We start from the raw sequence: 56,800 nt of genomic DNA on the forward strand, positions 1-56,800 counted from the left end.
CGATGGTGAGCGTGGTGCCGGGATTGGTCAGCAGCCTGCCCGAGGTAATGGCGGTGTGCGAGGCGCTGTAGCTGACGTAGTGCAGGCTGTCGGCGCGCCACCGGCCTTCCAGGGCCGGCTTGGGGTCGGCGCCCGACTTCTTGTCGCAGCTGGAAAGAAGAGGAGCAAGGGCGCTGCATAGCAAGGCGGTGGCCAGGTAAATGCGGTTCATGTACAGGCAGAAAGTGGATGGTAACTAACTGGGCGCAAACATAGGCGTAGGCTTGGTAAATTCCAGCTGGGGCGGGAAGTCGTTAGTTTGCCGGCTCGTAGCTATAATCGGTCCCATTGCCTTGTGTTGCACGACCAAGCGGGTCGGCGTCAGCGCCAGAACCGTGGAGGGCGCTGGGTATTACCGGCCTCCACGTCGAGGGTGAGCAGAACAGGTGGCGAAAAAAGGCTGCGGCTGCTGGGCTGGTACTGTTACGGGCATAAAAAAACGGGACCGTAAAGTCCCGTTTTTCAGATTGGCTAGGCCAGGTTGGCTTAGTGGTGATGCCCACCGGCGCCGTGTACGTGGCCGTGGTCGAGCTCCTCGCGGGTGGCGTCACGCACGTCCACCACTTGGCCGTCGAAGTGCATGGTCATGCCAGCCAGCGGGTGGTTGAAGTCCATTTTCACGGTGTCGTTGCCCACGTACACCACTTTGCCTTGCAGGTGGTTGCCGTGGTTGTCGGACATGGGCAGGTAGTTGCCGATCTGCAGCATTTCCGGGTCGGATTGGCCGTCGACTTCGAACACCTGCTTGGGCAGGTCCACCAGCGCGTCCTGATCGTATTCGCCGTAGCCTTGCTCAGGCGAAAGGGTGAAGCTGAAGGAGTCGCCGGGCTGTTTGCCCTGCAGCTGCTGCTCAAACTCCTCGGGCAGGCCGCTCATGCCGAACAGGAACACCATCGGCGAGTCGGCTTCGGCCTTTTCCACGAGCTGTTTTTCTTGCTCGTCGTTGGTAACGCTCAGGTCGTAGGTCAGCGTCACGACCTTTTGATCTGCAATCTGCATGGGTTCGGGGGGAGGAATAAGGAAAACAATGGCAAGTAAGGTAAAATAACGCGCCGGCCGCCGGTTTGTTCGATTGGGGCCGAAATGCGGTAGTTCGGGCAGCCGCCGGTTGCACTGGCAGTCATTGCGAGCGAAGCGCGGCAATCCTTCCTCTCGTGGCACGACAGCCCAACCCACGCTGACCGAAAAGCCATCAGAAGGAAAACAGCACCGCCCGAACCTGGGGTTACCGGTTTCGGGCGGTGCGTATTGTGGCGTCGTACTTCTAGAGGACGGATTGCTTCGGCTGCGCCTCGCAATGACAGCGGGGCGAGCCGGCGGCTTTCCTACAAATCCTGAAATTCCCAGGCCGTGCGGTAAGCGCCGATGTCTTCCACGTAGTTCACAAACTCGCGGTAGAAAGCGTTGCTGCTCAGCGTGGCCGAGTCGCCGGTCATCAGCAGCTTGCGCCTGGCGCGGGTCATGCCTACGTTCATGCGGCGGATGTCGGCCAGAAAGCCGATGTCACTGGCTGCGTTCGAGCGGGTGAGGGTGATGGCAATGATGTCGCGCTCCTGGCCCTGGAAGGAGTCGACGGTACCGATGCTGAGCTGGCGCTTGTTCTGCAGCTCCAGCAGCTCGGGTATCTCGTCGACGCGGTCTTTGAGGTAGTTGATTTGGGCCCGGTAGGGAGCAATAATGCCGATGCTCAGCGGCTGCTGCTCGTGGTCCTCGGGGTGGTAGTCCTGCAGCAGCTCCACCAGGCGGCGCAGCAGCAGGTCGGCTTCCTCGGGGTTGGCCACCGAGGGCGAGTCGAGGATGCCCAGCTCGGAGAAGCCGCAGCCGGCCGTGTCGATAAACTCCACCGCGCCGGGCTCGGGCGGGAAGCGCAAATCGAAGGCGTGCAGGTCGGCGCGGCGCACGCGCTCATCGGCCGCGAGGCGCCCGCCGTAAAACTGGTCCGAAGAGAAGCGCATGATGTCTTCGTGCATGCGGTACTGTACTTCGAGCATCCTGGCCGTTTCGGGCTGGCGGGTGATGCACTTCTCGAACAGCGTCTCGCGCAAGCCCTGGGCCGCGGCCTTTTCGCTTTTGACGGTGGGCGGCAGCTGGCAATGGTCGCCGGCCAGCACCACGCGCTCGGCTTTCGTTATCGGAATCCAGCAGCCAGGCTCCAGGGCCTGGGCGGCCTCGTCGATAAACACCGTTTCGTAGGTGAGGTGGCGGATGGCGCGGTTGGCGGCCCCCACGAGCGTGCAGGTAATCACCTGCACCTTGTCGAGCAAGTCTTCGGTGATGTACTTTTCGAGCTGGTCCGACTCCTGCAGCATTTGGTGGGCCTGCTCCTTGAGGTGCTGGCGCTGCTGCCGCTCCTCCCAGCCGAAGTTGCGCTTGAACTTGCCCGCTTCCTCGCGGTATTGCTCGGCCGTCTGGCGCAAGGATTTCAGCTCCGGGTAGTGCTTGTGGGCCATAACCTGCGCATCGAGCGTGTGCTCCAGCAATAGATCCGACACCCGCGAGGGGTTGCCCATGCGGATGACGTTGACGCCGCGCTCGGCCAGCTTTTCGGTGAGCAGGTCTACGGCCGTGTTCGAAGGCGCGCACACCAGCACCCGCCGCTCCCGGCGGATAGTTTCCAGGATGGCCTGCACCAGCGTGGTGGTTTTGCCGGTGCCGGGCGGGCCGTGGATGATGGCCACGTCCTTGGCCGCCATAACTTGCTGCACCGCCGCCAGCTGCGAGGCGTTGAGCGGGTTGGGGTAGTAGAGCTTCTCGGTCTGGGCCTCAGTCTTGAACTCGGCCGGACGGTGGCCCAGCAGGGTGTCGCGCAGCTCCTGCAAGCGGCCAAAGGCGCCCTGCACCTTCTGCAGAGCGTACTCCATTTCGCGGTAGCTGACCTCGTCGAAGGTCAGGTCGATGCCGAGCTTGCCCTCGTCAATCCAGTCGGGCAGGTCTTCCTTGTTGGTGGCCAGCGTGATTTTATTGCGGCGCACCGACGTCACCACGCCCGAGAGCATGGGCTTGTCGGAGCCGGCGCGGCCGGGGATGTTACCGAAGATGGCGGCGTTCTTGCCGACCTGGAACAGGTGCAGCTGCTGGCTCTGCCCGGCGGGGCGCTCCAGCTCCAGCACCAGCTTGCCGCCGAAGCCGATGTCTTCCTTCGTGATTTTGATCGGGTACCAGGTCAGGCCGCGGTGCACGCGCTCCGAGATGGTGCTCTTGGCGTTGCGCAGGCGGTATTGCTCCAGGTCCTCCTGTTGCTCCAGCTTCAGCAATGCCTGGACGCGGCGGAGTTCTTCGTAAACGGAGTCGGTAGGGGTATGGGGGGCGGTTTCGGCCAACTTCTTCGGGCTTCTGAATGCTAGGTAGTAAACCAGTTCAACACGCGTTGAACGGCAAACGTGCGGCCGAAGGTCGGGGAGAAATAGTAAATGCTGTGAAAGGCGAGAAAGTAACTCGGGGCGTTTGAATTAAGGCACTTGCTGAAATACGGCGAAAACCTAAACCCGTCTTTCGACACGCACTACTCTGGTTGCCACGATAAAGTCACCGACTCTTCTATTGGGATTGAACAACGTGAACAGCACCTCAATGGGCCACAAGCAAATGGTAAGATTTCTAACGAAACACCTGATTGCAGAAGCTGGCTCTCCGGTTGTGTTGTCGACTACTTGCAGCTTGAGCAACCTCTTGGCAAGGCTTTTCCCCTGGAAACTGTCTTTGAGCGCGTAAATCAAAAATAGGCCAAGAAATATGTAGTTCGAAGTAGACTCGTGAGTAGAGGCTCTGGTATCTGAATTTGAATAAGTGGCAATAGGCACAAGCAGGACGCAAACGATGGCATGATCTAGTAGCATGGAAGCTAGTCGTACGCGAGTGCCAAGGGGCCGGCTTTCGAGGGTCATATCACAGAAATTATAGCCCGTAGATCAAGCTTGGGGCCAAGCGGGGCCCGCTATTTTCTGGCAAGTCTGGTCAACAAGTCAATCCATCACAGCCCAGCATTCAGCAGCCGCGGCCCGGTACCGAGGTATCGGGCCGCCGCCTTATTTGGCGGCGGGTTCCTGCCGGATGACTTGACCGCCTTTCATCACGAAGCGCACGTTTTCCAGGGCGGTGATGTCGCTCAGCGGGTCGCCGTCCACGGCGATGAGGTCGGCGGCGAAGCCTGGTTCGAGGGCGCCGATTTTGGTTTTCAGGCCCAAGAGTTCGGCCCCGTTCAGGGTGGCGGCCCGGATAATCTCCAGGGGTTTCATACCGGCCGCGGCGTAGGCGCGAAACATCTGCAAACTGGCTTGGCCGCGGGTTTTGCCGGGCAGTTGGTAGTACTCGTCGGAGCCGGCCGCGATGCGCACGCCCGCTTTCAGGGCCCGGGCCAGGCGCTGGTTGTTGCGGGCGGCAAACGTGCGGGCGCCTTTTTCATAGCCCTGGCGCTGTTCGGGCGTGGCCGTGGCTGGGGGATGAAACGCCGTGAGGTAAAATTCGGGCGGGTAATCGGTGGGCACCAGAAAAATCTGCTTGGCGGCCATCAGCTTCAGCACGTCGTCGGGGATGGTGTAGGCGTGCTCGATGGAGTTGACGCCGGCCTGGGCTGCGAGGCGCGTGGCCTCGTCGCCGATGGCGTGGGCCGCCACGGTCTTGCCCTGCCGGTGGGCTTCTTCCACGATGACCTGCAACTCGGCGAGCGACAGTGTCTGCGACTCATTATTCACGATGACTTTGATACAGTCGGCCCCGTCGTAGAGGGCTTGGCGTACGGCCCGGCGGCCCTCTTCCACGCCGCTGACGGCCACGTATTCCTGAGCTACCAGCGCCTGCGCCTCCGGGGTGAGGCGCCCAAACTGGCCGCCGACCGGCGACAGTGCCCGGGTGGAAGCCACGATGCGCGGCCCCACCACCTGCCCCTGGTTGATGGCGTCGCGCAGGGCTACGTCGCCGTTGAGGCCGCTGTTACCCAGGTCGCGCACGGTGGTGAAGCCCGCTTCGAGGTCCTCGCGGCCCATGGCGGCCCCCAACAAGGCCCGGCGCGCCGTATTCATCGAGGCCACCGTCACCAGCATGTTAGCCTCGTCGCCGCCCAGCTCGGGCTGGTAATTTTGCAGCAGGTGGGTGTGGGCATCAATCAAGCCGGGCAGCACCAGGGCGTTGCCCAAATCGATGGTTTCGGCTCCGGCGGGGATGGCCACGTTGGTACCCGCCTGTAAAATGGTGCGGCCCTGCACCAGTACCACGCCGTTGGGCAGGACCCGGCCGGTGCGCACGTCCAGCAAGCGGCCGCACTTTATCGCGCGAACCGGCGCGGCAGCGGAGGATTGGGCATGAGCTGCTGGCACTTGGCTCAGCAGCAACAAGCCGACACAACCTGGCAGCACACGTTTTAGGGAAAACAGAAGTTTGCGCATTCGGCAAAGTACCGCAAAATCTGCCGCCCTTAGGCCCACTTATAGGCTCATAAGCTCCTTTAAGCCCTCTTTTAATGATGCCGGCTGCCGGCCCAGCACCTCAGCTAGCTCCGGCGTGGCGGTGCTTTCCTGCCCGTGCTTGATATCGGTCATGAAGCCCAGCGAGAGGTTTACCACGAACTCGGGCAGGCCGCGCGCTTTCATGCCGGCCACGAACTCAGCCGGCTCGATGTCGGTGTAGCGCACCTCGCGGCCCGACAGCTCCGTGAGGGCCGCCGCTACGTCGTGGAAGGAGTATGTTTCGCGGCCCGTGAAGGTATAGACGTGGTTGGCGCAGTCGCCTGCGGCCAGCACGTTGGCAATGGCCTCGCCCATTTCGCGGCGCAGGGCAAAGGACACGCGGCCCTCGCCGGCCGGCAGCTGAATGCCGGTTTCCAGCACCTGCGGGCCCACGAACTGCGGCAGCGTGTCCATGTAGAGGATGTTGCGGAATAGCACGTAGTTCAGCCCGCTGGGCAAGATGTAGTCTTCGGTCAGGAAGTGGCGCTTCATCAGGTCGTTGACTAGGGTGTCACGGTCCTGCAGGGCGCGACCGGTGTAGGCCAGGCAACGCACGCCGGCTTCTTTAGCGGCGTCCACTACGTTTTGGTGCAGTTGCAGACCGTCGGCCTCGCCGCCGCCCGAGACCAGCAGCACCTTGTCCACACCCTGCATGGCGCGCAGCAGAGAAGCCGGGTCGCGGTAGTTGCCCACGCGGATGTTTACGCCTTGGCTTTGGAGGTCAACGGCTTTGGCTTCGTCGCGCACCAGGGCGGCAATTTGGCTGGCGGGGAGTTTGGTCAGCAGCTGCTGGATGACGGCCGCGCCAATGTGGCCGGTGGCGCCGGTGATTAAGATCATGGCTTGGGTGGTTGGATGTGGCAGTTCGCTCGCAGACAAGACCTCGGTGTGAGGCCGGAAGCTTGCCCGAGCGTCTGCTACAAAGGTCCCATCCGAGCCAAGTGGGTGGAAGGGCCAGACGGCGGAAAGGTTGGGCCAAAAGGCGGAAAGCGCCGGCAGGCAGTAAGGCCGCGAGGTTAGCTGGCTACTAGCAGCCTGCAACGTGTGCTTGAAAGACCTTTCTGCACGTCATGCTCATCTGGCGCACGCTTGTCGAAGTATCTCTATCGAGCTATGCAGCGAAGCGGTAGAAGTGCATCAGCGCGCGGACGCCAGATAAAGCATGACCACAATCTACATTGCCAAACCGGCGCTTAACAGGCCTGCTTGTAGGCCGTGGGCGAGAGGCCGCGGTTCTTGCGGAAAAACCGACTAAAGGCCGATTGATCGGTGAAATGCAGCAAATCTGCCACCTGTGCCACCGTCAGCTGCTGGTTTTGCAGTAGAGCCTGGGCCTCCAGCACCACGGCCTCGGCAATCCATTCGCCGGCGGTTTTGCCGGTGGTGTCCTTCACGGTTTCGGTCAGGTGCTTGGGCGTGATGCAGAGCCGCTCGGCGTAGAACTGCACGCTGCGCTCGGCGGCGCCGTGGGTGCCCAGCAGGTGCTTGAACTCGGCCGTGAGCAGCTGGGCGCGCGTCTGGCTGGCGCGCAGGGCCGCGCGTTGCTGGTCGTAGATGGCCACCACCTCGCAGAGCAGGTTGTTGATGAGGTTCTTGACCAGCGTCTCGCGGTAGGGGTGCGGGGCGTGGTATTTCTGCCGCAGATAATCAAAGCAGGCCTGCAGCTCGGCCGTCTGCGCCGCGCTCAGCGGCAGCACGTGCGTGCCCACGCTTTCCAGGAAGTTGAACTGGCTGACGTCGAGGTGGCGGTGGGCGGTGAGAAAGTCACGGGTGAAAAACACCGACAAGCCGTCGTAATCCGCCGACAGGTGCGTCCACTCTTTGATGGTGTGCGGGGTGACAATCATCAGGCTGCCCGGGCCGATGGCATAGGTTTCCAGGTTGGCCTTGAGCTCGGCGCGGCCCTGCAGGCACAGGCCGATTTTGTAGTAGTCGCCGCGGTAGGGCAGGCCCAGGGGCGGCCCGTCCGAGCTGGTGCTGTGGTCGACGAAATATACGCCCAGCGCCCCGTGGCGGGGCGCGAAGCTTTGAAGCGGATAGGTCGGAATACGCTGCATCACAATAGGCGGGGTAAACGGCGGGCCCGCGTAAAAGTAGCGGTTGAGGCGTACGTAACCTGTGCCACCAGGCCCCGCGCTCATACCCAACAGATGAAGATTTGGTGTAGGCAGCGGCCGCGGCGCAACTCTGCCGTGGACAAGCAAGTACGTTCAGGAATCGGCCCCGATCCGCCGCGCCTGCTGCGTGGCGGATCGGGGTCAGCTGCCGCCTTTGAATTTATGACACCCCAGTTCCTCTTCGCCACCGGTATCGAAAACAGCAACCCCACCATCCAAAACGGCCGGTTGCGCGTCGATGAGATGGAGAAGTGCGGGCACTACGCGCACTGGCGCCAGGATTTTGACCTGGTCGAGGAGCTAGGCATCTGCTTTCTGCGCTACGGGCCGCCCATTCACACCACTTGGCTCGGGCCCGGCAAGTACGATTGGGAATTCGCCGACCAGACTTTCGGCGAGCTGGGCCGGCGCAACATCGCACCCATCGTGGACCTGTGCCACTTCGGCTTGCCCGACTGGCTGGGCAATTTCCAGAACGGCGACTTTCCGCAGCTCTTCGCCGACTACGCCCGGGCCTTTGCCGCGCGCTTTCCGTGGGTACAACTCTACACGCCGGTCAACGAAATGTTTATCTGCGCGCAGTTTTCGGCCCTGTACGGGTGGTGGAACGAGCAGCTGACCTCGGACCAGGCCTTCGTGACGGCGCTGAAGTACATCGTGAAGGCCAACGTGCTGGCCATGCGCGCCATTTCGGAGGTGCGGCCCGATGCGCTGTTTATTCAGAGCGAGTCGTCGGAGTACTTCCACGCCGAAAACCCGGCCGCTATCGGGCCCGCCGAGCTGATGAACGCCCGGCGCTTCCTCTCGCTGGACCTCAACTACGGCCGACGCGTGGACTCGGAGATGTACGAGTACCTGATGGACAATGGCATGACGCGCGAGGAGTACCACTTCTTCCTGAAGAACCACCTGCGCCACCAGTGCATCATGGGCAACGACTACTACAAAACCAACGAGCACCGCGTGCGCGCCGACGGGAGCACCACCGCCTCGGGCGAAATCTTCGGCTACCACGTCATTACTCGCCAGTACCACGACCGGTACCGCCTGCCCGTGATGCACACCGAAACCAACCTGTATCAGGGGCCCTGCGGCGACGAGGCCGTGAACTGGCTGTGGAAGGAATGGGCCAACGTGCTGCGCGTGCGCAACGACGGGGTGCCCATCATCGGCTTCACCTGGTACTCGCTCACCGACCAGGTGGACTGGGACTCGGCCCTGCGGGAGCCCAACGGCACCGTGAACCCGCTGGGCCTCTACGACCTGAACCGCAACATCCGGCCCGTGGGCGAGGCCTACAAGCAGCTCATCCGCGACTGGCGGCAGGTGCTGCCCGCCCAGAGCGTGTGCCTGCAGGTGCCCATCGTGATGCCCCACGACTCCAACGAGCAATGGGCCCAGCAGAAGCAGGACGACGCCCAGCAGCAGCGGCAGGACAAATCCACCGCCGCGGCCAACACGGCCTCCGTCGAGCCTTAAAGGTGAGTTGGTGAAGTGGTGAACTTGTGAGTGCCGTTCTGGAACTCCGACCAACACTTCACAAACTCACCACTTCACAAATTCACCTTTGATCAAATGCGTTTTCAGGATAAAGTGGCCATCGTGACGGGTGGCGCCAGCGGCATCGGGCTGGCTATTTCCCAGCGGCTAGCCTCCGAAGGCGCCCGCCTGGTGTTGGTGGGCCGCAACGAAGACCAGCTTCGGCAAGGCACGGAACTGGTCAAGCAGGCCGGCGCCCCCGACGCCTGGGGCAGCGTGTGTGACGTGTCGGTGGAGGCCCAGGTGGAAGCCACTGTGAAGGGCACGCTGGAGCGCTTTGGCCGGCTCGATGTCATCGTCAACAACGCGGGGCTAATGCAGTTCAAGCCTCTGGAGGAGTTGACCGGCGACGACTGGCTGCGCATCCTGAACGTGGATTTGCTCGGCGCCTTTTATTTCATCAAGCAGGCCTTTCTGCACATGAAGCCCGGCGGCAACGTGGTGAACGTGTCGAGCATCCACGCCATCGAAACCAGCCCGCTGGTAGCGCCCTACGCCGCCGCCAAGGCTGGCGTCAATTCGCTTACCCGCTCGGCCTCGCTGGAAGGCAAGCCCAAGGGCATCCGCGTCAACGTGGTGATGCCCGGCGCCATCGACACGCCCATGCTCTGGGACAACCCCAACGTGAAAAGCGGCGTGGAGAAAATCGACAAGGCCGACGTGGGCCGCCCCGAGGACGTGGCCGCCACCGTGGCCTATTTGGCTTCCGACGATGCCGCTTTCGTGCAGGGCGCCGAAGTGCGCGTGGACGGCGGCCGGCTGGACCGGCTCTAAGCCTTGGCGGACCGGTGCCGCAGCAGCCAGCGCAGTAGCCAGCTTGCTCCCCCGAGGTTGGCCAGCAGGGCCGCGTACAGCCAGAAGCTGGTTTTGCCCCCGGTCCAAATGATGAGTAGCAGGGCCGGCGCGGGCGCATCCAGGTCGGCCCACACCACGACGGCGAACAGTAGCGGTAGCAGGGCCGACACCAGGTTGAGCAGCAGTACGGCCGCCAGACTGCGCCGGGCCCAGCGCCAGCCCACCGGCCCTTGCGTTAGGGCGTGAAGCCGCAGGCCGAGCACGATAATCAGCACCGTGTTGAGCCCCAGCCCCAGCACGGCGGTGCACACGTGGCTGACCAGCAGGGCGTGGGCTACTTGGCGCGGCCAGCCAAATAGCTGCACCGGCCGGTCCGCGGGCGGGTCGGCCGGGATGAGGATGCGGTAGAGCCGCCAGAGCACGAAGGGCCAGGCCAGCAGTAGCGGCAGGTAATAAAAGTGCCCCAGCGCATGCTCAATAACGATAACCGCCTTTCCCCAGGTGCTTTGGCCCTCGGCGAGGTCCTCCCAGGGGCGGCCGAAGTCCAGGAGCAGGTGCGCCGCCAGCCAGGCCAAGCCCAACTCGACCATCAGCGTGAGTACCCAGATAAGGCCGGCCGTCGATGCAGTAACCTGGGCCTTGAACAGACGCAGGTGCAGCGCCATCATGCCCACGCCCAGCAGCACCAAGGGCAAGCCCAACGGGTTGAATGCCAGCAGCCCCAGCCCGAACAGAGCAGTTGCCAGCAGGTTGCGCACCAGCAGCACGGCGGCCAGCGTGTGCCCCGGCGGCGTCGCCGCGGCGGGCTCCCGGTAGCGGTCCAGGCTCATGCCTTGACGACGGCAGTTACATCCTGCCCCTGAATGGCCGCAGCCATCAAGGCTGGAAACTTATCCGGGGTGCAAGCGAAGGACGGGATGCCCAGCGCCGCCAGCTTTTCGGCCACCGAGCGGTCAAAGCTCGGGGCGCCTTCGTCGCTGAGGGCCAATAGCACCACCACCGTCACGCCGGCGGCCTGCAGCTCGGCGGCGCGCTTGAGCAGGCCGGCCGGGCTGCCGCCCTCGTACAGGTCGCTGATAAGCACCAAAATGGTGTCGGTGGGGCGGGTGATGAGCTGCTGGCAGTAGCCCAGGGCCAGGTTGATATCGGTGCCGCCGCCGAGCTGCACGCCGAAGAGTAAGTCCACCGGGTCCTGCAACTCCTCGGTGAGGTTGGCCACCGCGGTATCGAACACCACCATGTGGGTGCGCACGGCTTTGATGGAGGCCAGCACCGCCCCGAACACGCCCGCGTACACCATCGAGGCCGCCATGGAACCGCTCTGGTCCAGGCACAGCACGATTTCCTTCAGCGCCTGCCCGCGCTTGCCGTAGCCGATGAGCCGCTCGGGCACGATGGTGCGCTGGGCCGGCTGGTAATGCTTGAGGTTGGCGCGGATCGTAGCCGCCCAGTTGATTTCGCGGTAGCGCGGGCGCGGGTTGCGTACGGCCCGGCTCAGGGCGCCCTGCACGGCCTGCCGCAGCGGGTTCGAGAGGTGCTGCTCCAGCTCGCGCACCACGCGCTGCACCACTTCGCGGGCCGTGTGCCGGGCCTTGGCGGGCATCACCCGCCCCAAAGACATCAGTAGGCCCACCAGGTGCACATCGGGCTGCACCGAGCGCAGGATTTCGGGCTCCAGCAGCAGCTGGTTCAGGCCCAGCCGCTCCATGGCGTCTTTCTGCATCACGGCCACCACGGAGGTGGGGAAGTAGGTGCGGATGTCGCCTAGCCAGCGCGCCACCCGCGGCGAGGAGCTGCCCAGCCCGCCGCGGCGGCCCTCCGCGTTTTGTTCGTAGAGTTCGGTCAGCACCTGGTCCATGGCGCCGTAGTCGGGCGGCATCGGCACGGCGTTGGCCTCGTCGGCCGACGAGCCCAGAACCAGTTTCCAGCGGGCGGCATTGGCATTGCTCATGGGCGAAAGATAGGGCGGTCGGGCCAGCAGGCTAGGCCGGCAGCGTGACGATGAATTCGGTGTAGACGCCCGGCTGGGTATCGATGCGCAGCCCGCCGCCGTGGCCTTTCGTGACGATGTCGTGGCTCAAGGACAGGCCCAGGCCGGTGCCTTCGCCCACGGGCTTGGTAGTGAAGAAGGGCTCGAACACGTGGGGCAGCACGTCGGCCGCAATGCCCGGGCCGTTGTCGCGCACCCGGATTTCGACGGCCTGGGGAAGCTGCCGCGTGCTGACCTGCACGGTGGGCTGGTAGCCCGGCCCGGCAGTTTGCTGGCGCCGGTGCACGGCGTAGAAGGCATTGGTGAGCAGGTTCAGCAGCACCCGGCCCAGGTCCTGCGGCACTAGGTTCACGGGGGCCAGCGCCGGGTCGAGGTCGAGCTGCATGGCAGCCTGCAGGTCGGGGTGCTGGGCGTGCTGATCTTCGTAGGCCAGGCGCAGGTGCTCGGTCACCAGCGCGTTCAGGTCGGTGGCCTGGCGGGTGTTGGTGCCGGAGCGGGAGTGCTCCAGCATGTCGCGGATGATGGAGGAGGCCCGCAGACCGTGCTGGCTGATTTCCTGCAGGTTTTGCTTGAGGCCAGCCAGGATTTCGTGCTGCAGCTCGCCGGAGTTGCGGTGGTTTTCCATGCCGTCGACCATATGGGTGCTCACCTCGGCAAAGCGCTTCATGAAGTTCAGCGGGTTCTGCAGCTCGTGCGCAATGCCGGCCGATACCTCCCCCACAAAAGCCCATTTTTCGGCCGCAATCAGCTCTTTCTGGGTTTGGCGCAGCTGGGCCAGGGTGCGCCGGTTCAGCTGCAGCTGGCGGTAGAGCACCACGCCCAAGCCCGACACCACGGCCGCCGTGAGCACGGCAATGATGAGCAGGATGGTGCGCTGACGCAGGCGCAGGGCCTGCACGGCCTGGGTCTGGCGCATATTGGTCAGCTGCGCGTTGTGCTGCCGCTCGGTTCGCTCGCCTTCGTACTGAGCGATGTTGTAGGCGTTGCGGGCCGTGTTGAGCGAGTCGGTGATGGCGAAGTAGGCCTTGGTGTAGCGCAGCACCTTTTCCGGCTCGTGCTGCTTGTTGTAGAGCTGAATCAGCTCCCGCAAAATGGGGGGGCGCAGCAGGTGCAGGTTGCCGGAAGTGGCCTTGTGCAGCGCCTGCAGCAGGCGGGCTTCGGCGCGGTCGTAGTCGCCAATGGCCTCGTAGTACTGGGCCCAGGTCACATCGAGCGGAAACAGGCCCAGGCGCCCCGAAATGGTCAGGTGCAGCGAGTCGGCCAGGCTTTGGGCACGCTCCAGCAGGGGGCGCACCTGCTCCGGGTGCCGCTGCACCAGCAGCGAGCTTTTGAGCACCAGCCCGTAGGCCGTGCCCATCTGCCGGATCAGCGGGTCGTGCTGGGCAAAGTACAGGGCCTGGTCGGCGTAGGCCAGCGCCTCTTCGTAGCGGCCGGTTTCGCCGTACACGCGGGCCAGGCCCTGCAGCGTGTAGTAGCGGCGCATGTCCTTGAACTGGTACCGCTCCACCAGCCGCAGGGCCCGGCGGAAGTACTCCTCGGCCTTGCGCATGTTGCCCCATTCGGCATAGGCCGAGCCCGTCACCATGATTTCGGTGATGTAGTAGCTGCGTTCGTACTGCCGGAACGCGTCGACGGCGTGCAGGTAGTGGCTGATGGCCTGGTTGAAGTCGCCGCGGTGGCGAAAGGAGCCGGCCAGCACCAGGTAGCAGGCGGCTTCGTTCTGAATCGGGCCGTTGAGCCGGTAGTAGTTCAGCTTGTTCTGCACGTACTCGAAGCGGCCTTTGTCGTCCTTAAGCAGGTTGTACACCGGCGCCAGGTCGATGAGCAGGCGCGGAATCGGGCGGCGCGACTCGTCGAACAGGGCAATGGCCCGGTGCAGGGCACCCAGGGTGGCCCGATGGTCGCGGCCTTCCAGCCAATGAGCTACTCCGTCGCGCAGGGCCTGGTAGGGGCGAGCGTCGGCCAGCAGGTGCGTGCGGTTGTCGATGATTAGCAGCTCGTCGAGCAACGGCAGGGCTTGCTCACGGCGCAGAGCGTCGGTCAGCTCGGTCAGGTCCACCAGGTGCTGCAGGGTGCGCAGGCGGGCCGTGTCGGCTTGCTGCGCGGGCTGCCGCAGCGTAGCGCGCAAGGAATCGTAGTTCGCATCCCAGTAGCGCACCTGTGCCCGCAGCGCCGGAGCGCTAAATAGCAGGACAAGCAGCAGGCAGAAGAAGCGAAGGGAAACGATGCGCACGAAACGTGGGGGAGAAGATGGAGAGGCTGCCTAGCCTGGCAGTAGGCATGCAGCGCAATGGGGCAAGGTCAAAAATAGAGGAATCTGGTTAGCTGCCCCCATTGACGTCAACTCGGCAGGTAATAGGGGCGGTTTCCTCGTGCATACCGCCAGGGCAAGTAGGAGCGGCTGTGGTTTGTTATCAGCTAGTTGTCAGCTGGATAATTGCCTGTGTGGCGATGCTAGCTCGTGAGCTGCGTCCAGAGCACCGAGCCGCTGAGCCAGGTCATGATGAGCACCACGGCCGCCCCGAACACGGCCAGCCACCGCGGGTGCCGGTACGCGCCGACGACCTGGGGCCGGTACGCGGCCACCAGCAAGGTGCCCAGCGTGAGCGGCAAAATGAAGCCGTTCAGCGCGCCGGCCCACACCAGCAGCTGTACAGGCTTGCCCACGGTCACGAAAACCAGCGTCGACAGGACGATGAAGCCGATAATCCAGCGGTTTTCCTGCCCCGCCACCCGCGGCAGCATGGACTTCAGAAACGACACGGAGGTGTAGGCCGAGCCGATGATGGACGTAATGGCCGCCGCAAACATCACTACCCCGAACAGCTTGTAGCCCAACTGCCCGGCGGCCTGCTGGAACACCGAAGCGGGCGGGTTGTCGGCTCCGATGGGCAGGCCCTGGCTGACGACGCCTAGCGTAGCCAGGAACAGTAGCACCCGAATCAGCGAGGCCACCGACACGCCCATCACGGCGCTTTGCGTGACCTGCGGCAGCGCCGCCAGGCCGCGTACGCCCGCGTCGAGCAGGCGGTGCCCGCCCGAAAAAGTGATGTAGCCGCCCACCGTGCCGCCCACCAGCGTGATGATGGACACCAGATCGATGCGCGTGGGCGCTACCGTGCGCAGGGCCGCCTCGGCCACCGGCGCGCCGGTAGTAGCCGCCACGTACACGATGATGAGAATCATCACCAGGCCCATGAGCTGGGCAAAGCGGTCCATGAGGCGGCCGGCTTCGCGCACCAGGAAAATGCCCACCGACGCGGCCGCGGCCAGCACCGCGCACCACGCCACGGGCAGCCCCGTGAGCACCTGCAGGCCCAGGCCGGCGCCGGCCACGTTACCGATGTTGAAGGCCAGGCCGCCAAGCACAATCAGCACCGAAATCAGCGTGCCCAGGCCCGGCAGCACGCGGTCGGCAATGTCGGGCGCGCGCAGCTCCGACACGGCAATGACGCGCCAGATGGTCAGCTGCACGCCAATGTCGATGAGCACCGAGGTGAGGATGACGAAGCCAAAGCTGGCGCCGAGCGACTGGGTGAAGACGGTGGTTTGTGTCAAAAAGCCCGGCCCGATAGCCGAGGTAGCCATCAGAAAGGCCGCGCCCACGAGCACGCTCCAACGGTTTTCGGGGCGGCTCATGGGGCCGACGGGTAAGGGTCGGCCTGCACCGCTATGCCTTCCTGGCGCAGCGTCTGGCGGATCTGTTGGGCAAAGGCGAGGGCGTGGGGCCCGTCGCCGTGGATGCAGACGGTATCGGCCTGAATGGCCACATCCTCCCCCGACTGCGCCCGCACGCGGCCCTCGCGTATCATGCGCACCACTTGGGCAATGGCCGTAGCGGCATCCGCAATGAGGGCGCCGGGCTGGCGGCGCGGCGTGAGCGTGCCGTCGGGCAGGTACGTGCGGTCGGCAAAAACCTCGTGGGCGGTGCGCAGGCCGAGCTTTTGCCCGGCCGTGATGAGCGCGCTGCCGGCTAGTCCGTAGAGGCAGGCCTCGGGCTGCACGCGGTACACGGCTTCGGTAATGGCCTCGGCCAGCTGGGGGTTGACAGCGGCCATGTTGTAGAGCGCGCCGTGGGGCTTGACGTGGTGCAACGTGCCGCCCTCGGCCCGCACGAAGCCAAGCAGGGCGCCGAGCTGGTACACCACCATGTCGTAAGCCTCTTCGGGCGAAACGGCCATGTCGCGGCGGCCGAAACCGACGAGGTCGGGCAGGCCCGGGTGGGCCCCGATGGCCACGCCGTGCTGCAGAGCCAGGCGCACGGTGCGTTTCATCACGGCCGGGTCGCCGGCGTGGTAGCCGCAGGCGATGTTGGCGGAAGTCACGTAGGGCAGAATGGCTTTGTCGTGGCCCAGGTTATAGGCGCCGAAGCTTTCCCCCATGTCGCAGTTTAGGTCGACGCGGTACGATTGGGTCATGCGTTACAGGTAAACCAGGGCTAGGCCCCGGCGAAGTTGCTGAAGGTGAGTTTGCTGCTGGCGGTACGCCGCCTGGGCCTCGGCCAAAGTGACGGGCGCAAACCTAAGCGCCTGGCCCGGCTCCGCCTGCACCAGCTGGCTGACATCGGCGGAAATAACCTGGGCGATGCGCGGGTAGCCGCCGGTGGTCTGGTGGTCGGCCAGCAGCACGACGGGCTGCCCACCCGGCGGCACCTGCACCGTGCCGAAGGCCACGGCACTGGACAGCAATTCGCGCGGCTCCGGGCGCGTCAGCGGCGGGCCGAGCAGGCGGGCCCCCATGCGGTCGGCCTGCGGGCTCATGGTGAAGGGCTGCTGCCAGAGGGCGGCGCGGCTGGCGGCATCGAACTGCTCGAACTCAGGCCCCGGCAGCGCCCGCACGGTAACCGCGCCGGCCCTGCCCGTGTAGCGCAGCTCAGGCGCTGGCCACCACGTGGCGGCGGCCCAGCGCCGCAGGCTACAACGGGCCATAAGCTGCTGATGCACACGCATGATAGCCGCCGGCAAACCGCCGATGGGCAGTGTATCATTCGACCGCAGTGCGCGGCCCTGCCAACCGCCCAGCCCGGCACGCAGGTAGGTGGCGCGGGCGCCGAGCACCGCGGGCACGGCCACGCCGCCGGCCACCGCCAGATAGCCCCAATGCCCCGAACCGCTGGCAGTACCAAACGCTAGCTCGCAGCCCGCCGCCACGGCAATGACGCGTCCTTGTGGTGCGGGCTGGCCGTCTAGGGTCGGGCGAAAGTCGGCGCCGTTCAGGGCCAGGAGCGTATCGGCTTCGAAGCGGAGCTGCGGGCCGGGACCGGTAAATTCCAGGCCGGCGGCGGTTTCCTCGTTGCCCACCAGCAGGTTGGCCACGCGCAGTGCCACGGCATCCATGGCCCCGCCCACCACCACGCCGCTGCGGCGGTAGCCGGGGCGCCCGAGGTCTTGCACGGTGGTCAGCAGCCCCGGCTTGCGTACGTTAAGGCTCATGGCGTCGCAAGCTGGTCAAACTCGGCAGCCGAAATGGGCACGAAGCGCAGCCGCTGGCCCGCGTGCAGCAGGCTGGGCTCGGCATCGCCGGGCCGGAACAGGCGCAACGGGGTGCGCCCGATGAGCTGCCAGCCGCCGGGCGTAGGCAGCGAGTAAATGCCCGTTTGGGGCCCTGCAATACCCACGGAGCCAGCGGGTACCAAAGGGCGCGGCTGGGCCTTGCGGGGCGTGGCCAGGCGCGTATCGAGGCCGCCGAGGTAGGGGAAGCCGGGCGCAAAGCCAATCATGTACACCAGGTAGTCGGGGGCCGCGTGCAGGGATATTACTTCGGCTGGGCTCAGGCCGGTGTGGCGCGCTACCTCGTCCAGGTCGGGGCCAAACTTGCCGCCGTAGCACACGGGCACTTCCACTGGCGGTGCCGCGTGTTGGGTGGCGAGAGGCGCCAACTCAGGCAGCAGCAGCTGCTGCACGTGCTCAACGACGGCGGCGTACGGGTCGGGGTAGCCGGCCTGGTACAGCAGCCACGGGTCAAAGAACACGGTGAGCGTGGTGAAGGCCGGCACGTACTCCACCAGGCCCGGCAGCGGGTACGCCTCCAGCGCGGCGTCCAGCGCCTGAATGCGGGCGTGCGTTTCGGGGCTGATAACGTCGCCGCACTCCAGCACCACGGCCGCGTCGCCGAGCGGGTAAAGCCGCCACGGGGCGGGCAGGACGGGCGCGGCGAAGGGTGGGAGCATGAGCGGAATGCGGTTACTTTGGCAGACGGAGGCAGGCATCAGCCGACCCCAAAAGACGAGCATGAAATATAGGAAGTACGCGCACAGTGGCGCCCTGCTGCTGGCCTTAGGCATGCTGGCCTGCGCCAAAAAGCCTGTGGCCACCACCCAAAGACCCGCCGCCCCGCTGCCGGTGGAGCCCGGCGTGAGTCAGCAACTGGCCACGTACCGCAAAAGCCAGCTCAGCAGCCTCGGCTACGCGCTGGCGCTGGCAGTGCCGCCGGAAAAAGCTCAGCCCGTGGTAGCCAGCGAAGTAATCCGCTTCGAGCTGCGCTCGGCCGAGCAGCCTCTGCAGCTCGACTTCAAGGAGAAAACCGAGCGGCTCAAGCAGCTGACCGTCAACGGGCAGCCCGTCGGTATCGACCACCGCCAGGAGCACCTCGTCATTCCGGCCGCGGCGCTGAAACCTGGCCGCAACGAGGTGGCCATCGAGTTTCTGGCCGGCGACCTGTCCTTGAACCGCAACGAAGACTTTCTCTACACGCTGCTCGTGCCTGACCGCGCCCGCACGGTGTTTCCGGTGTTCGATCAGCCCAATCTGAAAGCCTCGTTTCAACTCACGCTGACTGTTCCGAGCGGCTGGCAGGCCCTGGCCAACAGCCCGCTGCGCGACTCTACCGTCACGGCAGCGGGCAAAACCTTGCGCTTCGCCCCGTCCGATACCATCAGCACGTACCTGTTTTCCTTTGCGGCGGGTAAGTTTCAGCGTGTGGCCCGCCGCGAGCAGGGCCGCGCCATGGAGTTGCTGCACCGCGAAACCGACGCCGACAAACTGCGCCTGAGCCTGGGGGCCATCTTCCAGATTCATGCCGACGCGCTAGGCTTTCTGGAAAAGTACACCGGCATTCCGTACCCCTTCCGCAAGTTCGATTTCGTGGCTTTGCCCGATTTCCAGTACGGCGGCATGGAGCACGTCGGGGCCATCGACTACAAGGCCAGCACCTTATTCCTGGACGAAGGCGCCACCCAGGACCAGCTGCTGGCCCGCAGCAGCCTCATCAGCCACGAAACGGCCCACATGTGGTTTGGCGACCTGGTGACTATGCAGTGGTTCAACGACGTGTGGATGAAGGAGGTGTTTGCCAACTTCATGGCCGACAAAATTACCCAGGTGGCCGTGCCGAACTCGAACTACGACCTGAAGTTCGTCATCGACCACTACCCGGCCGCTTACGGTGTGGACCGCACCGCCGGGGCCAACCCCATTCGCCAGGACCTCGACAACCTGAAAGACGCCGGCTCGCTCTACGGCAACATCATCTACCACAAGGCGCCCATCATGATGCGGCAGCTGGAGCGGCTGATGGGCGAGGAAGCCTTCCGCCAGGGCCTGCAGGAGTACCTGAAAAAGTACGCCTACGGCAACGCCACCTGGCCCGACCTCATCCAGATCCTCGACGCCCGCACGCCCGCCGATCTGCAGGCCTGGAACCAGGTGTGGGTAAACCAGCCAGGCCGGCCGATGTTCGATTACGACCTGAAAACCAATGGCGGCCAGATTACCAGCCTCACACTCACGCAAAAGGCCGAGGACGGCTCCAACCGCCTCTGGCCCCAGCTGTTTGAAGTGCTGCTAGTGTACCCCGATGGGCGCACCAAGGAGCTGATGGTGAATATGAGTCAACGGCAAATAGCTGTGCCCGGTGCCGTGGGCGAAGCGGAGCCGGCGTTCCTGCTCTTCAACTCCACCGGTCTGGGCTACGGCATGTTTCCCATCGACGAGCAACTGACGGCCGGCATGGCGCGGCTCACCAACCCGGTCGCGCGGGCCGCCAACTACGTGAACCTGTACGAGAACATGCTTAGCGGCCGCTATTTCGCCCCGCGGCAGCTGCTCGACGTGTACCTGCGCGAGCTGCCCCGTGAGCAGGAAGAACTGAACATCCGGCTGCTGACGGGCCAATTGACGGACATCTACTGGAAGCTGCTGCGGCCCCAGGAGCGCGCCGCGCTGGCGCCCGCCCTGGAAAAAGCCCTGTGGCAGACGCTGCAGCAAAACAAGGCCCCGAATGCGAAGAAGCTGCTGTTCAAGGCCTGCCAGTCGGCGGCCCTGACCCAAGACGCCCAAACGCGCCTGTACCAAATCTGGGATAAGCAGCAACCGCCCGCTGGCGTCAAGCTGACCGAGGAAGACTACACCGCGCTAGCGTTGGCCTTGGCCGTGCGCGACTACCCGGCGTCCCAGCCCATCCTGCCCCGGCAGCTGGCCCGCATCCAGAACCCTGACCGGCGCAAGCGCCTGCAGTTTCTCATGCCCGCCCTCGCGGCCGACGTAGCCACCCGCGACGCGTTTTTTGCGTCGCTCAGCGACGAGAAAAATCGCGAAAAGGAAGCCTGGGTCGTTTCGGCCCTGGGCTACCTGCACCATCCGCTGCGCGCCGCCACCTCCGAGAAGTACTTGCCGCAGAGCCTGGCCCTACTGGAAGAAATTCAGCAGACCGGCGACATTTTCTTCCCGTATTCCTGGCTGCAGGCCACGCTGGGCTCGTACCAAACGCCCAGTGCCGCCCGCACCGTCCACGACTTTCTGGCCGCTCACCCGCAGTACAACCCCAAGCTGCGCGCCAAGCTCCTGCAAGCCGCCGACGACCTGTTCCGCGCCGAAAAGCTGGTTGGCCGCCTTTAACCGAACCACCTAGCCGATGTGGTCCCGCGACTCAACGTTATAGGACCACTACCATTGAATACGCCAGCACTACTGCTCCGGCCCGCCGCGAAAAGCTTCTGCCTCTCTATCTGCAATGCACCTGATTCAAGCCATCAAGTTTTGGTTGAGGAGTGGCAAAGCTGCCAGCCCCGCCGAAGCGGTAGCAAAGGGGGCAACTGCTCGTTCCCTGGCTTCTATCATAACTAACTACGAGGCCCGGCACGCGCAAGACGTAGCGCAGGCCGTCGAGGACAGCCGACGGCTATCGGACCGCTACGGCTCGTTCAATACCTTTCTCTACCAGCCTCATTTTGACCTATTCCTGCGGAAGGAAGTGCTACCCTTTCAGCAGCCGTCCAAGCTGCACTTGGGCTTTCTGGACATGAACAATTGGCGGGAGAGGCATCCGTTTAATTTTCCAGGACCTTTTTACGTGGGTGAATCGGATACCTGCGGCACCGGCGTTTGCGAGGCACCCATCAACGTGGGCAACGATGCCCACTGCTGCGAATACGTTTTTCGGCAGCCTTCTACGTATGAGGAACTAGCCTACGTTCTGAATGCAGCAGTCGTAGAAGCTTTCGACAGCTATTCATCCAACGGCAACGAGTATTGGACCTACGAAGCTTGCAAAGCTTGGTGGCGCAACCGCGAAATAATCGTCCGGGATTTGCTTGATCCAAGGGTAGCCAGAATGAATAATGGACAGAACCTGCTCTACTTAAAATATCTGCAAGGAGAGGCTGAAATGGACTTGCGCCGCTACTGCTTCTTTTTAGAGCATGGGGTGTATCCGTCCCAGGCCGGTGTGGCATTGCCGGAATTGTAGGGCGCCGTAAAAGTTAGCGCTTGGAGGCGTCCCACACCACCATGGTCTCGGAGCTGCGGGCCACGATATTGGGATTGACGAGCGGCCACGCCGGCTTACCTGGCAGGCGCAGCAGAATCACCTGTTGCAGTGCGCCTGCGCCGATTTGCGGGGCGGCAATGGCCCGGCCGTAGTCAGTTGCGTCGCGCCAGTGGGACGCGGTGTCGGTTAAGTCTTGTACCAGCGCTTCCACGGCTGGCGCGGTGGAGTCGGCCACAGCGCGCAGCACCGCGCAAACTCGTTGGAAAACTTCGCGAACGGGCACCGCAGGCCGAAATCAGGGGTGTTTGACGGCTTCCGTCAGGCGGCGCAGCTCGGCGGCGCGGTACACTTGCCCGCGCAGCACCACCGCCTGAATGCGGTGCAGGTTGCGAATATCAGCCAGCGGGTTCTGCTCCAGCAGCACCAGGTCGGCATCCTTGCCCGGCCCAATGGTGCCGGCGTGCTGCTCAGCTTTCATGAAACGGGCGCCGTTGATGGTGGCACAGCGCAGCGCCTGCGCCGGGCTCAGACCGGCCTGTACCAGCAATTCCAGCTCGCCCAGCAGCGAGGCGCCCGGGTACACGTAGGAGTTGAAGGGGCCGCTGTCGGAGCCAGCCAGCAGGGTGACGCCGGCGGCCTGCATCTGCGGAATCAGGCTCCTGAAGCGGGCGCCGAGCTGCTGGTTGAAGGCGCGGGTGGCGGCCGACTGCGCCCGCGCGCTGGCGATGCGGCGGGCGTAGGTGCGCTGAATGCTCGGGGCAATGTAGGCCAGCATGGTGTCGCGGGCGTGGTCGGTGGTGGGCAGCTCCGTGAGCACCTGCTGGATGTGCAGCGTGGGCACCACGGCCGTACGGTGCTGCACCAGCATCCGGTAGGTTCGCTGCGCTACGGCGGAGTCGTAGGTGCGGTACACGGCTGGCAGGGCCGCAAACAGGCCCACGGGTTTGCTGGTGCCCTGGCTGCGCTGCACGGCCGCCGTGATGCTGTCTTCGCGGTTGGAGCAGGCCTTCAGCACGTAGTACAGGTGCTCGGTGGCGTCGAGGCCGCGCTCGGCTGCCTCGCGCAGCGTCACGGTGTAGGGCATGTGCCCGGTGGTGGTCAGGCCGCGCTTTTCGGCCGCGCTGATGGCACCCAGAAACGCCTGGCCCGAGATGGTGCTTTCGTAGAGCTTGACGTAGTCGACCCGCAGCCGCTGCAGCGAATCCAGCGCCCGCTCAATCTGCGCCGGCGTCTCGACGACCAGCGAGCCGGCCCAGGTGGGGTTGGGGCCGTCCAGCTTCGGGCCGGAGGTGTAGATGCGCGGCCCCGCGAGCTGCCCGGCCTGCATCTGCCGGCGCCACTGGAAGATACTGGGCGTCAGGTCGCCGCCCGCGTCGCGCACCGTCGTCACGCCGTGGGCCAGGTAGAGCGGCAGCAGGTTGCGGTTGGCCGTGGCCAGCGAGTCACCGCCGCGGAAGTGCACGTGCATGTCCCACAGGCCCGGAATCAGGTAGCGGCCCTGCGCGTCGATGGTCTGAGTCGCGGCGTTCGGCTGCCCCGTCGATTTGCCTACGCGCTCAATGCGGCCCTGGCGGATGCAGAGCGTCTGATCGGCCCGTACCTGGCCCGACTCCACGTCCACCACGTTGGCGTGGCTGATAACCAGGTCGTAAGGCTGCGCGCTGTGGCGGCCGGCGCAGCCCACCAGCAACAAAGGCAGCAGGAAAGCAGGGAATTTCATGCGGGTAAGGTAGCTACTACGCCAAGGACGGGTTTGACTAAACAGTACGTCATGCGGAGCGCTGCCGAACCGAAGGTGCGAAACCAGCTCTGCCGTTGCTGGTTACCGATTCTAACTCACGCCCAGCAACTCTCGCAGCACGGGCAGCACCCGCCGGCCGCGCTCCACATCGATATCGACAGCTGCAGTAGCGGTGCGGGCCGCGGGGCCGCCGGCGGCCAGTGCCAGCACCTGCTGCCGCTCGGGCTGACTGAAATCGGTGAAGGCGCGGCGCAGCAGGGGCACCACTTCCTGAAAAACCGTTTCGTCCAGGTCGCTCAGCCACGCGTCGAGCAGGTCGAAGAGCGTGCGGTTGTGAATGAGCAGCAGGCCGCTGCCGCGCAGAAAACCCTCGATCCAGGCGGTGGCGTAGGCGGTGGGCTGAGCGGGCGCCAGGGCCAACCCGAGCAGGCGGGCGGTGTCGTCGGCGTCCAGCTGCTGGGCATCGAAGAGCAGGCGGGCGGTGGCACCGGCGAGCAGGCCACTGCTGGCCGCCTGCCGGGCCACGGCGAGCAGAGCCCCGTACCAGTCGGCCTGCTGGGCTTCGTCGGGCAGCAGGCGCACGGCGTGGTGGGCCGCTTCAATGCGCTCCAGCAGCTGCCGGGCCGCGTCGTCATCGAGGCCGGTGCAGGTGCGCGGCAGCGAGATGCACAGGCGCGGCACCAGGTGGTGCACTACCTGCCCGACCTGGCCGGCTTCGGTGCGGCGCACGTTGCCGTAGCGCAGCACATTCACCAGCGGGGGCAGGGCCGCGAGCAGGTGGGCCACGTCGCGGGTGCCGGCGCTGAGCGTTTCCAGCCGCGCCACCAGCGCGGGCAGGGCCGGGGCCAGGTCGGCGTGCAGGGCTTCTTCCAGCAGCTGGCTGATCTGGCCCAGGTCGGCGGCCTCCTGGGCGCGGTGGGCTGCGGCCCCGCTGGCGGCGGCCAGTACCGAGTTGCCCCAGCGGCCGGCCTCCAGCACCTGCAGCACCAGCTCGGGCCGCCACTGCACGCTCCAGACTTCGTGAAACGTGCCGCTCTTGCCCTGCACGCGCTGCGGCTTGCCCCAGCGGATGCCCAGCAGCTGCAGGCGGTGCAGCAAGTGGCTGCGGCTCAGGTCGAGGTCTTTGCGCAGGTCGAGGGCCAGGGTTTTCTGGACCGCTTCGGGTTTCATGCGCAGGGCTTTTTGCTGTTGGGCCAAATCCTGCTGCAGGGGCGAGGCCGGTAGTTCGTCGGGTACTTCGCCCAGCTTCTCGCCGATGACGAGCTGCTGGTGCACCAGCCCCAGCGCCTCGGCGTAGCCGCCCCCGAAAATGCTCACGGCCGCCTCTTCCAGCTCTTCGATGCCGGGCAGGGCCAGCCCGCGCACGGCCGCCAGGGCGTCGGCCAGCCGCACGCCCTCGATGGCGTGGGCCGACGACGCGTCGATCTGCGCGGCCCGCAGCAGGTGCGCGGCCCGCACCATCCAGTGCGTCACCACCTGCGCGTGCGGCTGCTCAAACAGCAGCTCGTACCAGGCCGGGGAAAGGATGCCCGCACCGTAGCCCGACTGCCGGGCCAGCCGCTCGTAGGTCCAGGGCACCCAGGTGGCTTCGGTCGTTACTTTCTTCAGGCCTTTGAGGCGGGCTTTATCGTCTTTGGCGTAGGCGGGCAACTGCCCGGCGCCGAGCACCGGCGCGTGCCAGGCCCCGCACACCACCGCCACGCGCTGGTAGCCCTGCTTCAGGGTGTTGCGGAGCGTCTCGCGCATGTAGGCTTCGCGCAGCAGCGTCTCTTTGGACTCGGGCTGGGCCAGCTCCTCGCGCAGCGCCGTCATCATCTGTAGCACCACCTCAAACGCATCGGCGTGGCCGGCCGAGTGCTCAATGCGGGCTTCCCACCACCGCTCCCCGTCGGTGTAGCCATCGAGGCGGGCAAGGTGGGCAATGGGGTCGAGCGTCAGCGGAACCTCGACCGCGGGTTCCTGCTCCGAAAGAGCGGGCGTGCCTGCCGGGGTATTTTCAGCGTCTGCTGTGTGGGCTGGTTCGTCGGCGGCTTCCGGTGTGGCGCCCTCGGGGGCCTGAGCTGCGGGCACGTGCTCCACCGAGTCGGGCAGGGCAAAGCGCAGCGTCATGGGCAGATCGAAGCAGCGCAGGTGGGCGCCGTGCTGCTGGCACCAGAGCGCTGCCTGCCACTCCGGCGAAAAACGCGCAAAGGGCAGAAACGTGGCCTGCGTGTGCTGCTTGGGGTTGTACAGGAGCAGGGCTACCGGGGGCTGCAGGGCCGGGTCGGCTACCAGCGCCAGCGCTTTTTCGCCGTCGGCGGGGCACTCCAGCAGTACGATATCGGGCTGGTACTCGTCCAGGGCCTTGAGCAGAGAGGCCGTGCTGCCGGGGCCGTGGTGGCGGATGCCGAAGAGGCGGAGGTCGGTGGGCATATCAGCGGGCAGGATTCTGGTACAGGATGTCGGAGCGCAGCACGTACTTGCGGCCTTCCAGGACGGGGCAGCCCTTGTGGCGCAGCTCGTGGCGGAAGCACAGCGCCGCCCCGCGTTGGGGCGTCACCGTCAGGTCTTCGAATTCCGTCGCGCCGCCCCGAAAATCGTCGTTGAGGTAAAGCAGAAACGTCCAGCGGCTGGTTGCTTCGCCGGCCTGCACGCTGCCGTCCTTGTGCTTGTTGAACCGCTCACCCACGTCGTAGCGGTAGAAGCGAAACTGCTCGTAGAGGCCCACAGGCGCGGCACCATCGGGCTCAGTGGGCAGCAGCGGTTGCAGCCGTGGCCAGAAAGCCGCGGCCAGCGCCGCATCGGTGTACTCCAGGCGGTAGTTGTTGCGGATGCCCTTTATCAGCTGCGCGCCGCCGGGCAAGGCCACCCCCGCTTCGGCAAAGCCCAACTGCTCGCTGCGGGCCATCAGCTCGGTGCATTCGGCCGGCGAGAGAAACGCCGGAATTTCCAGGATGGAATCGGTCAGGTAGTGTGGGCGCATGGAACGGGTGGGAATGGCGGAGGCTACTTAGCAGAACCTGAAGGGGCGTCTGAACTGCATGACGGCTGGGTTGCAGGTGGCTTGCGGCGCAAGAATAAGCACAAGCCCCGAACCAGCCGCGTCAGCAGTCGTGGTCTTCGTAGCGGCTGACGGAAAAGCCCGCCTGCTCCAGCGCCGCCGCCAGCTTCGGCAGGCCCGGGGCGCCGTAGCGGTCCGACAGGCGCAAATCCCCCGCCGATAGCGCCATGTACCCGGCGCCCTTGGCCGGATGGATGGTGAGCAGCTCCACGGCCGGAGCGCCGGTGTGGGCCAGCACCACCGTGTCGTAGTGCGTCGAAAGGGCCCAGGCCGCCTGGCCGGGCACCGGCCAAAGGGCTACCTGCTCGTTGCGCAGCCGGCCTTGCAGCGGGGCCGGCGTTTTGAGCAGGCCATCCTGGTACAGCGCCCGCTGCGACTGGCGCCAATGGGTTTCCGTCACAGGCACGCCGGTGGGCAGGGGGGTATGGTCGTAGCCGAAGATTCGCTGCTGTTGTTGGGTATCAAATACTTGCGCGCGCGTTGTCAGCTGGCTGAAGCGGGCCGCCAGCGCGGCGGACGCTGCCTGCGCCGCTTCGTAGAAGGGCCGCGCGGCCGTCAGCTCGTCCTGCCAGTCGAAGTACAGGCCCGCCGACGCCAGACCGGATTCTGCTTGGCGCACGCCCCCGAATACCGACAGGCCCACGCTCAGCAACGGGCCTGCCCACTTGGCCGTGTACGCCACGCTGCTCCAGCCGCCGTGAGCGAAAGAAGTTGGTCCGGCCTGACTTGGCGGCCCCAATACGTGCGTAAGCGAAGTCACCCAGTACGCCGGATCGGCGGGACCGGTGCCGGCGTGGTCGGGCGGCGTAGCCAGCTCGTAGCTCACCTCCATGACGGGCTTGCGGCGGGCCGGCCCGCGCAGGTTGCACTCCACTGCCGGCAGCCCCAGCACCGCGCGGCAGGCGCAGCGCAGGTTGGGCCAGCCGCCGAAGGGCCGCAGCCACGGCCGCGGCGAGAGCAGTGCCTCGGCCTCATCCAGGCTGACTCCCCAGGGAATCAGCTGATCATCGATGGGGAAGTGGCGCGGGTCGAAGGACAGGGGCGAGGAGGTATGAGCCAAGCGGATGCAGAAGCTAACGGGGCCTACAAGCCACGAGGCCGGAGTGAAACATACTATCTAATGCTATGAAGCAGCGAGGCCTGGAACTCCCGTGCGGAGCCTGCCCAGCGCACAGGCGCAACGCACACCCAAGGACTATCCTCAGTCGGCTGCAAACTCCTGCGGGTAGCCCTCGGGGTGCACGGGCGCCAGCTCCACGACGATTTCGTCGCTAAGCAAGGCCGTGTCCGCGCTGGCCGCTTCGTAGCTGCGCACCACGGCCGCGAGCCAGCTGGTGAGGTCGGGGAAGAGCACGGTGCGGGCCTCCCAGTCGTGCCAGTGCTCCATGATCTGCCCCGCCCGGCCGGTGAAGGTGCCTTCCAGATCCACGCAGACGTGGTCTCCGCCGCCGTTTTCCAGGAAGGGCACCCAGCTCGTCCGCCACCAGTTGTGCGTAAAGTCACCGTCGGCCAGCAGCTCGTTGTTGACGCGCATGCTTTCGGTCACGCTTTCGAGGGACTGCAGGCAGTTGTTCTGAAAAAAGCTGTTGTAATCCTGCTGCCCGTCGTGCCAGCCAAACCACTGCCGCAGCTCCGGCGTCAAGGTCAGCTCAAATTCCGCTTCAAACGCGGCTAGCTCGGCCTCGGAGGCGGGCGGGTTCAGCGTGGCGTAGTAGTCGGGGCGGTGTTGCTGCAGCAGCTCGTCGAGGCGGCGGAGTAGGCGGACGAAGTCGGGGGAGGCGGCCATAGAATGGATTTACTAGTAGTGATTCACGCAAACCAAGCGGGCAGCCGCGGCATCGTAGTACATCAGCACGCTGTTGCCATCGGCAAAGTACGGGCTGGCCGGGGCCAGGCCAACGGGGTGTAGGGTGGCCAGGTCGAGCCCGGGCAACAGGTACGCTTGGTTGGCTTGCATTTCCGCGTCTGCGCTGCCAAAATCGGGGTGCGAGGCGGGCAGAAAGAACGCGCCCGGGGCTTCGCGCCAGCCCCGCAGCCAGGCATTAAGGCTCTGGAAGCGGCCGGTGCGCCGGTACTGCTCCCGCACGTAGTGAAAGCCCCGGAAGGTGCTCAGAAAGTACTCCGCGTCGAACTCCGGGGTGGTGGGCCAGCCGGCCGGGGGCGGGCCGAGGAGTTGCTCCAGGCTGCCCGCGCCGAGGTATGCCGCTTCGTGTGCCTGCCAATCGGCGGCTAGTTGGTCGTAGCCGGCTGCTACGGCTGCGTGGCCGCGGAACACGCGCACATCGCCGGCGAAGACTAGCTGCCCGCCCCGCAGCTCAAAGGTGCTCACATGCGCCGAGGCCGCCGCGCCGGCATAGGCTTCGTCGTACCACAGGCCGTTGGTCGAGAGCACCGGCAAGGCCAGCTCGGGCGGCAGGCCCGGTACGCCCTGCACCAGGCACAGCGGGTAGAAGAAGCCCCGCCACTGGGCTGCATCGGCCAGGACCGCTTGCAAGGCCGGGTAGGGCGTGATGATCATCCCGCGAAATGCTCAAACGTGGTATTCATCGGCGCAACCCCCATTTCCTGTACCAGCAACTGCTCGAACTCGGCCTGCGGCAGCAACGTGTCGATGGTGTAGCGGCGGCGCGGGAGCACCACGGTTTCCTGTTGCAGCGGCCGGGTATAAACTTTCGTCAGCAGCGCGTGCCAGGCCGGTCGCAGGTACGGGCGGATGGCCTCGGCCGCCCGCAGCAAATCGGCCCGCAGCTCCTCGAAGCCGGCGTAGCCTTCCAGGGCGTACTCATCAAAGGAGGTAGCCCGGTCCAGCATTTCGCGGAAAATGAAGGCTTCCATCGAAGGGGCCACCACGGTGGTTTGGTTATCGTCGTGCAGCGAAAGCGTCACCGGCAGCTCCGCGTCGGCGGCGAGGGTGGGGCAGAAGGCGTACAGGTCGCCGCCACCGGTCTGGCCCAGCGGCACGAAGCGGCAGCCTGGGTCCCAGTCCTCGGGCAATTCCCACGTTAGCACATCTTCGGGGCGGTACAGCTCAAAGTCCTGGGCGAAGAGCAGCACCGGCGGCCGTTGGCTCAGGCGCGGGAAGATGTCCCGCTGCCAGGTGGGGTTGGGAAAGCCGCCGTCCAGAAACCAGTCGAGCATCCCGTCGTGGTAGAGACGGTGGTACAGCGCGGGCAGCGGCGTCTCGTATTTGCGCTCGATGGCGGCTAGCAGGTCGGCCATAGTGGAAGTGACACGTTTGCGTTACTCTACCACCTCCCGGCAGGCCCGGTACAGGTCTTTCCACCCGTCGCGCTCCTTCACCACGGTTTCCAGGTATTCCAGCCACACCACGCGGTCCTGCACCGGGTCTTTCACCACGGCGCCGGTGAGGCCGGCGGCCAGGTCGGCGGCCTGCAGGGTGCCGTCGCCGAAGTAGGCGGCCAGGGCCAAGCCGCTGTTGAGCACCGAAATGGCCTCGCCGGTGCTCAGCGTACCGCTGGGGCTTTTGAGCTTGGTTTTGCCGTTTTCCGTCACGCCGCCGCGCAGCTCCCGGAACACCGTCACCAAGCGGCTGATCTGCTCCAGGGCGGCCGTGGTGGGCGGCAGCTGCAGGGCCCGGCCGGTTTTCTCCACTCGGCTCTGCACAATCTGTACTTCCTCGGCTACCGACGTGGGCAGGGGCAGCACCACGGTGTTGAAGCGGCGGCGCAGGGCGCTGCTCAGTTCGTTCACGCCCTTGTCCCGGTCGTTGGCGGTGGCAATGACGTTGAAGCCGCGCGTGGCCTGCACTTCGGTGGCCAGTTCCGGCACGGGCAGCACCTTTTCGGAGAGAACGGTGATGAGTGTATCCTGCACGTCGGCGGGAATGCGCGTCAGCTCCTCGATGCGTACCAAAGAGCCTTCCTGCATGCCCTTGAGCAGAGGTGAGGGTACCAGGGCCGCGGCCGACGGCCCTTCGGCAATCAGGCGGGCGTAGTTCCAGGAGTAGCGGATAGCGTCCTCGGAGGTGCCGGCCGTGCCCTGAATCAGCAGGTTGGAATGCCCGCTGATGGCCGCCGTCAGGTGCTCCGACACCCAGCTTTTGGCCGTGCCCGGCACGCCCAGCAGCAGCAGGGCGCGGTCGGTTGCCAGCGTGGCCACCGCTATTTCCATCAGCCGGCGCTGCCCGATGTACTTGGGCTCGATTTCGAGGCCGCTGTCGAGGGTGCCGCCGAGCAGATAAGTGACCACGGCCCAGGGCGAGAGTTGCCAGCCCGGCGGCTTGGGACGGTCGTCGGCGGCGCGCAGGGTGGCCAGTTCTTTGGCGTACTGCACCTCGGCGTGCGGGCGCAGGATGTTATCGGTGGCGGTGGACATGGCGGAGTAAGGATGAGCTAAAGCTACGAAGTGGGCGGGCCGAAGTGGTTCGGTCCGCGGGCCGATTGTTCGGGCGGAGAAATCAGTTGTCGGGGCCGGGGGCTTCCGTCAGCGTCTGTTCGAGCCGGTGGCGAAACCCGAGGGCGTCCAGCAGCTGCGTGATGGGTGTGCTATCAGCGTCGTACAGCGCGCTCAGAGCCGCGGTACACAGCTCGTATTGCGCGGGCGGCACGGCCAGCTGCATGTGTCGCAGTAGCTGCGTGAGGTGGCCCGAGCGGAACAGAAACACGTAGCGGGCGTGGTCGGAAGAAGCCAGAGTATTGGCGATAATGGCCAGCGCGGCGCGGGTCAGCGCTGCGGGCCAGGGGCCCGGAATGGCCAGCATCAGGCTTTCCCAACGGGCCGGCGCCTGGCTGAAGCGCGGCTCCGGCGGCAGGGCGCCGAGTAGCACCTGCGCCGCTTCGGCCGCGCCGAGTTTTTCCGCCACGGCCGACAGTACTTGCAAGGGCTCCGGGGCGTGGTCGAGCTGAAACTGCAGGTAGGCCCGCAGCCAAGCGGGTGAGGGGTGTAGCAGCAGGGCCTGCCGCCATCCCGTCAGCAAGAGCTCGACCCACTCACTCGTGGCTGCCAGCACCAACAGCTGCTCGGGGCTTAGCTGCCAGTGGGCGCTCCACCGCTCGGGCGGAAGCAGGGCCAGCATCTGCCCCAGCCAGGCCGCTTTTTCGCCCCCGAAGCGGCTGTCTTTCGGCTCGATGCCCTGGGCTTGCCAGCTGGCGTCCCAGGCAGCGGGTAGCTCCACCGCCAGCGCGGCGGGCGGCCCCGACAGCGTCAGCAGGGCTGTGGCTTGCTGCCACAGCCGCTCCACCAGCGCGTTGCCGGGCGTGCGCACGAGCAGCGGCGCTACCGCCTGGCGCACCTCCTTGCTTTTGGAGCCGAGGTAGACTTCCAGCAGCGGGGCGTCGGCGGCGCTGAGCCCGGTTGCCAGCGTCGACAGTAGCAGCGCCTGATTTTTGGCTGGTTCCTGCGGGAGGGCAGCCGCCAGCAGCTCCCGGGCCCGGGCGGCGTCGTGGCCGCGCAGCTCGGCAAGAAAGCGTTGGCGCTGGGCCAGCGTACCCGATTCCCACGCTGCTTCATCGGGCGCGGCGGCGAGGAGCAGCGGCGCCCAGCCCGGGTTCAGCGCCGCCAGCCAGCGGCCTCGCTCGCCCAGCACCCGGGCGGCGGCCTCCTGCACCGGGCGGTGGCTGCTGGCGTAGGCCAGCAGCTGCGGCAGCAAGCGGTGCGGTACCCGGCGGCCCCGTTCGCCGAGGCTGCGGAGGTAGCCAGGCAGCAGGTCGGCGGAGGCCCCATCCAGCAGTTGCTGGAGCAGATCAGCGCCCTGCGGGCCGAGGGCCGGTTGGCTTTCGGCGGCGGCCGGTGCTGGTGGGGTTACCGTAGCAGCCGGGGCCTGAAAGCCGGCTTTGCGCATCAGCCCCAGGGCACCGGCCGCGCGCAGCACCTGGGCTTCGCGCACGGCGTCGGCCGTAGCCGGAAGGTCGGGCAACGATGGCACGGCCTCGCCGCTTTGGCGGGTGCCAAGCAGCGCCACGCGCAGCAGCTGCGGCCAATCAGCGGATGGGTTCATAGCGGCGAGCCAGCGGCAAAAGCAACGGGTGAATAGGTGAGGGGCAGGAAGGCGCGGCCGTTCCACTCCCCAAACACGGTAAGTGGGTGGCCGCCGCTGGCCGCCAGCAGGTCCCAGGCTTGCCCCGTAGGCGTGCGCAGCGGCAATTGAACCCCGCTCGGCGGGTGCAGCAGCACCGTGTCGCCGTCGGGCAGCGGCACGGGCACGACCTCCGTGAGCGTGGACGGCCACTCGCGCAGCCAGGGCAGCTGGCCCAGGGCCGTGGCGTAATCGTCCAGCAAGGCGGCCGGGTTGCTGCCAGGCGGCAGAGCGCGTTGCGGCGCCAAGCCGGTAAACGTCCAGATGGTGCCCACGACGGCGCGCAGCGGCAGGCTGCCGGGGTAGAAGGCCAGGCCACCGCGGTACTGCCCGCCGGGCACCAGCGGCGTGGCAAAGGGCTGGCCGCCAAAGGCGTATTCGAGTACCAGCGCGTAGCGGCCGGTGTGCTGCCCCCACAGCCAGCTGCGCCGCACCAGCAGGCGGTCCTCCTCAGCCGTGGCCTGCCCCACCACCAGCCACTCGTCGCTGATAGTGGGCTGGCGGCTCAGCACGTCATCTTTCTTGACGTTGACGCCCACCAACTGCAGCACGTCCTGGCGCAGGCCATCGGGCAGCTGCGCCAGCCGCTGCAAGGCCCCGGCGAGCAGGTGCAATTCGCCGAGGCGGGCCAGCAGGCGCTCGGGCCAGTCGAGCCCGGCGTAGCGCAAGGCCGGCAGCTCCCGCAGCACGCCCGCCAGGCCCGGCAGCTGGTCGTCGACGAGGCGGGCGGCCTGGTTTTCCCAGTAGCTGAGCGGCTGCTTTTCCGTTTGGGCCAGGCCGGTGCTGATGAGGTCCTGCAGCCACACCAGCAACTCGGCGGCGCCGCGCTGCATACGCTCCAAGCGCTGCGGGCTGACTTCGCCGCTGGGCTCCGGGGGGTGCGTTGTGGTGGCTGGGGCAGCTGGCGCGGCTTCAACTTCTTTGGCGGCCTTTTTCTCCTGGGTTTGCTGGCGCTGCGTCAGCCACTCGGCCAGCCAGGCAGGCACGGCGGCTTCGGGCAGCAGCTCGGGCTGCCGGGCCAACAGCAGGAGCAGGCCCGCGCCGTGCTTGCAGGGAAATACCCGGCTCGGGCAGCTGCATTTAAATGCTGGTCCGCTGAGGTCCAGGGCCACCTGGTAGGGTCGTGAGCCGCTGCCGGCGCAATGGCCCCAGGCCGCGGTGGCGGTGCGGCCCAGCTCGCTCCAATGCCGCGGCGCGGCCAGCTCGAGGCCGCGCTTCAGCGTGCCGGAATCGGTAATTAGGGCGCGGGCCTGCTCTTCGGTCCACAACATGCGGGCAAGGGGAAGTCGGATACTACAAACCGCCGCGTTCCGGGAAAGGCGCGGCGGCAGGCAAGTTAGCGGGGCACCGGTAATGCCCCTTCGCATGCATGAAGGATTATTATAACGACTCGTGCAGCGGTGGGAAGGTCCTTCCTGCGTCAGGATGACAAACCATGAGCTGGTAGCAGGATTCTCTCAGCGGCTTCCTCGCTTCGGAAGCTGCCGAAGGCGAGCAGCTGCTCCGCCCAGCCTCAGGCCGAAAACTCCTGCCCGCAGTGCTGGCAGCGAAACAGCTCGGTGCCGGCGTAAAACAGGCGTTTGTACCACGGCTGCCGCGTTTGCTCGGGCCACACGTGGTAGGAGCCGCAGTGGGGGCAGCGCACGGCGGCGCGCTCGGTGCGCTGCTGCTCGAATTCCTGCACGATGGGCCGGGCGGTGGCTACGTCTTCTTCCTCCACCAGCAGCCGGTAGTAGAGCCCGTCGCCGAAGGGTAGGGTGGCTGGGCCGTAGTTCTTGACCAGGCTCACCACCGCCGCTTCGTCGTGGAGCCGGCGGTACAGGCCCACGGCTTCGGTGTAAGTAAGGTATTCGGCAACGGCGACGAGCATCGGGGGCAAAGGTAGCGGGCGGGGCGCCCGGATGCGTGTCGCGTCAAGGCCCGGCCGCAAAAGAAAAGCCGCCGCTTAGCGCCGGCGCCGGGCCGGGGCGGCCTGCAGGCGGCTGCGCAGCCGTAGCACGTACACGAGCAGGCCCAGGCTGAGCGCGGCCAGCCCCGCGGCCAGCAACTGCGGCGTGGTGCGGGTGGCTTCGGCGTCGCGCACAGCGGCTTCAGCGTCGCGCAGCTTCTTTTCGCGCTGCTTATCGCGCAGCTCCAGGTTGGCAATCTGGTTTTCGAGGTCGTAAAAACGCTCCTTGGTCGAGGTCTGGTCGGTTTGGGCCACGGTCACCTGTTGCTCGGCCTGCTGCTTTTGGGCCACGATGTTGGCCGTACGCCGCAGCTCACTGGCTTTGAGCGCCTGCACGATTTCCGTGTCCTTGCGGATGATGCCTTTCAGCGCGTCAATCACCTCCTGCAGATCCTTCTTAGAAGGCTTGTTGGCCAGAAAAGCGTTGCGCTGGGCGTTGGCCGCCTCGTACTCTTTGATCAGGGTTTCACGCTCCTGAATCAAGCGGGGTAGGGCGTCGTCCGGGGAAGTGGGCGTCTGGGCCGAAGTCGTGGTGGCCAGCAGCAGGGCGCCGGCCAGGAGCCGGGCGGCAGAGGAGCGGGAAAGGGGCAGCAAAGCGGAAAGCGTCATGCGGTAAAATTCAGGCGGGTAAACAAGCCAGGGGTTGGGGCAGGCCGTTGGAGGCGTAACTCGGCAGCATGAACCGCTACCTATACGCAGCTATTGCCGCGACGACGGCCCTGGCCTCGGCTTGCGCCGGCTCCAAAGCTACCACGGCCACCTCCGAATAACGGCCCGCGCCTGACCGGCTCCAGCAACGCCCCGCAAAGCTACTACGACAACGCCCGCCGTACCGTCGTGCCCTTTACCCTGACGGAAACCAGCACCGACGCCGACTACGGCTACACCGACTATAAACCCGTGTGCGTAGGCGGCGTGAAAGACAACGCCTGCGTCCGCAACGAGCAGCGCTTTCTCAACGCCCTGCGTGGCCCCGAAGGCCAGGAAATCAGCTACCGCCGCCTCGGCAGCTGCTGCAGCTTGAAACCCCAACGGCTTGATTGACAACATAGTTATGCTCGACGTGTACCAGCTCACCTGGACCGGCAGCGACCAGCCCGTCAAAATCTACCTCAACTGCTACGACAGCCAATCCCTGCGCATTCCCAAGGGCCTGCGCGTGGCCGGCCTGTAGGCGGAGCAGCAGCTCTAGTGTCTGCCTGATCATGCGCCAACGTCTTGGCCTGCAGCCACAAGTGCGCCGAATCATTTGACAGCCGCGTGGGATGCCTGCGGAGCCTCCCACGCTTGGCGGTAGGAAGAGGGAAACGTGTGTTAATCAGGCGGCTGCCTGCTGCCGGGCCCGCCCCACCCGTGGTTTTTTGTAGAACAGCAGAATCAGGATGGGTAGCAAGGTCAGCTCGGCCACCACGCCAAACAGCAAGGTCAGGCCGATCAGCAGGCCCACGTAGAAGGTGCCGTCGAAGGAGGAAAACAGCAGCGTGCTGAAGCCGCCCACCAGAATCAGCGAGGTGACAATGACCGCCTTGCCCGCCAGCCGGTAGGTGTGGCTCACGGCGCGCTTCACCGTGGGCTCCTTGCCCAGCATCAGGCGCAGCTTGCTGATGAAGTGGATGGTGTCGTCGACGGCAATGCCGAAGGCAATGGTGAAGATGATGCTGGTGCTGACTTTCATGGGCACGCCGCACAGGCCCATTACGCCGCCCACCACCACGATGGGCAGCAGGTTCGGAATCAGCACCACCGGCACCATGCGCAGGGAGCGGAACAGCAGCAGCACGATGGCCGTGACCATGAGCACGTCCATGCCGATGCCCAGCAGCATGTCGCGCGTCAGGTTCTGGTTGTTTTTGTCGATGAGCAGAGCCGAGCCGGTCTGGCGGGTGCGCAGCACGGTGGAGTCGACGTTGGTTACTAAGAAGCGGCGCAGTCCTTTGTTCAGGCCGGCCACCGTCACGCTGCCCGGGTCGGGCATGCGGCCCGTCAGGCGGCCTTCGCGGGCGTCTTCCAGCGCCAGGGCCCGAAACTCGGGCTGCTTGCGCAGCAGCCGCACCTTGCGCAGCAGGCGTTGCAGCTCGGCCTCGGAGGCGGGCAGGCGGTATTCTTCCAGCGCGCCGCCGTTCAGGGCCTTGCGCACGGACTTCACCACCGTCACCGGCGAGGCCACGAAGCGCAGGCCGTAGCCGCGCTGCAGGTAATGCTCGATTTGCTCCGTCTCGCGCAGTACCGCCAGGTCATACACCGTGCGCCCACCCTGGGGCAGCAGGTGCATCTCGAAGGGGCGCACGCCGGCAAACTCCCGCTCGAAAAACCGAAAATCCAGCTGCACCGGGTCGTCGTCGGCCAGGTCATCGAGCAGGCGCGACTCGATGCGCACCCGGCTGGCCGCCGCCAGACTCCCTACCACCAGCACGGCCGCCGCGGCCATGATCCAGCGGCGGCGCAGCAGCACCAGGCGCAGCAGGCGCGTGAGCGGGCCGTCCCAGCTGCGGCCCGCGCCGTGGCGCTGCTGGGGCCGCGGCAGCAGCACGAGCAGCGCCGGCAACAAGGTAAACGTCAGCCCGTAGGCCAGCAGCACCGCCAGCCCGGTGTACAGACCGAAGTTGTGAATGGGCCGGATGTGGCTGGCCGTCAGGGTAAAAAAGCCCAGCGAAGTCGTCAGCGCCGACAGCCCCGAGCCGAACATGGATTCGCGCATGCTGATGCGCAGCGCGGGCACGGTGTCGGTGCCTTCGCCGCGTTCCGTGACGTAGCGTGTGAGCAGGTGCACCGAGTCGGCAATGCCCACCACGCACATCATCACCGGCAGCAGGGCCGTCATCAGGTCGATGCCCGAGCCGAACCAACCCACCAGTGCCAGCCCGCCGATGGTGGCCCCGGCTACCACGGCCAGCGGCAGCACCACGCCCCACCACGCCCGGAAGGTGAGCCAGAGCAGCCCCATCACCAGCAGCACCGACAAGGACACGAACACGGCCATTTCCACCTTCAGCCGGTCCACAAACACCGACTGCGCCACCAGCTTGCCGCCCAGGTGCACCTGCTCCTCCGTGAAGCCCAGGCGCCGCAGCTCCGTGTTCAGGTTGGCCATCAGCGTGTCGCCGGGCGGTTTGCTGAGGTCGGGCGTGGTCTGGAGCACCACCGTCACGGCGCGGGCATCGGGCGCAAACAGGTTGCCCACCAAGCCCGGCGTGCGGTAAATCAGGCTGGAGTCCTGGGCCCGCACGGCTGGGTCGGTCAGCTGCGCCACGTGCAGGTAGGGCACGTTGAACACGCCCAGGCCTTCCACCACCGGGTTGCTGGCCGTGGTGGGCGACAACACGTGCCGCACGTTGGCCTGGCGCTGGGCAAAATCAGTGAAGCGCGCTACCCGCCGGGCAAAAGCTGGGTCCAAGGCCGTGCGGCCCGCGGGCGTTTCCAGGCCCACCAGCACGTAGTCGTTGTCGTTGCCGAAGCGCTGGCTGTAGTCCTGGTAGTAGGCCAGGTCCGGGTCGCCGCTGGGATAGAAGTCGTTGAAATTGTAGTTGAAGCGCAGCCGTAGCAGCCCGGTGAGGGCCACCAGGCCCAGCACGGCCAGCGCGGTAAGGGTGAAGTAACTCAGGGAGCGGGGACGAAGCACGCAGCAGGGCTAAAATGAACCGGCGGGAGTATCAAAGGCATTCTGTATTTTGGGGCCGGCGCTGAGCCAACCGCCCATTTCCAGCTTTTGTTTCTTCTCACCCTCTCCAATTTCCACCCCATGAAAAACGCCCTGCTCGCCCTGGCCCTGTTCGCCTTCGTCGGCACTGCCTCTGCCCACGACCACGACGGCAAAGCCAAGGACAAAAAAGGCAAGAAAGAAGCCTGCTCGACCGAAATGAAGGCCAGCTGCGCTGCTAAAGGCGCTACCGCCGGCACGCCGTCGTGCTGCATGAAGAAGGGCGCTTCGGCCTCGGCCGCCAGCAGCACCGACGCCAAGCCCGCCGCCTCGGCTACCAAGTCGCTGTAAGCGGTAAAACGAATAACTAAGCCCGGTTTCACCACGTGGGGCCGGGCTTTTGTATGCCCGCCAACCAGCTTGCCCGCTAGGCTAACTGTTGCGGTTATTTCGGAGTAGCTGTATATAAATACTGATATTTTGTCGTTAACTTATCCTGTTTGCCGCCGAGCCGTATCAAGGCTGTACGACCCTATTTCCAGCTTGTAAAAGTACCCGCCGGAAGCCGGCGTGGTAGTAAGCTCTATGAACTCAAACGATTGGTCCCAACAGTTCACGTCCTTTCTTACTTCCGGCAGCTTTGCCCAACCGGGCGAGCCAACTACTTCTACCGGGGGGTATTTCTTTGACCCGACTGCCACGGCTCCCGAGGGCGGCCAGGAGCCCGGCAGTATCACCGATGGCTACCAACTATTTTACGATCAGCTGCCGGCCGCCTGCTGCGTGGTGCGCGCCGACGGGTGCATTGCCCAAGTCAACAAGCAAGCCTGCACGCTGCTCGGGCTGACGCCGGCGCGTCTGGTCGGGCGCCCTTTTTTGCAGCTGATCGAGCCCACCAAACGTCTGGCTTTTGCCAGCGGCTTCTCGCGCCTGCTGCGCACCCAGGAGCCGGTGTCCGGCGAAGAAACCCTGCTGCTGGCCGATGGCAGCCCGCGCCGCGTGCACTTCAAAGCCGTGGGCCGCACCAGGCCCGATGGCCAACTGCTTTGCCATCTGGTACTGCTGGATGTCACCCAGGCCTACCACGAGTCCCAGGCCCTGGCGGCGAGCGAACGGAAATTCCGGCAGCTGTTTGAGCAGAGCACCGACGCGGCGGCCCTGATGCAGCACGAACGGTTTATCGACTGCAACGAGGCGGTGCTGACCCTGCTCGGCGCCACCCGCAAAGACCAAATCATCGGGCACTATCCCTGGGACATGGCCCCGCCCGAACAGCGGCCCGGCGTGAGCTCCGAGCAGTACTTCCGCAACTCGGTGGCGGCCGCGCTGCAGCTGGGCTCCAAGCGCTGCGAGGGCATTCTGTGCCGGGTCACGGGCCAGTGCATGTGGGTGGAAGCCGTCCTGACGCCGCTTACCGATGGCGCCGAGCCGCTGCTGCACGTGGTGTGGCGCGACATCACGGCCCAAAAACAAGAGGAGCGGCGCCTGCGCGAGTGCGAAGAGCGGCTGCGCCTGCTGCAAACGGCTACCGGCGCCGGGCAATGGAGCTGGGAGCTGACCTCCAATAAGTTCGTCGGCGACGCCCGTACGCTGGCCTATCTGGGCTGGGAAGCGGCCCCGGCGCCTTCGTTCGACGCGTTTCTGACGGCCCTGCACCCCGACGATGTGCCGGCTGTGAAGGCGGCTCTGGCCGGTGCGCAGGAGCAGGGCGAGTGGCCGCAGCAGTCCTTCCGTGTGCTCTGGCCCGATGGATCGGTGCACGCCGTTACGGCCAATGGCTGGCTCAGTCACGACGCCTTCGGCGAGCCGCAGCGCCTGCTCGGGGTGCTGCAGCCGGCCCCGCAGTAAGCGCGGCCGTTAGCGCCCCCGGTAGTCGGTAATAGCGCCCTCGCAGATCCAGTTGGCCAGCGCCTGCCGGTTTTGGGCCAGCACGAAGCGCCGCTGGTCCTTGCTGTTGCGGATGTTGCCCAGCTCGATGAACACCGTCGGGGCGTAGCTGTTGCGCACCACGTACAGGCTGGTGCGCGGCGACACCGTGCCCACGTAAGGCCGGTTGGGCTGGTAGCGCAGGTAGCGGTGCTTAAACACTTGGTGAATGTTTTTGGCCAGGCGCAGCCCCACGGCACTCTTCTCGTGGTGGTAGAAAAACACGTCGGTGTTCAGGCCCGCGCTGCGGCTGTCGACGTGAATGGTAATCATGCGCTGATAGGTTTTGCGGCCGTAGCGTCCGTGCAGGCGGTTTACGGCGTTGGTGTACTGGCGCAGGCGCGCCACGTGGCCCAGCGGAATCGTCAGGTTCGGGTAGGTCAGCTCGTCCGAGTCCATTTTCAGCACCCCTTCGTCGCGAATGCCGTCGTTGGGGTCCTGCACAATCATGTGCACCGTGGCCCCGTGCTCCAGCAGCACCCGTGCCAGTCGGATGGTCACGTCGTAGGCATATTCGTCTTCGGCCAGCTTGGCCGTGCCGTACTGGCCCACCGCGCCCGGGTCGGGCCCGCCGTGCCCCGACATGAGGTAGAACACGGCTCCGCGCAGGGCCTGGTCGCTGGCCGTGGGCCGGCCATACTTGCCAAACAGCACGGCCGTCGACCCGCTGCGGCCCTTCACCGCCGTGACTTTTTCGGAGGTGGCTTTTGTCGCTACGGCCTTGCGCGTTGTGGCCTTGGGCGTGGCCTTGCGCAGGGGCAAACGGTAGCTTTTGCCAGCTCGCAGGCTGTTGCGTGGGCCGAGCAAGGGCTTGTTCAGCGCCACAAAATCCCGCTCGTAGAGCCGTGGGTTCAGCCCGTGGCGCACCAGCAATGTCGAAATCACGTCGCCTCGCTTCGGTACCACCTTGCGATACTGCTGGCTGAAGGCGGCAACTGGAATGAGCAGGAAAAGGAGCAGAAGTATTCGCAAGACGGCGGGCGGACAAAGGGAAGGACGTACCGGCACGGCAGCGTCGGAAGGAACCTAGCGCAAAAATAGTAATGTAGGTTACCTAGTCCGGAATATTCCTGCGCTGGGCAGGCAAGGCTTCGGGTTGGATCAGCACGAGCCTGTTACTCCTATGGGAGAAGCCTGGGTGGCAGTGCGGCAAAGGAATCTGCCAAGCCCCTGCGCCGGAAGTAATTTACATAGTATGTTATTAGGATATAAGAATATTTAAACTAAGTTTAGCCACAGCTCATCCATTAATAATTACTTATGGAATTGATTGACCAACTCTCTAATCTTGCTTCGCGGGTGCAGAAGCAGGTGGGACACATTCAGACGGAGGAAGCTACCAAAAACGCTCTGGTACTGCCATTTATCAACGCGCTCGGCTACAACGTATTCGATCCGACGGAGGTAGTTCCGGAGTTTATCTGCGACATCGGCACGAAGAAGGGTGAGAAAGTAGATTATGCCATTTTTCGGGACGGCAAACCTATTATGCTCATCGAGTGCAAACACGTTGGGGCCGATTTGAACGTCAACCACGCGGGGCAGCTCTTCCGCTACTTCCACGTCACGGAGGCGCGTATTGCCATCCTCACGAACGGGGTGACTTACAAGCTCTTTACTGACTTGGAGCAGCCGAACAAGATGGATGAGCGCCCATTCCTGGAGTTTGATCTGTTCAATTTCCATGAAAATGACGTTACGGAGCTAAAGAAGCTTAGCAAAGCCACGTTCAGCATTGATGACATGTTGTTCGCGGCGTACAACCTGAAGTACATGCGCGCCTTCAAAAAGTATTTTGAGGAGCAATTCAATCAGCCTTCGGCCGACTTCATTCATTTTGTGTCGAAGCAGATTTACGATGGGGTATTGACCCCGAAGCTCAAGGAGCAATTCAGTGCTTTGGTGCACCGCTCGTTTCACCAGTTCCTTAATGATAAAATCAATTTTAGGCTTCGGGCGGCCTTGGTAGATCCAACGGGCCCTGTGGTTTCAGCCCCGGAGTTCGAAGCTGCAAAGGCAGAAGTAGCCGTTGCAACTGCCGATGCAGATGGCAAAGACAAGGATATTGTAACGACGGTCGAAGAAACGGAAGGCTTTATGATTGTGCGGGCTATCCTGCGCAAGCTGGTTTCCGTCACGCGGGTTGTCATGCGCGACGTGCAGTCGTATTGCGGCATTCTTTTAGACGACAACAACCGCAAACCCATCTGCCGCCTCCACTTCAACGGCAGCAAAAAATTTGTCACGTTGTTCGACGTGGAAGGTGGTGAAAGAGTTGATATCGACTCATTGGATGATTTGTATGGATTGGCTTCCCGGATTCGGGCAGCTGTTGAGCGTCACGAATCCAAGGGGAAAGAAGCTGCCATAGCTTAAAGGATACGCGAGCATACCGCCAGAACCGGAAGCCGCCTTGAACCAAGGCGGCTTTCTCTATTTTTGCCGGCTACCCCAATCAGCCACGCCGCCATGCAGCAATACCTCAGCCTCGTTCAGCACATCCTCGACCACGGCACCCCCAAAACCGACCGTACCGGTACGGGCACCTTGTCGGTGTTCGGCCACCAGATGCGCTTCGATTTGCAGCAGGGCTTTCCGCTGGTCACCACCAAGAAAGTGCACCTGAAGAGCATCATCTACGAGCTGCTCTGGTTTCTGCGCGGCGACACCAACACGGCCTACCTCAAGGAGCACGGCGTGAGTATCTGGGACGAGTGGGCCGATGCGCAGGGGGAGCTGGGACCCGTGTACGGCAAGCAGTGGCGCAGCTGGCCCGACGGCCGCGGCGGCCACATCGACCAGATTCAGCAGGTCCTGGAACAGCTGCGCCGCTCGCCCGATTCGCGCCGCATCCTCGTCTCGGCTTGGAACGTGGCCGAGCTCGACCAGATGGCCCTGATGCCCTGCCACGCACTATTCCAGTTCTACGTGGCCGATGGCAAGCTCTCGTGCCAGCTCTACCAGCGCTCCGCCGACGTATTCCTGGGCGTGCCCTTCAACATTGCCAGCTACGCCCTGCTCACGCTGATGGTGGCCCAGGTGACCGGCCTGCAACCCGGCGAGTTCATCTGGACCGGTGGCGATACGCACCTGTACACCAATCATCTGGAGCAAGCTCGCCTGCAGCTGACGCGCGCGCCGCGCCCACTGCCGCAAATGCGCCTGAACCCGGCCGTAACTGACTTGTTGGCTTTCCAGTTCGAAGACTTCAAGCTCGAAAACTATGACCCCTGGCCCGCCATTAAAGCACCGGTGGCAGTATAAGCCCGTTGGGGCTGCTATAACCGGTGCTGCCACGCTGCCTAGGCTGTGTTTGAAAAGTCGTTTTTAGGCTTATTGAACGTCATGCTGAGCGGGGTCGAAGCATCTTTACCGCTTGTCTGAACTTACTCAATGAAGGGCTAGGGGTGCTTCAACTCCGCTCAGCAACCTGGCTTCTTTGCGACGGGCCCTGGCTCCGCTTAGTTGTCTTAAGGGCTGCTAGGAGGGGCTTATTTTTCACTCACTCCAGGCGTCTGAGACACAAGACAGATGAGAGGAGGACTAGGCGTTTTGTTACACTATTCGCCACTGGCGGCTATCTAAGTATAGGGTTGTGATAATGTTTTGCAATTTTTGTATTTTGTGCATTGTTAGCAGCAATAATGCGGGTTGATTGGCAAGGAGTCCAGTCGGAAAAAATAAAATAGCTAAAGTCGTATAAGCCTTTTTATGTGGCTTAAGCAGGTTTATTGAGGAGCAAAATCATATTTTTATGGGATTGAAGAATCGTTTTGCTTCTTTGTATCGTTGTAGGACAAAGTAAGGATAGCTCACAGCTGCTTCCTGCTTATTTATTCAGAAAAAGGCCCAATCTTTGTGTTGGGAAAAGTAAATCTGCCCGCCAGAATCCAATCAAACGGCGCAGACGTAAACAACGCCGTGATTTCCACCCCCACCACCCATTTGTCTGCCGCGCTCGATAGTTGCCCGTTGCCGCGTCGCCACCGTGTGCTGATTGCCTTGTACGCGCTGGAGCTGGGGCGGCAGTCACGGGCTGAGATTATGGCCGTCAACGACGTGACCGATGCCGACCTGGCTGAGTTTCAGGCCGACTGGCAGCGTATGCGCCGCCGGCGCGCTGCTACGGCTGCGTAGCTGCCTCCCGGTAGCGTAGCAAATCCACTAATGGATGCTGCGCCGCAAATTCTTGCCCGTCAATGGCCTGCACCAACCGGATTCCGGCGACGTTGGCCGTAAACACGGCTTCGGCTGCTAGTAAGGCTGTCAGGGGAAATAGGTCCATGTGGCAGCGAATTCCTGCGGCCTCGGCCACTTGCAACAGACGAGCCCGCCGCACCCCAGCTACGCAGCCCGTCTCCAGGGCCGGGGTAAATAACTCGTTCTGCCGAATCCAAAATACCGCCGCCGCTACAGCTTCGGCCACGTGGCCGTGGGCATCGAGCAGCAGCAGCTCGTCGAGGCCGCGGGCCGCGCGCTCCTGGGCGGCCAGAACGTAGTGCAGGGCATAGGGGCCCTTGCAGAACGATACCGGCGAAAAATGCGTCCGGATGCTGTGGGCAATGCCGGCCCGACCAACGGGGGCATCGTTCGGCACGTGCGGAGTGGCCGTGGCCAGCCAATGCGTTTCGGAAGTAGCCGGAGTGTACAGGCCGCCGCCCGCGCGCCACAGCTGCAGGCGCAGACGCACCGCGCCCGTGGTGGGCGGCTGGGCATCGGCCAAAGCTTGCAGCGTGCCCGTAAGCTGCGCGACGGAGCTGAGGCTGGGCGGTAAGCTGAGGTGCAGAACGCGGGCAGCCTGCTGCATCCGCGCGAGGTGCTCGGCGGCCCAGCGCAGGCGGCCGGCTTCGTAAATCATGGTTTCGAAAAAGCCGTCGTTGAACTGCAGGCCGCGGTTGGGCAGCGCCAGCTGCACCTCGCGGGCGGGCAGCAGCGTGCCGTCCAGCAGGGCATACCCGTCGCTCATACCAGCGCAAATTTTTTGCCGGGCAGAGCCCGCACCACGCCCCGGAATTCCAGCCCCAGCAACAGCGTCGAAACCTGGTTAATGGGTAGCTGGGCCTGCCAGCTCAGCTCGTCGATCTGCTTTTCCTTGTGCGCCAGCAACACTTCCAGCAGTCGGAATTCATCCGGGCTGAAATCGGCGGGGTTGAGGCTCGGAGCAGCAGGAGTGGGCTGCAGGGCACCGTCCCAGTTGAGCAGCTGCTCTACGTCCTGCGGGCCGGTGTAGATGACCGCCTGCTGGTTACGGATGAGGTGGTTGCAGCCTTCGGAGGCGGGCTGATCCAGGCGCCCGGGCACGGCCAGCACCTCGCGGTTGTAGTCCTGGGCCAGTTCGGCGGTGATGAGTGCGCCGCCTTTCTTCGCCGCTTCCACCACCACGGTGGCATCGGTAAGGCCGGCAATGATGCGGTTGCGCGCCGGGAAGTTGTACTTGTCGGGCTGGGTGCCGAAGGGGAATTCGGTGAGCAGGCCGCCTTGCTCCAGCATCTTTTCGGCCGTGCGGCGGTGGGCCGCAGGATAAATAATATCCAGGCCCGTAGCCATAACGCCAATGGTGGGCAGGCCTTCCTGCAGGGCCGCCCGGTGCGCCACGATGTCGATGCCGTAGGCCAGGCCGCTGACGATGAGCGGCTGGTAGGGAGCCACGCCTTTGATGAGCTTTTCCGTCTGCTCGCGGCCGTAGTCGGTGGCTTGGCGGGTGCCTACCACGGCTAGGGTGCGCGGCGCGTTGAGGTCGGCTGTGCCCTGGTAGTAGAGCAAGGCCGGCGCGTCGGGCACGGGGCGCAGGCGGGCGGGGTAGTCGGGACGGGTGTAGTAAAGCAGCTGCACGCCATCCTTTTCGGCGCGGCGCAGCATCTGCTCGGCCTGGCGCAGGGCCGGGGCCGCGTTGCGCAGCACGTTCACCAGCGCGGGGCCCACGCCGGGCACTTTCAGCAGCTTGGCCGGAGGGGCATCAAGTACATTCTGAGCGGAGCCGAGGTAGGCAATGAGCTGGCGGGTGACCAGCGGGCCTACACCTGGCAGTAAGGTCAGAGCAACTTCGGATAGGAAGTCAGGGTTTGTAGAGGTGTTATTCATGCACAGTTTAGATACGAAGCCTAATTCTTATTCGCACCACTTCCAGTTTGGCTGATTCACTAATTTCTTAACGAACTCATGACCCCGGAGTAAGGTGCCAAAGTTATTGTCAATCAAGAGTTTGTCTCGGTTTCCAATGCAAGTCAGTGCCTGCTTAAGTAAGCCCAGTCCGCGATAAGGAACATGGTAGATGATAGGGTTGGAGAGCGTGGCATAAATCAACTGGGCGGCTTCTATGTCCACTTCGGAATCGGGCTGATTAATGTAAACATGGCCTGTAGCGGCCTCTATTATCAAGTCGCCAGAAGCGTTGTGCTCAATAAGAAACGCAGGGAAGCATTGGGTCAGTTGAGCCTTAAACTCTGGCAATGAATCTGGGCTACTAGCCAGAATATTGACGGCTTCCATCACCCATTGCCCTGCTGCTTGCCCGCCACGTCCAGCTCCTTGCGCAGCTGCACCAGGAAGTTGCGCACCTTTTCCAGGGAGTGAATCACGTCCACCTTTTCCTTAAGCTGGGGGCCGCGCTGCTTCATGATGTCGCGGGCGCCGGGAATGGTGTAGCCGCGCTCCTTCACCAGGTGGTAAATCGTGCGGAACGTCTCGATGTCCTGCGGGGAGTAGAGGCGGTTGCCCTTCTTGCTCTTGCGCGGCTTCAGGTCGTCGAACTCCGTTTCCCAGAAGCGGATCAGCGAGGGCGCCACGTCGAACTGCGCGGCCACTTCGCCGATGGTGTAGTACTGCTTCTCGATGTCGCGCTCTTTGTAGGGCATGATGTAGAACTGAGACCGTAGAAATGAGAGGTGAGAAGCAGGCGTAATCAAGCAGAAAAGGCCGTCAGAACAGGTCTCGGTTCTGACTTCTCATTTCTCACTTCTCCAAACTACCTTTGCCGGAAGGGCTTTCCGGGGCCGCCGCAGCGGCTTCGGAAGTCGAAAAGTAGCCAAAAACCCGGCCGCCGCCAATTTTTCGGGCTGCGCCCCTGTTCTAACCGAATACCTCAACGATACGCGAAGCTTGACTTCGCGCTACGCCGCTCATGTCGCTCCCATCCGCTAACCAAGTTCGTCAGCAGTTCCTCGACTTCTTCGCTTCCAAGGGTCACCACATCGTGCCCTCGGCGCCCATCGTGGTGAAGGACGACCCCACGCTGATGTTCATCAACTCGGGCATGGCCCCGTTCAAGGACTTCTTCCTGGGCAACAAGCCCGCCCCGTACAAGCGCGTGGCTGATACGCAGAAGTGCCTGCGCGTGAGCGGAAAGCACAACGACTTGGAGGAGGTAGGCTATGACACCTACCACCACACCATGTTCGAAATGCTGGGCAACTGGTCGTTCGGCGACTACTTCAAGACCGACGCCATTGCCTGGGCCTGGGAGCTGCTGACGGAAGTGTTCAAGCTGCCCAAGGACCGCCTCTACGTGACCTACTTCGAGGGCGACCAGGCCGACGGCACCGCCGCCGACACCGAGACGCAGGAGCTGTGGCGCCAGTACACTTCGGATGACCGCATCCTGCCCGGCAACAAGAAGGACAACTTCTGGGAAATGGGTGATACCGGCCCCTGCGGCCCCTGCACCGAAATTCACGTGGATTTACGCAGCGAGGAGGAGCGGGCCCAGACACCCGGCGCTCAACTGGTGAATGCCGACCACCCGCAGGTGGTGGAAATCTGGAACAACGTGTTCATGGAGTTTGAGCGCCGCGCCGACAAGTCGCTCGTCAAGCTGCCGCAGCAGAACGTGGACACCGGCATGGGCTTCGAGCGCCTGATGATGGCCGTGTCGGGCGTGAAGTCGAACTACGACACGGACGTGTTCCAGCCGCTGATTCAGTTCATTGCCCGGGAAGCCGGCGTGCAGTACCACGGCACGGCCCCGGCTACCGTGAACGACCAGCCCGCCACCGAAAACGAGAAAACCGACATTGCGGTGCGCGTCATTGCCGACCACATCCGCACCATCGCCTTCACCATTGCCGACGGGCAGCTGCCCTCGAACGTCAAGGCCGGCTACGTCATCCGGCGCATTCTGCGCCGTGCCGTGCGCTACGCCTTCTCGTCCTTGAACCAGAAGCAGCCCTTCCTCTACAAGATCGTGCCGGTGCTGGCCGACCACATGAGCAGCATCTTCCCCGAGCTCAAGCAGCAGGAGAAGTTCGTGACCCGCGTGATTGAGGAAGAGGAAATTGCCTTCCTAAAAACCTTGGAAAATGGCTTGGGCCGATTGACTGTTTTTATGCGGCGAGCGAAGATCAGCTATTTGCTCAAAGCCACTGCAGAAGGTAAAAATAAATACGACGATTACACTGATGGTCAAGTAGGTGTAGCATACTCGGAAGCTGGTGGCAAGCCATTACAGATTTCAGGTAAAGAAGCATTTGAACTGTCAGACACTTTTGGCTTCCCTCTTGATTTGACTGCTCTTATCGCTCGAGAGCATGGTTGTACGGTGGATGAAGAAGGATTTCAGAAGGAACTTGAAATCCAGAAGGCCCGCTCGCGCAACGCCTCTGAACAGGAGCAAAGCGACTGGACTATCGTGGAGCCCTCGCAGGAGCAGCCGCGCTTCGTGGGTTACGACGCTACCACGACCGAGGCCCGCATCCTGCGCTACCGCGCCGTGACGCAGAAGGGCAAGACCGAGTACCAGCTCGTGCTCGACCAGACCCCGTTCTACGCCGAGTCGGGCGGGCAGGTGGGCGACACGGGCTACCTGCTCACGCCGCTGGCCAAGGTGCGCGTCATCGACACCAAGAAGGAAAACGACCTTATCGTGCACTACACGCTGGATCTGCCGCAGGACATCGACGCGCCGGTGGTAGCGCAGGTGGATGAGGCCCGGCGCCAACAGATTCGCAAAAACCACTCGGCCACCCACCTCATGCACGCGGCCCTGCGCCAGGTGCTCGGCACGCACGTCGCCCAGCGCGGCTCGCTCGTCAACGAAAAGCTCCTGCGCTTCGACTTCTCGCACTTCTCGAAGGTGACTGAGGAGCAGCTGCGCGAGGTGGAGCGCATCGTCAATGAGCGCATCCGCCAGCAGATTCCGCTGGGCGAGGAGCGCAGCGTGCCGCTGGAAGTGGCCAAGGAGCGCGGCGCTATGGCCCTGTTCGGCGAAAAATACGCCGACAACGTGCGCGTCATCACCTTTGGGGCCGACTACTCGGTGGAGCTCTGCGGCGGCATTCACGCCCCCAACACCGGCGAAATCGGCTTCTTCAAGATTGTGAGCGAATCGGCCGTGGGCGCCGGGGTGCGCCGCGTGGAGGCCGTGACGGCCGAGCGCGCCGAGCAGTTCGTGGACGAGCAGATGGACCTGCTGGCGCAGGTGCGCGAGCTGCTGGGCAACCCGCAACACCTGACCACCAGCATCCAGAAGCTCTCGGAGGAAACCGCCACCCTGCGCAAGCAGCTGGAGCAGGCCGAGCAGCAGCAGCTCGGGCAGCTGAAAGACCAACTGGCGGGCCAGGTGAAGCCGCTGAACGGGGTGAATTTCCTCGCCGCCAAAGTGCCCGCTCGCTCGGCCGATGGCCTCAAGACGCTGGCTTTCGGCCTGCGCCTGGTGGTGGAGAACCTGGTGCTGGTGCTCGGCGCCGACATCGACGGCAAGCCCCAGCTGGCCGTGATGCTCGACGACGAGCTGGCCAAGGGCGGTAAGCTCAACGCCTCGCAGCTGGTGCGCGAGCTGGCCAAGGAAATCCAGGGCGGCGGCGGCGGCCAGCCGTTCTTCGCCACCGCCGGCGGTAAGAACGCGGCCGGGCTCGATGCGGCCATCAGCAAGGCCGAAGGCCTGGTGAGTGGGCTGCTGGGGTAAGCGGCTGGCTGATTCTGAACGAATGAGCAACGGCTCCGGGTGGCAACGTCCGGGGCCGTTGGCGTTTGCGGGCCAGCCGAATCAGGTAGAAATGCGACCCTGGCCTTGGTTAAAAGTTTGGTACAAAGGGTAAACAAGCGGTCAATCGGTGGGCGTGGCAACGCTTCCTGCTGCGCGGCGGTAGGAGTCAGAAAGGTGCGCCTTACCGGCCCCCGTAACTATTTCTATAACCAGGCCACTTAGTGTTTCGCTTGGTATTCTTCTCTAATCCATTGGATGGCTCGCGGCACCACTTCCGCTGGCCGGAGAGGCTCGTCAGGGGCTAGGGAGTGACCATAGCGTACCTGGCGGCGGTCGGCGAATACAGCCGTTGTCAGTAAGATGAGAGACCCATCGGACAAGTAAAAGCGGTTTCTGACGGTCGATACCCCGCAAGTGCCCGCCCCAAAGCTTCGGGTGTGCTTGCGGGCTTTGAAAGCCACCGCCACGGCCTCGCCCGAACTGGCCGTCAGGGTATCAGTCAGCACAGCCACTACCGGGTTGGGCGACTTCAGCGTGTAATAATTGGCCGCTTCTGCCTCTACGTCGCCGTCCGCCAAGGCCTTCCCTTTTTCGTATCGCCACGCGGTTTTGGTAGCATACGAGTCAAAGCAATAGCCGAGCGTATCTTCTCCCAAAATCGGTCCTACCCCCGCGAGCATCGGCCACATATTCCCGCCCATATTCCCGCGCAAATCCACGATCCAGCCTTTTAGTGCAGGCTTGTCCCGCTTCCTGATATGGGCTTGCACGGTGGTTATGTACTCGTTCAGCTTTTCCGGACTGCCGACAACCCAGGGGATTCGGATGTAGCCGATGTCCCCCGGAACCGGCTCGTCGGGGTATACCGGGGGCTGCTTGTCAGTGGGTTTTTGGGGCCTCTGCACCAGGCGGGCGGGCACAAACAGGCTGTGCTTTTCGCCCAGGGCCATAATGGCCGCTTCAACTGCGGGATAGGCCTGCTCAATGGTGTTGGCGCTACTGGCCTTAGCCAGCACCTGCTGCTTGAACGCTACCCAGTTGATGGCAGTCCGATTAATGGAATTGGCTTGCAGGATACTGATTACCTCCTCCAGATATTTCCGCACCGCCGGTGAGGGAGGTTTGGGTTCTGCCCTACATGAGGCCGCGACGAAGAAGAACAGGCAGAAGTAGCGTAGCCGTTTCATACGTCCAAGGTAAGACAAGCTTAGTATGCAGCTGGCTGTCCAGCCAGCCCACCACTCTGCCACCCGACCTCAGCGCCTAGTACTACCTGCTGCGCCTGCGGGCCAAAGCCCTCGAAACCGAAGCCGCCGCGCTGAAAGGGCTGCTGGCAGCCGCGACGAGCTGAGCCTTTGCGTATACTGCGCCATGAAAGTCCCTGACCTGAATCCGGAACTGAAAGCGCAGCTGGAAAAGCTGCTGTTGCCCCAAAGCCAGCTCGTCGTGGCCCCAGCCGCCCGGCCTGCGGCCACGCAGCAGCTCTCGCACTTCGGCGGCGACCCGTACTTTGAGGTCGAAGAAGCCTGGCCCATAAATCCCAATACCGGCCAGCCGCTGGAGCTGATTTTTCAGCTGGTCGACGACGGCCGGCTGGGTTGGCCCTTTCCGGCCGCGGTGGTGCAGTTTTACCTCGATTACCACGGCGAGGAAGGCGTGTACGACGACAGCGACGAGGCGCAGTACCGGTTCAAGGTTTACCCGGCTATTCGTCCCGAGCAGCAGGTGCACGTGCCGCGCCCGGCGGCCTTGCCCGTTATCGAGTACTACGCCATTACCGCGCAGCCGCGGCAGTCGTTGCCCGACGACGACGAACTGGACATGATCAGCGCCCGCACGTACGCCTTGTGTCAGCAGCTCGGGGGCGACAAGTGGCGCAGAGTCTACAACGCCGCCGTGGAGGCCGTGCTGGGCGCAGAGCCGGACCTGGGCTCCTGGGTCGGGGGCTACGCGCAGTGGCTGCAGGGAGCCTACCCCACGGGTGAGTTTCTGCTGCAATTCGACAGCAATGAGGCCTTTATGTGGGGCGACTCCGGCCTGCTGTACTTCTGCTACGAGCCGGAGGACCCCACGCAGATTTCCTTCCAGCTGCAAAGCTGCTGAGGCGCCGACGGCTGGGCTAAAGCGCGTCGCGCATCTGGCTATTCCGGCCGCTTGTGGTGTTTGACTTTCAAGGCACCGCAAGCAGCCGGAACATTTTAGAGTTAGCGTGCTAATTTTAACACCCTGCATACCGTCGGCGGTTGGTGCCGCCCCATCGGATCATTTACATAGACTTCTTTATTCAATCATGCATTTACCTATACGCCTGTTAGGGACGCTGCTGCTTGGCGCGCTGGCTGTTGGAGCTACGGCCCAGCAGCTTCCAGCCTCGGAACTCCGCACGGAAACTGAATACTACGACGCCAAACGGCAGAAATTATCTTCGGCGGAAGGTGCCGCCGTGCGGGTAGAAACGCAGTTTGCGGATAGCCTGCAGGCCATAGAAACAACCTACAACGCAGCGGGCGCCAGGGTGGTCCGCACGCCTTTTGAGCACCACCGCAAGCGAATTCAGCACGGGGTAGCAGAGCGGTGGTACGACAACGGGCAACTGCACTGGCGCGATACCTGGGTGCACGGCAAGCGCGAAGGGGAGTTGCTGGTGTATTACCCGACGGGCCAGCTCAAGCGCCGCGAAAAGTTTGTGGGCAACAAATCCAAAGGCGGTACTTGCTACGCCGCCGATGGGCGGGAGGTGCCTTACTTTGCTTTCGAGCGGATGCCCGAGATGCCCGGCGGAATGAACGCGCTGATGCAGCATCTGGGCAAAAACATGCGCTACCCCGCCGCGGCGCTGCGGGAGCGGGTGCAGGGAAAAGTGTTCGTAAGCTTCGTCGTGGATTCGCTGGGGCGGGTAACCAACCCGGTGGTCAGGCAGGGGTTACACCCGGCGCTGGACGCGGAGGCTCTCCGCGTCGTCGCCAGCCTGCCGCAGTGGCAACCCGGATGGCAAGACGACATTGCGGTCGAGGTGGTATTCACCGTGCCCATTTCATTTACCATCGCCGGCCCAGCGCCGCGCCGCTCGAAACGAACGAGCGAAGCCGATTTCTAATAAAGTCTCTTTTACTTTTTTCATTTCCAGCTTATGCGCCTTTCTACCCTGGGCCTCGCGGCCGTGCTTTCCGTCACTGGCCTGACTGCGGCCGGGCAGACGTTCACCAACCCCGGTGAGTACAACAACTACATCGTGGCCGAGCAACGGGCCATGCTCAAGAAAAACCTGCGCTACATCAGCAAAGCGGCGCACTCCGACAACGAGAAGAAAATCGATTCGAAGCGCGTGGAGTTGATCAAACAGACGGAGCTGAGCCTGAACAAGCTGGCCAAAATGCCCGCGTACAAGGACGACAAGGGCTTCAAAGAGCAAACCACGGAGGCTTTTTACCAGCTGCTGAAGGTGTACTCCGAGGACTACAAAGCCGTGGACATGCTGGCCGGCACCCGCACGGCCACCGTGGAGAACATGGAGCAGTACTTCAAGCTGCAGGAAGTGGCCGAGCACAAGCTGCAGGCCATCAACGACTCCGTGGACGCCGCCCAGCAGCGCTTTGCCCGGCGCCACGGCCTGACCATCGGCGAGGACCCCGAGGGCCGGAAGCTGGCTCAGTACATGGCGCAGGTATCGGAGGTCAATGCCTACCAGCACAAGGTGTACCTGGCCCAGTTCCGCACCGAAAAAGCCAACGCCCTGCTCTCCGACGCGCTGCGGGCCCAGGACGCAGCCAGCTTCGAGGCCGCCCGCGTGCAGCTGCAGACCGACGCCAAAGCGGCCCTGACCGACCTGGCCGCCGTGCCGGCCTTCCGCGGCAAGGACGCGCAGTACCGCGATGCGGCCAAAAACCTGGTTGCCTTTTACGCCGGGATGTGTGAAAAGCAGTTTGTGCAGATGCAGCAGCTGATGCTGCGCAAAGACCAGCTCACCAAGGCCGACGTGACGGCCATGAATACCTGCATCAATCAGCTGAACACCGGCGGGCAGAAATTCACCGAAGCCTACAACCGGGCTGGCAACGCCTTTATGGCCGCCTACATTCCGGTGATGAACGACTAGGCCCATCGGCCCCACCACTAGGGCTGTGCACCCGCCGCCTGGCTGCTGATAGCCGGGCGGCGGGTGTTATCTTTAGCCAAATCTGCGGGTATGAATCGACTTCTTCTCAGTGCTTTAATCTTGGTTTGGGCAACAGGCGCGGCGCAAGCCCAGCAAGCTGCCGCTCCGGCCAAAGGGGAGTCCGCGGGCTGCATTCACGATGCGATGGTGCGTTATTTCGACGCCGACCTGGTAGCCGTGCCGACCGCCGCCGAGGCTTACTACACCCAAATCATGCAGCCCGGCCCCGGCACGCGCCCGGCCGTCACCCAGCTTTACTTTCCCGACGGCACCCTGTACTCCGAAACCACCTACGCCAACGCCCAGCGCCGCGTGCTGCAGGGACCGGCGCGCACGTATTACCCCGGCGGGCAGCCGCGCCTGCAGTACACCAACGACGACGGGCAGATCAACGGCTACTTCCGCAGCTATTATCCCGAGGGCCAGCTGAAGCGCAACGATTTGTACGACCACGGCCGTTTGGTGAAGGGCCAGTATTTCGCGCCCGACGGCACCTTGGTGGAGCCCCACGTGCCGCTGCGCCAGAACCCCGCGTTTCCGGGCGGCGATGCGGCCCTGGTGGCCCACCTGAACCAGCACTTGGAGTACCCCCGCGAAGCCCAGCGGGAAGCCGCCGAGGGGCAGGTAATCGTCGGCTTCATCGTCACGGCCCGCGGCGACGTGGTCGATGTATACGTGCAGCACAGCGTCAGCCCGGCCCTGGATGCGGCCGCCGTAGCGGCCGTGCGCACGCTGCCGGCTTTCACCCCCGGCCGCATCGATGGCGAGCGGCAACCCATACCCATGCTGGTGCCCATCACGTTCAAAGCATCGGGCACGCTGAAGACCCTGCGGCGTTTTGGGCTGTAGGTGGTAAGCGGCTTCGGTACAGCGCTGGTATTTTCGGTTTCTTGGTTCAGCCTCCTGCCGCTCACGCGCTTAGTGCCGATGCAGTCTGCGAGTTGACCTAAAAGCCCGCCGGCGGGTTGGCGGGCCGGGGTCGGCCGTTGTAAGTTTGGGTGCCACAACCTGGAGTAGGCCGGCGCGGACCACCATGATTGAAGTTGACCTGATCAAAAAGCACGGAAAAAAAGCCCTGGGCATGGAAGAAGAACACCCCCATCCGAAGGCCTCGTGGCGGGAGCGGATACCCGAAATTCTGCTCGAAATCGGCATCATCGTGTTTGCCATCTTGCTCTCCATTCAGCTGCACAGCTGGCACGAGCACTCCCTGGAGCGCAAAACGGAGCGCAAATTCCTCACCGGCCTGCGCCAGGACCTGACCCAGGACCTGCAGGAGCTGCGCGGCGACTCGGCTTCCTACATCACGCAGATTCGGGCCTTTAATTATTTCCGCGGCCTGAATGCGCAAGCCACCGTCAACCCGGACAGCCTGAAAGCCTACGGCTGGACGCTGCGTAACTCCACCCAGTTGATTCCGAACAACTCGCGCTTCGAGGGGCTCAAGTCCGCCGGGCGGCTGGATGTTATCGAAAACGACGAGCTGCTCAACAGCATTCTGGACTATTACCAGGAGCAGATTCCGCACCTGACCAACAACACCGCCATTTACACGGCCTACAAGCAGCAGAACATGGTCAGCTACCTCGACGCGCACCTCAGCGCCGATCAGCGCAACCTGCCCGCCGTGCTGGCCGCCGCGCCGATGCAGAACTACCTGAACCGCGGCGACGAAATGCGCGGCATCGTGCATATCTACCACGGAGTGATGGACCACAGCCGCCAGCTCATCCGCCAAATCGACGAGCACCTGAAGTAGGAGCGGCGCTGTCAGGATAAAGCCCGGCCAGCCGGATGCGGGCTACGCTCGGGGAGTTGGCGCCGGGTGGCTGGCCGTTTGTCGAAATTGCCGGGCGGCTGTCCGGCTAAAGCGCGTACTTTCCGGCCTCATTCTCAACCTCCTTTCCCGCCGCATGACGACACTGCTTCTCATTCCGCTGGCACTGCTGGTGCTGGCTTTCCTGCTCTCGTTTGTGGTGGTGCAGCAGGGCACCGTGGCCGTGGTTACGGCCTTCGGCAAGTACCGCCGCGTGATGCGTCCGGGCCTGAACATCAAGCTGCCCTTTATTGAGTTCATCTACAAGCGCATCAGCATCCAGAACCGCTCCCTGGAGCTGCAGTTCCAGGCCATTACCATCGACCAGGCCAACGTGAACTTCAAGGCCATGCTGGTGTACGCGGTGCTCAACCAGGAAGAAGAGTCCATCAAGAACGTGGCCTTCAAGTTCGTGGACGAGGTCAGCCTGATGCAGGCCCTGATCCGGACGGTGGAAGGCAGTATCCGCGCTTTCGTGGCCACGCAGCGGCAGGCGGCGGTGCTCAGCCTGCGCGGCGAAATCGTGGCGCACGTCAAGGACCAGCTCGACCAGACGCTGGAAAGCTGGGGTTACCACCTCATCGACTTGCAGCTCAACGATATTGCCTTCGACGAGGAAATCATGCGCTCCATGGCCAAGGTGGTGGCTTCGAACAACCTGCGCGCCGCCGCCGAAAACGAAGGCCAGGCCCTGCTCATCACCAAAACCAAGGCCGCCGAAGCAGAGGGCAATGCCATCAAGATTGCCGCCGAAGCCGAGAAAGTGGCCGCCCAGCTGCGCGGCCAGGGCGTGGCGCTGTTCCGCGAAGAAGTCACCAAGGGTATGGCCCACGCCGTGCAGGAACTGACGGAAAACAACCTGGACCCCTCACTGGTGTACTTCTCCATGTGGACCGAAGCCATCAAGCACTTCGCCGAGCAGGGCCAGGGCAACGTCATTTTCCTCGACGGCTCCAA

General features: G+C 64.1%; 52 protein-coding genes (2 of these 52 running past the window's edge). 18 read left to right on the plus strand and 34 right to left on the minus strand.

The genetic code is table 11. The features are described 5' to 3' along the window. From B0919_RS09180 to B0919_RS09210, 7 genes are all read right to left on the minus strand, one after another. Positions 1 to 211 carry the 5' end (the start) of a hypothetical protein gene (locus B0919_RS09180; RefSeq protein WP_078011934.1) on the minus strand. Its footprint begins 224 nt before the window's first position, so 211 of the gene's 435 nt are visible here — the first part of the coding sequence; its start codon is at positions 209 to 211; its stop codon lies beyond the left edge, outside the window. 314 nt (positions 212 to 525) lie between these two features. Next, positions 526 to 1,038 (minus strand): peptidylprolyl isomerase, encoded by a 513-nt coding sequence (locus B0919_RS09185; RefSeq protein WP_078011935.1) that lies wholly within the window; start codon positions 1,036 to 1,038, stop codon positions 526 to 528. Between the two features lie 326 nt (positions 1,039 to 1,364). Next, on the minus strand, positions 1,365 to 3,359 hold the full coding sequence (locus B0919_RS09190; protein ID WP_078011936.1) for an AAA domain-containing protein: 1,995 nt from the start codon (positions 3,357 to 3,359) through the stop codon (positions 1,365 to 1,367). 159 nt (positions 3,360 to 3,518) lie between these two features. Further along, positions 3,519 to 3,923: an RDD family protein gene (locus B0919_RS26045; RefSeq protein WP_078011937.1), complete on the minus strand. Its 405-nt coding sequence runs from the start codon at positions 3,921 to 3,923 to the stop codon at positions 3,519 to 3,521. A gap of 141 nt (positions 3,924 to 4,064) precedes the next feature. After that, positions 4,065 to 5,420: a metal-dependent hydrolase family protein gene (locus B0919_RS09200; RefSeq protein ID WP_078011938.1), complete on the minus strand. Its 1,356-nt coding sequence runs from the start codon at positions 5,418 to 5,420 to the stop codon at positions 4,065 to 4,067. A gap of 39 nt (positions 5,421 to 5,459) precedes the next feature. Beyond that, positions 5,460 to 6,320, minus strand: coding sequence for an SDR family oxidoreductase (locus B0919_RS09205; RefSeq protein WP_078011939.1), 861 nt, complete (start codon positions 6,318 to 6,320; stop codon positions 5,460 to 5,462). 353 nt (positions 6,321 to 6,673) lie between these two features. Continuing rightward, the gene (locus B0919_RS09210; RefSeq protein WP_176132948.1) at positions 6,674 to 7,537 is read right to left on the minus strand and encodes a helix-turn-helix domain-containing protein; all 864 of its coding nucleotides are present in this window, start codon (positions 7,535 to 7,537) and stop codon (positions 6,674 to 6,676) included. A 222-nt stretch (positions 7,538 to 7,759) separates the two neighbouring features. On the opposite strand from B0919_RS09210, the gene B0919_RS09215 reads away from it, so the two are divergent. Both B0919_RS09215 and B0919_RS09220 read left to right on the plus strand, forming a co-directional pair. Continuing rightward, positions 7,760 to 9,076, plus strand: coding sequence for a family 1 glycosylhydrolase (locus B0919_RS09215; RefSeq protein ID WP_078011941.1), 1,317 nt, complete (start codon positions 7,760 to 7,762; stop codon positions 9,074 to 9,076). Positions 9,077 to 9,172: 96 nt separating this feature from the next. Next, positions 9,173 to 9,910, plus strand: a complete 738-nt coding sequence (locus tag B0919_RS09220; RefSeq protein WP_078011942.1) for an SDR family NAD(P)-dependent oxidoreductase — start codon at positions 9,173 to 9,175, stop codon at positions 9,908 to 9,910. On the opposite strand, the gene B0919_RS09225 is transcribed toward B0919_RS09220, so the two are convergent. The 7 genes from B0919_RS09225 to pxpB all read right to left on the minus strand — a co-directional run bounded on the left by B0919_RS09225 (position 9,907) and on the right by pxpB (position 18,090). Further along, complete coding sequence (locus B0919_RS09225) at positions 9,907 to 10,761, minus strand: hypothetical protein (protein WP_078011943.1); 855 nt, start codon at positions 10,759 to 10,761, stop codon at positions 9,907 to 9,909. The two genes, B0919_RS09220 and B0919_RS09225, sit on opposite strands and share 4 nt — an antisense overlap. Further along, a complete protein-coding gene (locus tag B0919_RS09230) occupies positions 10,758 to 11,882 on the minus strand; it encodes a VWA domain-containing protein (RefSeq protein ID WP_078011944.1) in 1,125 nt (374 codons plus the stop codon). Before B0919_RS09230 ends, B0919_RS09225 begins: the two co-directional genes overlap by 4 nt. A gap of 31 nt (positions 11,883 to 11,913) precedes the next feature. Further along, a complete protein-coding gene (locus B0919_RS09235; protein WP_078011945.1) occupies positions 11,914 to 14,154 on the minus strand; it encodes an ATP-binding protein in 2,241 nt (746 codons plus the stop codon). A gap of 221 nt (positions 14,155 to 14,375) precedes the next feature. Continuing rightward, the gene (locus tag B0919_RS09240; RefSeq protein ID WP_078011946.1) at positions 14,376 to 15,560 is read right to left on the minus strand and encodes an NRAMP family divalent metal transporter; all 1,185 of its coding nucleotides are present in this window, start codon (positions 15,558 to 15,560) and stop codon (positions 14,376 to 14,378) included. Continuing rightward, positions 15,557 to 16,339: a LamB/YcsF family protein gene (locus tag B0919_RS09245; RefSeq protein ID WP_078011947.1), complete on the minus strand. Its 783-nt coding sequence runs from the start codon at positions 16,337 to 16,339 to the stop codon at positions 15,557 to 15,559. The genes B0919_RS09240 and B0919_RS09245 overlap by 4 nt, the downstream gene beginning before the upstream one ends. A 3-nt stretch (positions 16,340 to 16,342) precedes the next feature. Further along, on the minus strand, positions 16,343 to 17,353 hold the full coding sequence (locus tag B0919_RS09250) for a biotin-dependent carboxyltransferase family protein (RefSeq protein WP_078011948.1): 1,011 nt from the start codon (positions 17,351 to 17,353) through the stop codon (positions 16,343 to 16,345). Then, positions 17,350 to 18,090, minus strand: coding sequence for a 5-oxoprolinase subunit PxpB (gene pxpB / locus B0919_RS09255; RefSeq protein ID WP_078012023.1), 741 nt, complete (start codon positions 18,088 to 18,090; stop codon positions 17,350 to 17,352). The genes B0919_RS09250 and pxpB overlap by 4 nt, the downstream gene beginning before the upstream one ends. Before the next feature lie 61 nt (positions 18,091 to 18,151). Here pxpB and B0919_RS09260 point away from each other — a divergent pair, with 61 nt between their 5' ends. Further along, complete coding sequence (locus tag B0919_RS09260) at positions 18,152 to 20,755, plus strand: M1 family metallopeptidase (protein ID WP_078011949.1); 2,604 nt, start codon at positions 18,152 to 18,154, stop codon at positions 20,753 to 20,755. A 115-nt stretch (positions 20,756 to 20,870) separates the two neighbouring features. Beyond that, positions 20,871 to 21,605 (plus strand): hypothetical protein, encoded by a 735-nt coding sequence (locus B0919_RS09265; RefSeq protein ID WP_078011950.1) that lies wholly within the window; start codon positions 20,871 to 20,873, stop codon positions 21,603 to 21,605. A 13-nt stretch (positions 21,606 to 21,618) separates the two neighbouring features. Here the strand turns inward: B0919_RS09265 and B0919_RS09270 are convergent, their stop codons facing one another. From B0919_RS09270 to B0919_RS09330, 13 genes are all read right to left on the minus strand, one after another. After that, positions 21,619 to 21,861, minus strand: a complete 243-nt coding sequence (locus tag B0919_RS09270) for a peptide deformylase (protein ID WP_176132949.1) — start codon at positions 21,859 to 21,861, stop codon at positions 21,619 to 21,621. A 60-nt stretch (positions 21,862 to 21,921) separates the two neighbouring features. Beyond that, entirely contained in the window at positions 21,922 to 23,346 is a 1,425-nt protein-coding gene (locus B0919_RS09275) for an amidohydrolase family protein (protein ID WP_078011952.1), read from the minus strand. 111 nt (positions 23,347 to 23,457) lie between these two features. Continuing rightward, a complete protein-coding gene (locus B0919_RS09280) occupies positions 23,458 to 25,779 on the minus strand; it encodes a DUF5682 family protein (protein ID WP_078011953.1) in 2,322 nt (773 codons plus the stop codon). 1 nt (position 25,780) lies between these two features. Then, on the minus strand, positions 25,781 to 26,329 hold the full coding sequence (locus B0919_RS09285; protein ID WP_078011954.1) for a prolyl hydroxylase family protein: 549 nt from the start codon (positions 26,327 to 26,329) through the stop codon (positions 25,781 to 25,783). Between the two features lie 121 nt (positions 26,330 to 26,450). Beyond that, positions 26,451 to 27,467, minus strand: coding sequence for a hypothetical protein (locus B0919_RS09290; RefSeq protein WP_078011955.1), 1,017 nt, complete (start codon positions 27,465 to 27,467; stop codon positions 26,451 to 26,453). Between the two features lie 141 nt (positions 27,468 to 27,608). Then, complete coding sequence (locus tag B0919_RS09295) at positions 27,609 to 28,193, minus strand: SMI1/KNR4 family protein (RefSeq protein WP_078011956.1); 585 nt, start codon at positions 28,191 to 28,193, stop codon at positions 27,609 to 27,611. A 12-nt stretch (positions 28,194 to 28,205) separates the two neighbouring features. Continuing rightward, complete coding sequence (locus B0919_RS09300; RefSeq protein ID WP_078011957.1) at positions 28,206 to 28,925, minus strand: hypothetical protein; 720 nt, start codon at positions 28,923 to 28,925, stop codon at positions 28,206 to 28,208. Further along, positions 28,922 to 29,626, minus strand: coding sequence for an SMI1/KNR4 family protein (locus tag B0919_RS09305; protein WP_078011958.1), 705 nt, complete (start codon positions 29,624 to 29,626; stop codon positions 28,922 to 28,924). Before B0919_RS09305 ends, B0919_RS09300 begins: the two co-directional genes overlap by 4 nt. Before the next feature lie 21 nt (positions 29,627 to 29,647). Then, positions 29,648 to 30,742, minus strand: coding sequence for an ATP-binding protein (locus B0919_RS09310; RefSeq protein WP_078011959.1), 1,095 nt, complete (start codon positions 30,740 to 30,742; stop codon positions 29,648 to 29,650). An 82-nt stretch (positions 30,743 to 30,824) separates the two neighbouring features. Then, entirely contained in the window at positions 30,825 to 32,363 is a 1,539-nt protein-coding gene (locus tag B0919_RS09315; protein WP_078011960.1) for a DUF5691 domain-containing protein, read from the minus strand. Further along, on the minus strand, positions 32,360 to 33,712 hold the full coding sequence (locus B0919_RS09320) for a hypothetical protein (protein ID WP_078011961.1): 1,353 nt from the start codon (positions 33,710 to 33,712) through the stop codon (positions 32,360 to 32,362). The genes B0919_RS09315 and B0919_RS09320 overlap by 4 nt, the downstream gene beginning before the upstream one ends. Before the next feature lie 242 nt (positions 33,713 to 33,954). Beyond that, entirely contained in the window at positions 33,955 to 34,311 is a 357-nt protein-coding gene (locus B0919_RS09325; protein WP_078011962.1) for a hypothetical protein, read from the minus strand. Between the two features lie 75 nt (positions 34,312 to 34,386). Further along, complete coding sequence (locus B0919_RS09330) at positions 34,387 to 34,998, minus strand: hypothetical protein (RefSeq protein ID WP_078011963.1); 612 nt, start codon at positions 34,996 to 34,998, stop codon at positions 34,387 to 34,389. 228 nt (positions 34,999 to 35,226) lie between these two features. Between B0919_RS09330 and B0919_RS09335 the strand changes: the two genes are divergently transcribed. After that, complete coding sequence (locus tag B0919_RS09335; protein ID WP_078011964.1) at positions 35,227 to 35,433, plus strand: hypothetical protein; 207 nt, start codon at positions 35,227 to 35,229, stop codon at positions 35,431 to 35,433. Continuing rightward, positions 35,426 to 35,563, plus strand: a complete 138-nt coding sequence (locus B0919_RS25195; protein WP_176132950.1) for a hypothetical protein — start codon at positions 35,426 to 35,428, stop codon at positions 35,561 to 35,563. Before B0919_RS09335 ends, B0919_RS25195 begins: the two co-directional genes overlap by 8 nt. Positions 35,564 to 35,707: 144 nt before the next feature. Here B0919_RS25195 and B0919_RS09340 read toward each other — a convergent pair whose 3' ends face one another. After that, a complete protein-coding gene (locus B0919_RS09340; protein WP_254846529.1) occupies positions 35,708 to 38,008 on the minus strand; it encodes an efflux RND transporter permease subunit in 2,301 nt (766 codons plus the stop codon). A gap of 120 nt (positions 38,009 to 38,128) precedes the next feature. On the opposite strand from B0919_RS09340, the gene B0919_RS09345 reads away from it, so the two are divergent. Further along, complete coding sequence (locus B0919_RS09345) at positions 38,129 to 38,377, plus strand: hypothetical protein (RefSeq protein ID WP_078011965.1); 249 nt, start codon at positions 38,129 to 38,131, stop codon at positions 38,375 to 38,377. 234 nt (positions 38,378 to 38,611) lie between these two features. Further along, positions 38,612 to 39,874, plus strand: a complete 1,263-nt coding sequence (locus B0919_RS09350; protein WP_139362017.1) for a PAS domain S-box protein — start codon at positions 38,612 to 38,614, stop codon at positions 39,872 to 39,874. 9 nt (positions 39,875 to 39,883) lie between these two features. On the opposite strand, the gene B0919_RS25665 is transcribed toward B0919_RS09350, so the two are convergent. Beyond that, positions 39,884 to 40,924 (minus strand): N-acetylmuramoyl-L-alanine amidase, encoded by a 1,041-nt coding sequence (locus B0919_RS25665; protein ID WP_317043890.1) that lies wholly within the window; start codon positions 40,922 to 40,924, stop codon positions 39,884 to 39,886. Positions 40,925 to 41,212: 288 nt separating this feature from the next. On the opposite strand from B0919_RS25665, the gene B0919_RS09360 reads away from it, so the two are divergent. The 3 genes from B0919_RS09360 (at position 41,213) to B0919_RS25200 (ending at position 44,089) form a co-directional block, all read left to right on the plus strand. After that, entirely contained in the window at positions 41,213 to 42,328 is a 1,116-nt protein-coding gene (locus tag B0919_RS09360) for a type I restriction endonuclease (protein WP_078011967.1), read from the plus strand. 93 nt (positions 42,329 to 42,421) lie between these two features. Further along, the gene (locus B0919_RS09365) at positions 42,422 to 43,216 is read left to right on the plus strand and encodes a thymidylate synthase (protein WP_078011968.1); all 795 of its coding nucleotides are present in this window, start codon (positions 42,422 to 42,424) and stop codon (positions 43,214 to 43,216) included. A 726-nt stretch (positions 43,217 to 43,942) separates the two neighbouring features. Then, positions 43,943 to 44,089, plus strand: a complete 147-nt coding sequence (locus B0919_RS25200; RefSeq protein WP_176132952.1) for a hypothetical protein — start codon at positions 43,943 to 43,945, stop codon at positions 44,087 to 44,089. Here B0919_RS25200 and B0919_RS09370 read toward each other — a convergent pair. From B0919_RS09370 to B0919_RS09385, 4 genes are read right to left on the minus strand one after another with little or no spacing between them, the layout of a single operon-like run. Further along, on the minus strand, positions 44,076 to 44,918 hold the full coding sequence (locus B0919_RS09370; RefSeq protein WP_078011969.1) for an aminotransferase class IV: 843 nt from the start codon (positions 44,916 to 44,918) through the stop codon (positions 44,076 to 44,078). The genes B0919_RS25200 and B0919_RS09370 overlap by 14 nt on opposite strands. After that, positions 44,915 to 46,033 (minus strand): DNA-processing protein DprA, encoded by a 1,119-nt coding sequence (dprA, locus tag B0919_RS09375; RefSeq protein ID WP_078011970.1) that lies wholly within the window; start codon positions 46,031 to 46,033, stop codon positions 44,915 to 44,917. The genes B0919_RS09370 and dprA overlap by 4 nt, the downstream gene beginning before the upstream one ends. A gap of 27 nt (positions 46,034 to 46,060) precedes the next feature. Continuing rightward, positions 46,061 to 46,441 (minus strand): hypothetical protein, encoded by a 381-nt coding sequence (locus tag B0919_RS09380; protein ID WP_139362018.1) that lies wholly within the window; start codon positions 46,439 to 46,441, stop codon positions 46,061 to 46,063. Beyond that, a complete protein-coding gene (locus B0919_RS09385) occupies positions 46,441 to 46,806 on the minus strand; it encodes a MerR family transcriptional regulator (protein WP_078011972.1) in 366 nt (121 codons plus the stop codon). Before B0919_RS09385 ends, B0919_RS09380 begins: the two co-directional genes overlap by 1 nt. Positions 46,807 to 47,072: 266 nt before the next feature. Here B0919_RS09385 and alaS point away from each other — a divergent pair, with 266 nt between their 5' ends. Further along, complete coding sequence (gene alaS, locus B0919_RS09390; protein ID WP_078011973.1) at positions 47,073 to 49,850, plus strand: alanine--tRNA ligase; 2,778 nt, start codon at positions 47,073 to 47,075, stop codon at positions 49,848 to 49,850. Positions 49,851 to 50,089: 239 nt separating this feature from the next. Here alaS and B0919_RS09395 read toward each other — a convergent pair whose 3' ends face one another. Further along, a complete protein-coding gene (locus B0919_RS09395; protein ID WP_078011974.1) occupies positions 50,090 to 51,058 on the minus strand; it encodes a S41 family peptidase in 969 nt (322 codons plus the stop codon). Between the two features lie 184 nt (positions 51,059 to 51,242). On the opposite strand from B0919_RS09395, the gene B0919_RS09400 reads away from it, so the two are divergent. The 6 genes from B0919_RS09400 to B0919_RS09425 form a co-directional block, all read left to right on the plus strand. Beyond that, positions 51,243 to 51,974 carry a DUF1963 domain-containing protein gene (locus B0919_RS09400; RefSeq protein ID WP_176132954.1) on the plus strand — a complete coding sequence of 244 codons (732 nt, stop codon included), beginning with the start codon at positions 51,243 to 51,245 and terminating at the stop codon, positions 51,972 to 51,974. 187 nt (positions 51,975 to 52,161) lie between these two features. After that, a complete protein-coding gene (locus tag B0919_RS09405; protein ID WP_078011976.1) occupies positions 52,162 to 52,968 on the plus strand; it encodes an energy transducer TonB in 807 nt (268 codons plus the stop codon). A gap of 33 nt (positions 52,969 to 53,001) precedes the next feature. Beyond that, positions 53,002 to 53,967, plus strand: a complete 966-nt coding sequence (locus tag B0919_RS09410) for a hypothetical protein (RefSeq protein WP_078011977.1) — start codon at positions 53,002 to 53,004, stop codon at positions 53,965 to 53,967. A gap of 90 nt (positions 53,968 to 54,057) precedes the next feature. After that, positions 54,058 to 54,876, plus strand: coding sequence for a TonB family protein (locus B0919_RS09415; RefSeq protein WP_078011978.1), 819 nt, complete (start codon positions 54,058 to 54,060; stop codon positions 54,874 to 54,876). A 184-nt stretch (positions 54,877 to 55,060) separates the two neighbouring features. Next, a complete protein-coding gene (locus B0919_RS09420) occupies positions 55,061 to 55,786 on the plus strand; it encodes a hypothetical protein (protein ID WP_078011979.1) in 726 nt (241 codons plus the stop codon). Between the two features lie 154 nt (positions 55,787 to 55,940). Further along, on the plus strand, positions 55,941 to 56,800 hold the 5' portion of the coding sequence (locus tag B0919_RS09425) for an SPFH domain-containing protein (protein WP_078011980.1). 64 nt of this gene lie beyond the right edge of the window; 860 of the gene's 924 nt are visible here — the first part of the coding sequence; the start codon lies at positions 55,941 to 55,943; its stop codon lies beyond the right edge, outside the window.

The organism is Hymenobacter sp. CRA2 (assembly GCF_002007105.1).
Lineage (GTDB): Bacteria > Bacteroidota > Bacteroidia > Cytophagales > Hymenobacteraceae > Solirubrum.

Coding starts and splice junctions, on each gene's coding strand:
- B0919_RS09185 (WP_078011935.1), bottom strand. CDS start 1,038: ATGCAGATTGCAGATCAAAAGGTCGTGACGCTGACCTACGACCTGAGC.
- B0919_RS26045 (WP_078011937.1), bottom strand. CDS start 3,923: ATGACCCTCGAAAGCCGGCCCCTTGGCACTCGCGTACGACTAGCTTCC.
- B0919_RS09200 (WP_078011938.1), bottom strand. CDS start 5,420: ATGCGCAAACTTCTGTTTTCCCTAAAACGTGTGCTGCCAGGTTGTGTC.
- B0919_RS09205 (WP_078011939.1), bottom strand. CDS start 6,320: ATGATCTTAATCACCGGCGCCACCGGCCACATTGGCGCGGCCGTCATC.
- B0919_RS09210 (WP_176132948.1), bottom strand. CDS start 7,537: ATGCAGCGTATTCCGACCTATCCGCTTCAAAGCTTCGCGCCCCGCCAC.
- B0919_RS09215 (WP_078011941.1), top strand. CDS start 7,760: ATGACACCCCAGTTCCTCTTCGCCACCGGTATCGAAAACAGCAACCCC.
- B0919_RS09220 (WP_078011942.1), top strand. CDS start 9,173: ATGCGTTTTCAGGATAAAGTGGCCATCGTGACGGGTGGCGCCAGCGGC.
- B0919_RS09225 (WP_078011943.1), bottom strand. CDS start 10,761: ATGAGCCTGGACCGCTACCGGGAGCCCGCCGCGGCGACGCCGCCGGGG.
- B0919_RS09230 (WP_078011944.1), bottom strand. CDS start 11,882: ATGAGCAATGCCAATGCCGCCCGCTGGAAACTGGTTCTGGGCTCGTCG.
- B0919_RS09240 (WP_078011946.1), bottom strand. CDS start 15,560: ATGAGCCGCCCCGAAAACCGTTGGAGCGTGCTCGTGGGCGCGGCCTTT.
- B0919_RS09245 (WP_078011947.1), bottom strand. CDS start 16,339: ATGACCCAATCGTACCGCGTCGACCTAAACTGCGACATGGGGGAAAGC.
- B0919_RS09250 (WP_078011948.1), bottom strand. CDS start 17,353: ATGAGCCTTAACGTACGCAAGCCGGGGCTGCTGACCACCGTGCAAGAC.
- pxpB (WP_078012023.1), bottom strand. CDS start 18,090: ATGCTCCCACCCTTCGCCGCGCCCGTCCTGCCCGCCCCGTGGCGGCTT.
- B0919_RS09260 (WP_078011949.1), top strand. CDS start 18,152: ATGAAATATAGGAAGTACGCGCACAGTGGCGCCCTGCTGCTGGCCTTA.
- B0919_RS09265 (WP_078011950.1), top strand. CDS start 20,871: ATGCACCTGATTCAAGCCATCAAGTTTTGGTTGAGGAGTGGCAAAGCT.
- B0919_RS09275 (WP_078011952.1), bottom strand. CDS start 23,346: ATGAAATTCCCTGCTTTCCTGCTGCCTTTGTTGCTGGTGGGCTGCGCC.
- B0919_RS09280 (WP_078011953.1), bottom strand. CDS start 25,779: ATGCCCACCGACCTCCGCCTCTTCGGCATCCGCCACCACGGCCCCGGC.
- B0919_RS09285 (WP_078011954.1), bottom strand. CDS start 26,329: ATGCGCCCACACTACCTGACCGATTCCATCCTGGAAATTCCGGCGTTT.
- B0919_RS09295 (WP_078011956.1), bottom strand. CDS start 28,193: ATGGCCGCCTCCCCCGACTTCGTCCGCCTACTCCGCCGCCTCGACGAG.
- B0919_RS09300 (WP_078011957.1), bottom strand. CDS start 28,925: ATGATCATCACGCCCTACCCGGCCTTGCAAGCGGTCCTGGCCGATGCA.
- B0919_RS09305 (WP_078011958.1), bottom strand. CDS start 29,626: ATGGCCGACCTGCTAGCCGCCATCGAGCGCAAATACGAGACGCCGCTG.
- B0919_RS09310 (WP_078011959.1), bottom strand. CDS start 30,742: ATGTCCACCGCCACCGATAACATCCTGCGCCCGCACGCCGAGGTGCAG.
- B0919_RS09315 (WP_078011960.1), bottom strand. CDS start 32,363: ATGAACCCATCCGCTGATTGGCCGCAGCTGCTGCGCGTGGCGCTGCTT.
- B0919_RS09320 (WP_078011961.1), bottom strand. CDS start 33,712: ATGTTGTGGACCGAAGAGCAGGCCCGCGCCCTAATTACCGATTCCGGC.
- B0919_RS09325 (WP_078011962.1), bottom strand. CDS start 34,311: ATGCTCGTCGCCGTTGCCGAATACCTTACTTACACCGAAGCCGTGGGC.
- B0919_RS09330 (WP_078011963.1), bottom strand. CDS start 34,998: ATGACGCTTTCCGCTTTGCTGCCCCTTTCCCGCTCCTCTGCCGCCCGG.
- B0919_RS09345 (WP_078011965.1), top strand. CDS start 38,129: ATGAAAAACGCCCTGCTCGCCCTGGCCCTGTTCGCCTTCGTCGGCACT.
- B0919_RS09350 (WP_139362017.1), top strand. CDS start 38,612: ATGAACTCAAACGATTGGTCCCAACAGTTCACGTCCTTTCTTACTTCC.
- B0919_RS09360 (WP_078011967.1), top strand. CDS start 41,213: ATGGAATTGATTGACCAACTCTCTAATCTTGCTTCGCGGGTGCAGAAG.
- B0919_RS09365 (WP_078011968.1), top strand. CDS start 42,422: ATGCAGCAATACCTCAGCCTCGTTCAGCACATCCTCGACCACGGCACC.
- B0919_RS09370 (WP_078011969.1), bottom strand. CDS start 44,918: ATGAGCGACGGGTATGCCCTGCTGGACGGCACGCTGCTGCCCGCCCGC.
- dprA (WP_078011970.1), bottom strand. CDS start 46,033: ATGAATAACACCTCTACAAACCCTGACTTCCTATCCGAAGTTGCTCTG.
- B0919_RS09380 (WP_139362018.1), bottom strand. CDS start 46,441: ATGGAAGCCGTCAATATTCTGGCTAGTAGCCCAGATTCATTGCCAGAG.
- B0919_RS09385 (WP_078011972.1), bottom strand. CDS start 46,806: ATGCCCTACAAAGAGCGCGACATCGAGAAGCAGTACTACACCATCGGC.
- alaS (WP_078011973.1), top strand. CDS start 47,073: ATGTCGCTCCCATCCGCTAACCAAGTTCGTCAGCAGTTCCTCGACTTC.
- B0919_RS09395 (WP_078011974.1), bottom strand. CDS start 51,058: ATGAAACGGCTACGCTACTTCTGCCTGTTCTTCTTCGTCGCGGCCTCA.
- B0919_RS09400 (WP_176132954.1), top strand. CDS start 51,243: ATGAAAGTCCCTGACCTGAATCCGGAACTGAAAGCGCAGCTGGAAAAG.
- B0919_RS09405 (WP_078011976.1), top strand. CDS start 52,162: ATGCATTTACCTATACGCCTGTTAGGGACGCTGCTGCTTGGCGCGCTG.
- B0919_RS09410 (WP_078011977.1), top strand. CDS start 53,002: ATGCGCCTTTCTACCCTGGGCCTCGCGGCCGTGCTTTCCGTCACTGGC.
- B0919_RS09415 (WP_078011978.1), top strand. CDS start 54,058: ATGAATCGACTTCTTCTCAGTGCTTTAATCTTGGTTTGGGCAACAGGC.
- B0919_RS09420 (WP_078011979.1), top strand. CDS start 55,061: ATGATTGAAGTTGACCTGATCAAAAAGCACGGAAAAAAAGCCCTGGGC.